This is a genomic window from Kitasatospora sp. NPDC048296 (assembly GCF_043201815.1).
Classification (GTDB): domain Bacteria; phylum Actinomycetota; class Actinomycetes; order Streptomycetales; family Streptomycetaceae; genus Kitasatospora.
In genome coordinates this window covers 56,796-111,818 of the sequence record NZ_JBICZB010000002.1, presented here as the reverse complement: position 1 = coordinate 111,818, position 55,023 = coordinate 56,796, and the positions used below count along the sequence as shown (strand labels likewise).

55 protein-coding genes (2 of these 55 running past the window's edge) are annotated in these 55,023 nt (G+C 73.1%); 26 read left to right on the top strand and 29 right to left on the bottom strand.

Annotation, left to right across the window (positions count from 1 at the left end):
* Positions 1 to 300, bottom strand: the 5' end (the start) of a protein-coding gene (locus tag ACGF12_RS02260) for a response regulator (protein WP_393024623.1). 312 nt of this gene lie to the left of the window's left edge; only the first 300 of its 612 coding nucleotides appear in the window; the start codon lies at positions 298 to 300; its stop codon lies off the left edge, out of view.
* Between the two features lie 92 nt (positions 301 to 392).
* Positions 393 to 1,598, bottom strand: coding sequence for a sensor histidine kinase (locus tag ACGF12_RS02255; protein WP_393024206.1), 1,206 nt, complete (start codon positions 1,596 to 1,598; stop codon positions 393 to 395).
* Between the two features lie 238 nt (positions 1,599 to 1,836).
* Here ACGF12_RS02255 and ACGF12_RS02250 point away from each other — a divergent pair, with 238 nt between their 5' ends.
* The 3 genes from ACGF12_RS02250 to ACGF12_RS02240 are packed head-to-tail and all read left to right on the top strand — an operon-like array spanning position 1,837 to position 4,276.
* Entirely contained in the window at positions 1,837 to 2,754 is a 918-nt protein-coding gene (locus ACGF12_RS02250) for an ATP-binding cassette domain-containing protein (protein ID WP_393024203.1), read from the top strand.
* Positions 2,751 to 3,506 carry a hypothetical protein gene (locus ACGF12_RS02245; protein ID WP_393024201.1) on the top strand — a complete coding sequence of 252 codons (756 nt, stop codon included), beginning with the start codon at positions 2,751 to 2,753 and terminating at the stop codon, positions 3,504 to 3,506. The genes ACGF12_RS02250 and ACGF12_RS02245 overlap by 4 nt, the downstream gene beginning before the upstream one ends.
* A 17-nt stretch (positions 3,507 to 3,523) precedes the next feature.
* Positions 3,524 to 4,276 (top strand): hypothetical protein, encoded by a 753-nt coding sequence (locus ACGF12_RS02240; RefSeq protein WP_393024198.1) that lies wholly within the window; start codon positions 3,524 to 3,526, stop codon positions 4,274 to 4,276.
* Between the two features lie 143 nt (positions 4,277 to 4,419).
* Here ACGF12_RS02240 and ACGF12_RS02235 read toward each other — a convergent pair whose 3' ends face one another.
* From ACGF12_RS02235 to ACGF12_RS02225, 3 genes are all read right to left on the bottom strand, one after another.
* Entirely contained in the window at positions 4,420 to 5,178 is a 759-nt protein-coding gene (locus ACGF12_RS02235) for an aminoacyl-tRNA hydrolase (protein ID WP_393024195.1), read from the bottom strand.
* Between the two features lie 49 nt (positions 5,179 to 5,227).
* On the bottom strand, positions 5,228 to 5,773 hold the full coding sequence (locus tag ACGF12_RS02230; protein WP_393024192.1) for a hypothetical protein: 546 nt from the start codon (positions 5,771 to 5,773) through the stop codon (positions 5,228 to 5,230).
* Between the two features lie 68 nt (positions 5,774 to 5,841).
* Complete coding sequence (locus ACGF12_RS02225) at positions 5,842 to 6,771, bottom strand: hypothetical protein (RefSeq protein WP_393024189.1); 930 nt, start codon at positions 6,769 to 6,771, stop codon at positions 5,842 to 5,844.
* Between the two features lie 123 nt (positions 6,772 to 6,894).
* On the opposite strand from ACGF12_RS02225, the gene ACGF12_RS02220 reads away from it, so the two are divergent.
* On the top strand, positions 6,895 to 7,266 hold the full coding sequence (locus ACGF12_RS02220; protein ID WP_393024186.1) for a YbjQ family protein: 372 nt from the start codon (positions 6,895 to 6,897) through the stop codon (positions 7,264 to 7,266).
* A 186-nt stretch (positions 7,267 to 7,452) separates the two neighbouring features.
* Positions 7,453 to 8,532, top strand: a complete 1,080-nt coding sequence (locus tag ACGF12_RS02215) for an NAD(P)-binding domain-containing protein (protein ID WP_393024620.1) — start codon at positions 7,453 to 7,455, stop codon at positions 8,530 to 8,532.
* A gap of 14 nt (positions 8,533 to 8,546) precedes the next feature.
* On the opposite strand, the gene paaE is transcribed toward ACGF12_RS02215, so the two are convergent.
* The 8 genes from paaE to ACGF12_RS02175 form a co-directional block, all read right to left on the bottom strand.
* Entirely contained in the window at positions 8,547 to 9,710 is a 1,164-nt protein-coding gene (gene paaE / locus ACGF12_RS02210; protein WP_393024183.1) for a 1,2-phenylacetyl-CoA epoxidase subunit PaaE, read from the bottom strand.
* The gene (gene paaD, locus ACGF12_RS02205) at positions 9,711 to 10,241 is read right to left on the bottom strand and encodes a 1,2-phenylacetyl-CoA epoxidase subunit PaaD (RefSeq protein ID WP_393024180.1); all 531 of its coding nucleotides are present in this window, start codon (positions 10,239 to 10,241) and stop codon (positions 9,711 to 9,713) included.
* A gap of 8 nt (positions 10,242 to 10,249) precedes the next feature.
* Positions 10,250 to 11,185, bottom strand: coding sequence for a 1,2-phenylacetyl-CoA epoxidase subunit PaaC (gene paaC / locus ACGF12_RS02200; protein WP_393024177.1), 936 nt, complete (start codon positions 11,183 to 11,185; stop codon positions 10,250 to 10,252).
* Complete coding sequence (gene paaB / locus ACGF12_RS02195; RefSeq protein WP_355670425.1) at positions 11,169 to 11,486, bottom strand: 1,2-phenylacetyl-CoA epoxidase subunit PaaB; 318 nt, start codon at positions 11,484 to 11,486, stop codon at positions 11,169 to 11,171. Before paaB ends, paaC begins: the two co-directional genes overlap by 17 nt.
* Positions 11,483 to 12,421 carry a 1,2-phenylacetyl-CoA epoxidase subunit PaaA gene (gene paaA / locus ACGF12_RS02190; protein WP_393024617.1) on the bottom strand — a complete coding sequence of 313 codons (939 nt, stop codon included), beginning with the start codon at positions 12,419 to 12,421 and terminating at the stop codon, positions 11,483 to 11,485. Before paaA ends, paaB begins: the two co-directional genes overlap by 4 nt.
* Positions 12,422 to 12,802: 381 nt before the next feature.
* A complete protein-coding gene (locus tag ACGF12_RS02185; RefSeq protein WP_393024175.1) occupies positions 12,803 to 14,248 on the bottom strand; it encodes a M20 family metallopeptidase in 1,446 nt (481 codons plus the stop codon).
* Positions 14,249 to 14,898: 650 nt separating this feature from the next.
* Positions 14,899 to 15,558: a response regulator gene (locus ACGF12_RS02180; RefSeq protein ID WP_387614174.1), complete on the bottom strand. Its 660-nt coding sequence runs from the start codon at positions 15,556 to 15,558 to the stop codon at positions 14,899 to 14,901.
* Positions 15,555 to 16,913: a sensor histidine kinase gene (locus ACGF12_RS02175; protein ID WP_393024172.1), complete on the bottom strand. Its 1,359-nt coding sequence runs from the start codon at positions 16,911 to 16,913 to the stop codon at positions 15,555 to 15,557. Before ACGF12_RS02175 ends, ACGF12_RS02180 begins: the two co-directional genes overlap by 4 nt.
* 192 nt (positions 16,914 to 17,105) lie before the next feature.
* On the opposite strand from ACGF12_RS02175, the gene ACGF12_RS02170 reads away from it, so the two are divergent.
* From ACGF12_RS02170 to ACGF12_RS02155, 4 genes are all read left to right on the top strand, one after another.
* Positions 17,106 to 17,963, top strand: a complete 858-nt coding sequence (locus ACGF12_RS02170) for a class I SAM-dependent methyltransferase (RefSeq protein ID WP_393024169.1) — start codon at positions 17,106 to 17,108, stop codon at positions 17,961 to 17,963.
* Positions 17,964 to 18,095: 132 nt separating this feature from the next.
* Positions 18,096 to 19,109 carry an aldo/keto reductase gene (locus tag ACGF12_RS02165; protein ID WP_393024167.1) on the top strand — a complete coding sequence of 338 codons (1,014 nt, stop codon included), beginning with the start codon at positions 18,096 to 18,098 and terminating at the stop codon, positions 19,107 to 19,109.
* Between the two features lie 54 nt (positions 19,110 to 19,163).
* A complete protein-coding gene (locus ACGF12_RS02160) occupies positions 19,164 to 19,751 on the top strand; it encodes a TetR/AcrR family transcriptional regulator (RefSeq protein WP_393024164.1) in 588 nt (195 codons plus the stop codon).
* A 107-nt stretch (positions 19,752 to 19,858) separates the two neighbouring features.
* A complete protein-coding gene (locus ACGF12_RS02155) occupies positions 19,859 to 20,776 on the top strand; it encodes an ADP-ribosylglycohydrolase family protein (protein WP_393024161.1) in 918 nt (305 codons plus the stop codon).
* 92 nt (positions 20,777 to 20,868) lie between these two features.
* On the opposite strand, the gene ACGF12_RS02150 is transcribed toward ACGF12_RS02155, so the two are convergent.
* From ACGF12_RS02150 to ACGF12_RS02130, 5 genes are all read right to left on the bottom strand, one after another.
* Positions 20,869 to 21,135 (bottom strand): GlsB/YeaQ/YmgE family stress response membrane protein, encoded by a 267-nt coding sequence (locus ACGF12_RS02150; protein WP_380609509.1) that lies wholly within the window; start codon positions 21,133 to 21,135, stop codon positions 20,869 to 20,871.
* 201 nt (positions 21,136 to 21,336) lie between these two features.
* A complete protein-coding gene (locus ACGF12_RS02145; RefSeq protein WP_393024158.1) occupies positions 21,337 to 22,905 on the bottom strand; it encodes an NCS1 family nucleobase:cation symporter-1 in 1,569 nt (522 codons plus the stop codon).
* A gap of 27 nt (positions 22,906 to 22,932) precedes the next feature.
* Positions 22,933 to 23,946, bottom strand: a complete 1,014-nt coding sequence (locus ACGF12_RS02140) for a TIGR03842 family LLM class F420-dependent oxidoreductase (RefSeq protein ID WP_393024156.1) — start codon at positions 23,944 to 23,946, stop codon at positions 22,933 to 22,935.
* Positions 23,947 to 24,023: 77 nt separating this feature from the next.
* Positions 24,024 to 25,454 (bottom strand): dihydropyrimidinase, encoded by a 1,431-nt coding sequence (gene hydA / locus ACGF12_RS02135; protein ID WP_393024153.1) that lies wholly within the window; start codon positions 25,452 to 25,454, stop codon positions 24,024 to 24,026.
* Positions 25,455 to 25,465: 11 nt separating this feature from the next.
* Positions 25,466 to 26,308, bottom strand: coding sequence for a nitrilase-related carbon-nitrogen hydrolase (locus ACGF12_RS02130; RefSeq protein WP_393024151.1), 843 nt, complete (start codon positions 26,306 to 26,308; stop codon positions 25,466 to 25,468).
* Positions 26,309 to 26,841: 533 nt separating this feature from the next.
* On the opposite strand from ACGF12_RS02130, the gene ACGF12_RS02125 reads away from it, so the two are divergent.
* From ACGF12_RS02125 to ACGF12_RS02075, 11 genes are all read left to right on the top strand, one after another.
* Positions 26,842 to 29,934: a hypothetical protein gene (locus tag ACGF12_RS02125; protein ID WP_393024149.1), complete on the top strand. Its 3,093-nt coding sequence runs from the start codon at positions 26,842 to 26,844 to the stop codon at positions 29,932 to 29,934.
* A gap of 64 nt (positions 29,935 to 29,998) precedes the next feature.
* Positions 29,999 to 30,076, top strand: a complete 78-nt coding sequence (locus ACGF12_RS02120) for a putative leader peptide (RefSeq protein WP_107086570.1) — start codon at positions 29,999 to 30,001, stop codon at positions 30,074 to 30,076.
* 230 nt (positions 30,077 to 30,306) lie between these two features.
* Positions 30,307 to 30,831, top strand: a complete 525-nt coding sequence (locus tag ACGF12_RS02115; protein ID WP_393024146.1) for a cysteine dioxygenase — start codon at positions 30,307 to 30,309, stop codon at positions 30,829 to 30,831.
* Positions 30,825 to 31,211, top strand: a complete 387-nt coding sequence (locus ACGF12_RS02110) for a rhodanese-like domain-containing protein (RefSeq protein WP_387614206.1) — start codon at positions 30,825 to 30,827, stop codon at positions 31,209 to 31,211. Before ACGF12_RS02115 ends, ACGF12_RS02110 begins: the two co-directional genes overlap by 7 nt.
* Before the next feature lie 271 nt (positions 31,212 to 31,482).
* A complete protein-coding gene (locus ACGF12_RS02105) occupies positions 31,483 to 32,658 on the top strand; it encodes an ABC transporter ATP-binding protein (protein WP_393024143.1) in 1,176 nt (391 codons plus the stop codon).
* Positions 32,648 to 33,316, top strand: a complete 669-nt coding sequence (locus ACGF12_RS02100; RefSeq protein ID WP_393024141.1) for an ABC transporter permease — start codon at positions 32,648 to 32,650, stop codon at positions 33,314 to 33,316. Before ACGF12_RS02105 ends, ACGF12_RS02100 begins: the two co-directional genes overlap by 11 nt.
* The gene (locus tag ACGF12_RS02095; protein ID WP_393024139.1) at positions 33,313 to 33,990 is read left to right on the top strand and encodes an ABC transporter permease; all 678 of its coding nucleotides are present in this window, start codon (positions 33,313 to 33,315) and stop codon (positions 33,988 to 33,990) included. Before ACGF12_RS02100 ends, ACGF12_RS02095 begins: the two co-directional genes overlap by 4 nt.
* Positions 33,991 to 34,031: 41 nt before the next feature.
* Positions 34,032 to 34,991: an ABC transporter substrate-binding protein gene (locus tag ACGF12_RS02090; protein ID WP_393024137.1), complete on the top strand. Its 960-nt coding sequence runs from the start codon at positions 34,032 to 34,034 to the stop codon at positions 34,989 to 34,991.
* A 179-nt stretch (positions 34,992 to 35,170) separates the two neighbouring features.
* On the top strand, positions 35,171 to 35,755 hold the full coding sequence (locus tag ACGF12_RS02085) for a hypothetical protein (RefSeq protein WP_393024134.1): 585 nt from the start codon (positions 35,171 to 35,173) through the stop codon (positions 35,753 to 35,755).
* Between the two features lie 168 nt (positions 35,756 to 35,923).
* A complete protein-coding gene (locus tag ACGF12_RS02080) occupies positions 35,924 to 36,079 on the top strand; it encodes a hypothetical protein (RefSeq protein ID WP_393024131.1) in 156 nt (51 codons plus the stop codon).
* 466 nt (positions 36,080 to 36,545) lie between these two features.
* Positions 36,546 to 38,288, top strand: coding sequence for a glycosyl hydrolase family 18 protein (locus ACGF12_RS02075; protein ID WP_393024128.1), 1,743 nt, complete (start codon positions 36,546 to 36,548; stop codon positions 38,286 to 38,288).
* Positions 38,289 to 38,374: 86 nt separating this feature from the next.
* Here ACGF12_RS02075 and ACGF12_RS02070 read toward each other — a convergent pair whose 3' ends face one another.
* The 6 genes from ACGF12_RS02070 to ACGF12_RS02045 all read right to left on the bottom strand — a co-directional run bounded on the left by ACGF12_RS02070 (position 38,375) and on the right by ACGF12_RS02045 (position 44,502).
* A complete protein-coding gene (locus ACGF12_RS02070) occupies positions 38,375 to 39,559 on the bottom strand; it encodes a multidrug effflux MFS transporter (RefSeq protein ID WP_393024125.1) in 1,185 nt (394 codons plus the stop codon).
* Positions 39,560 to 40,041: 482 nt separating this feature from the next.
* Positions 40,042 to 40,524 (bottom strand): hypothetical protein, encoded by a 483-nt coding sequence (locus ACGF12_RS02065; RefSeq protein ID WP_393024123.1) that lies wholly within the window; start codon positions 40,522 to 40,524, stop codon positions 40,042 to 40,044.
* Positions 40,525 to 40,864: 340 nt separating this feature from the next.
* Entirely contained in the window at positions 40,865 to 41,743 is an 879-nt protein-coding gene (locus ACGF12_RS02060; RefSeq protein WP_393024120.1) for an alkaline phosphatase family protein, read from the bottom strand.
* Positions 41,744 to 41,962: 219 nt separating this feature from the next.
* The gene (locus tag ACGF12_RS02055) at positions 41,963 to 42,799 is read right to left on the bottom strand and encodes an ATP-grasp domain-containing protein (protein WP_393024117.1); all 837 of its coding nucleotides are present in this window, start codon (positions 42,797 to 42,799) and stop codon (positions 41,963 to 41,965) included.
* Positions 42,800 to 42,858: 59 nt separating this feature from the next.
* Positions 42,859 to 43,242 carry an ADP-ribosylation/crystallin J1 gene (locus tag ACGF12_RS02050; protein ID WP_393024114.1) on the bottom strand — a complete coding sequence of 128 codons (384 nt, stop codon included), beginning with the start codon at positions 43,240 to 43,242 and terminating at the stop codon, positions 42,859 to 42,861.
* Positions 43,243 to 43,314: 72 nt separating this feature from the next.
* Positions 43,315 to 44,502: an acyl-CoA dehydrogenase family protein gene (locus ACGF12_RS02045; RefSeq protein ID WP_393024111.1), complete on the bottom strand. Its 1,188-nt coding sequence runs from the start codon at positions 44,500 to 44,502 to the stop codon at positions 43,315 to 43,317.
* A gap of 156 nt (positions 44,503 to 44,658) precedes the next feature.
* Here ACGF12_RS02045 and ACGF12_RS02040 point away from each other — a divergent pair, with 156 nt between their 5' ends.
* A complete protein-coding gene (locus ACGF12_RS02040) occupies positions 44,659 to 44,970 on the top strand; it encodes a hypothetical protein (RefSeq protein ID WP_393024108.1) in 312 nt (103 codons plus the stop codon).
* 139 nt (positions 44,971 to 45,109) lie between these two features.
* On the opposite strand, the gene ACGF12_RS02035 is transcribed toward ACGF12_RS02040, so the two are convergent.
* Together ACGF12_RS02035 and ACGF12_RS02030 are read right to left on the bottom strand one after the other, a co-directional pair.
* Positions 45,110 to 45,418: an AzlD domain-containing protein gene (locus ACGF12_RS02035; protein WP_393024614.1), complete on the bottom strand. Its 309-nt coding sequence runs from the start codon at positions 45,416 to 45,418 to the stop codon at positions 45,110 to 45,112.
* Positions 45,418 to 46,143 (bottom strand): AzlC family ABC transporter permease, encoded by a 726-nt coding sequence (locus ACGF12_RS02030; protein WP_393024106.1) that lies wholly within the window; start codon positions 46,141 to 46,143, stop codon positions 45,418 to 45,420. Before ACGF12_RS02030 ends, ACGF12_RS02035 begins: the two co-directional genes overlap by 1 nt.
* 181 nt (positions 46,144 to 46,324) lie before the next feature.
* On the opposite strand from ACGF12_RS02030, the gene ACGF12_RS02025 reads away from it, so the two are divergent.
* Complete coding sequence (locus ACGF12_RS02025) at positions 46,325 to 46,915, top strand: helix-turn-helix domain-containing protein (protein ID WP_393024103.1); 591 nt, start codon at positions 46,325 to 46,327, stop codon at positions 46,913 to 46,915.
* A gap of 43 nt (positions 46,916 to 46,958) precedes the next feature.
* Here the strand turns inward: ACGF12_RS02025 and ACGF12_RS02020 are convergent, their stop codons facing one another.
* A complete protein-coding gene (locus ACGF12_RS02020; RefSeq protein ID WP_393024100.1) occupies positions 46,959 to 48,869 on the bottom strand; it encodes a cholesterol oxidase substrate-binding domain-containing protein in 1,911 nt (636 codons plus the stop codon).
* 342 nt (positions 48,870 to 49,211) lie between these two features.
* On the opposite strand from ACGF12_RS02020, the gene ACGF12_RS02015 reads away from it, so the two are divergent.
* Both ACGF12_RS02015 and ACGF12_RS02010 read left to right on the top strand, forming a co-directional pair.
* A complete protein-coding gene (locus ACGF12_RS02015; RefSeq protein WP_393024097.1) occupies positions 49,212 to 49,946 on the top strand; it encodes a carbon-nitrogen hydrolase family protein in 735 nt (244 codons plus the stop codon).
* A gap of 185 nt (positions 49,947 to 50,131) precedes the next feature.
* Positions 50,132 to 51,538 carry a class II fumarate hydratase gene (locus tag ACGF12_RS02010; RefSeq protein WP_393024094.1) on the top strand — a complete coding sequence of 469 codons (1,407 nt, stop codon included), beginning with the start codon at positions 50,132 to 50,134 and terminating at the stop codon, positions 51,536 to 51,538.
* Positions 51,539 to 51,645: 107 nt separating this feature from the next.
* Here the strand turns inward: ACGF12_RS02010 and ACGF12_RS02005 are convergent, their stop codons facing one another.
* On the bottom strand, positions 51,646 to 52,092 hold the full coding sequence (locus ACGF12_RS02005; protein ID WP_393024092.1) for an SPW repeat protein: 447 nt from the start codon (positions 52,090 to 52,092) through the stop codon (positions 51,646 to 51,648).
* Positions 52,093 to 52,302: 210 nt separating this feature from the next.
* Between ACGF12_RS02005 and ACGF12_RS02000 the strand changes: the two genes are divergently transcribed.
* Positions 52,303 to 52,887: a PadR family transcriptional regulator gene (locus ACGF12_RS02000; protein ID WP_393024090.1), complete on the top strand. Its 585-nt coding sequence runs from the start codon at positions 52,303 to 52,305 to the stop codon at positions 52,885 to 52,887.
* 116 nt (positions 52,888 to 53,003) lie between these two features.
* Positions 53,004 to 54,704, top strand: coding sequence for an acyl-CoA dehydrogenase family protein (locus tag ACGF12_RS01995; RefSeq protein WP_393024087.1), 1,701 nt, complete (start codon positions 53,004 to 53,006; stop codon positions 54,702 to 54,704).
* A gap of 81 nt (positions 54,705 to 54,785) precedes the next feature.
* Here the strand turns inward: ACGF12_RS01995 and ACGF12_RS01990 are convergent, their stop codons facing one another.
* Positions 54,786 to 55,023, bottom strand: partial view of a LuxR C-terminal-related transcriptional regulator gene (locus ACGF12_RS01990; RefSeq protein WP_393024085.1) — the 3' portion only. 8 nt of this gene lie beyond the right edge of the window; the window shows 238 of its 246 coding nt (coding positions 9-246); its start codon lies off the right edge, out of view — the gene reads right to left on this strand; the stop codon is at positions 54,786 to 54,788.

The window sequence follows — 55,023 nt, the reverse complement described above, 5'->3', positions numbered from 1 at the left end:
GGCGATCTCGGCCGGGCGGGAGCGCTTGAGCAGGAAGCCGTCGGCGCCCGCGCGCAGCGCCTGGTAGACGTAGTCGTCGTTCTCGAAGGTGGTCACCACCAGGATCCGCGGCGGCCGCTCCCCCGACCCGTCGGGGCGCAGCAGCTCGCGGGTGGCCGCCAGTCCGTCCAGGACGGGCATCCGGACGTCCATCAGCACCACCTGCGGGCGCAGCGCGCGGGCCAGGGCCACCGCCTCCGCGCCGTCGGCCGCCTCGCCGACGACCCGCAGGTCGCCCTGGGCCTCCAGGACGGCCCGCATCCCGACCCGGACCAGTTCCTCGTCATCGGCGAGCAGGATGTCGGTCGGGCCGGCCGCGCCCGCGGTCCGGCGGTCACCCGCAAGATCATTCGTCACGAGCCCAAGCGTAGGGGCAGCCGCACATGCAGCACCCACTCCCCACTGCAGTCCTGCGACGCCCCCGCCGTGGCCTCCCCGCCGAGCAGCGTGGCCCGCTCGCGGATGCCGCGCAGCCCCTTGCCGCCCTTGCGCGCCCCGGCGGCGGGATTTCGCGCCGCGACGCCCCCTCCGGCCGACATCGCGTTGGCGCAGCGCAGCTCCAACTGCCCGCCCCGGACGCCGATCCGTATGCTGATCGGCTCGCCGGGCGCGTACTTGAGCGCGTTGGTGACACCCTCCTGGACGATCCGGTAGGACTCGCGGGAGAGCACCCCGGGCAGCTTCCCCTCCGACAGGTCGACCAGCGCCTCGACCTGGCTGCCGGCCGCCCGCGCGGTGTCGAAGAGCACGGGCAGCTGGTCGACCCCGGGCTGCTCGGTGGCCGCTCCGCCGGCCGCCCCCGCCGGGCTCTCGCGCAGCAGGACGAGGGTGCGTTCGAGGTCCTCCATCGCCTGCCGCCCGGTCTCCTCGATGACTTCGAGCGCCTTGGCGACGAAGGCCGGGTCCCCCACCTCGCGCGCCGCTCCCGCCTGAAGGACCGTCACGGTCAGTGCGTGGCCGATGGAGTCGTGCAGCTCACGGGCCAACCGGTTGCGCTCCAGCAGCCGTTCGGCCCGCAGCTCCGCATCCGCCAGGCGCTCCGCCGGGGACGGCCCCAGCAGCCGTGCGGCCATGACGAGTTGCAGGCGCCCCGCCCACACCACCAGCCAGCCGTAGCCGATCGCCAGCGCCGGGGCGAGCGGGAGGTAGCACAGGGCGTGCGGCCCGGTCAGCAGGTTGAACGCCGGGGTGAGGCCCCAGACCATCGCGAAGCCGATCACCGAACCGAGCACCACCCGCCCGATCAGCCAGCCCGCCGTGCGCCGCCGGTCGGCCCAGGTACGGGAGGGCTCGACGGCGATGTCCTCCTCACGGTCGGGCACCAGCAGCAGCCGCGCCTGCACGCCCTCGGCCCGGCGAGCGGCCGGGATGAGCGCGACCAGCGCGAGCAGGACGGTGTCCAACCAGACGGCCCCCGCCAGGATCTCCCCCAGGCTCTTCTGGTACGTCCCCGGGTAGACCAGCAGGACCACGCCGGCGAAGATCCACCCGACCAGCAGGTGCAACAGTCGGGCGTAGGTGGCACCGGCCACCAGCGGCGCGAGGAGCCTGGGCAGCACGTACCCGGGCGCTCCGCCCCTGAGTCGTCCGATCCGAGACACGGTCATTCTTGGCACCGGGCCATCCTGCCAGGTCAACGCCCCTCCCGCGGCCCCCCGCGGGGGCGTCCCGATCTCCCTCCCGGGAGGGAGTCGCGTCCCCACCCCGGCGGGATCCGCCCACCGGCCCCGCTCCGGTCGAATGGAACCACCGTCCGGGGCACTGGCGGTGACCATCTGTGAGAAGGGAAGGGCGGCCGTGATCGAGATCCAGGGCCTGACCAAGGAGTACGACGGCCGACGGGTCGTCGACGACCTGTCGTTCGAGGTCCGGCCCGGCGTGGTGACCGGATTCCTCGGCCCGAACGGCGCCGGGAAGAGCACCACCATGCGGCTGATCCTCGGCCTGGACCGCCCCACCGCCGGGCACGCCCTGGTCGGCGGCCGCCCGTACGCCGAACTCACCACACCACTGCGGCAGGTCGGCGCGCTGCTGGACGCCCACGCCCTGCACGGCGGCCGGACGGCGCAGGGCCACCTGCGCTGGATCGCCGCGAGCAACGGCCTGCCGCAGCGGCGGGTCGGCGAGGTACTGGCCCAGGTCGGGCTGACGGAGGCGGCCGGGCGCCGGATCCGGGGCTTCTCGCTCGGGATGCGCCAGCGCCTCGGGGTGGCCGCGACGCTGCTCGGGGACGCGCCGGTGCTGCTGCTGGACGAACCGGTGAACGGCCTGGACCCGGAGGGTATCCGCTGGATCCGCACCCTGCTGCGCGACCTGGCGGCCGAGGGCCGGGCGGTGCTGGTCTCCTCCCACCTGATGACCGAAATGGCGCTCACCGCAGACCACTTGGTGGTGATCGGCCGCGGCCGGCTGCTCGCGGACGCCGCCACCTCCGAGTTCATCGACCGCCACGGCCGCACCCGGATCCGGGTCCGCGCCGTCGATGCGGCCAAGCTGGCCGCCCTGCTCGGCGGGGACGGCCACGGCCTGGACGCCGTCGAAGTCGACGGCGGCGCCTGGGAGGTGGCCGGCGCCGAACCCGAGCGGATCGCCGCGCTCGCCGCCGCCAACGGCGTGGTGCTGTACGAGATCGCGGTCCAACAGGACTCGCTGGAGGAGGCGTTCATGCGAATGACCGCCGACAGCGTCGAGTTCCGGGCGGAGGCCGCCGCATGAATTCGCCGTCGTACGCCGTCAACGCCGTCAACGCCTTCCGCGCCGAACGGATCAAGATCACCACGCTGCGCTCGCTCTGGCTGGCGCCGCTGCTCTCCGTCCTGCTCACCGCCGGGGTCACCGCGGCCGTCGGGGCGGCACTCGGCGACAAGGACCACCACATCACCGACGACCCGGGCGTCGGCATCTTCTACGGGCTCAACTTCGGCCAGGCGGTGCTGGTCGCCTTCGGCGTCCTGCTGATCGGCCAGGAGTTCAACACCCGGATGATCGACGTCTCGCTCGCCGCCGTCCCCCGGCGCGGTCGACTCTACGGCGCCAAGCTGGCGTTGGGCGCTCTGATCGGCCTCGGCGTAGGCGCGCTCGGCACGGCCGGCGCCTTCGCCGGGTACGCGGCCACCGTGCCCGCCGACTGGCACGGCCCCGCCTTCGCCCGCGCGGCCACGGCCGGGGTGCTGTACCCGGCGCTGCTGGTGGTGCTCTGCCTCGGACTGACCGCGCTGCTGGGCAATCTCACCGCCGCCATGGGCCTGTTGGCCCCGACCGTGTTCCTGCTCTCGCCGATGCTGGCCGGCCTGCCCGTGGCGCGCCACGTCTTCCAGTTCCTGCCCGACCGGGCCGGGCAGTACGCGCTGCGCTACGTCGACGACCCGCAGACCGCGTACGGGCACTGGACCGGACTGCTGATCATGGCGTTCTGGACGGCGCTGGCCGCCTACGGCGGTCTGCGGGCGATGCGGCGGGCCAAGTGACCGTTCGCGAAGGAGAGATGAAGATGGGCCTCGGCAACGCCCTGCGCGCCGAACGGATCAAGTTCACCACCCTGCCCTCGCAGTGGGCCGCCCCGCTGACCGCCCTGGTGCTCACAGTCGGCATCACCGCGGCCGTCAGCGCCACCGAGGGCGCCCCGGCTCCGGGCTCCGGCAAGGACCCGGCCAACATGATCTACTACGGCCTGCTGTTCGGCCACGTGGCCGTGGCCTGCGTCGGGATCCTGCTGATCGGGCAGGAGTTCAACACCCGGATGATCGACACCTCGCTCACCGCCGTCCCCAGCCGCAGCCGGCTCTACGGCGCCAAGCTCGCGCTCGGCGCCGGGCTGGGCCTGCTGCTGGGGCTGGCCTCGACGGCAGGCTCCTTCCTCGCCGTCGACGTCACCGCCGGCCTGGACCTCTCCACCCCGGGCCTGGCCCGCAGCTTCCTGGCCGGCGTGCTCTACCACCCGATGATGGTGCTGATCTGCCTCGGACTGACCGCGATGCTGGGCAACTTCAGCGCAGCACTCGGCCTGCTCACCCCGATGGTCTTCCTCGGCACCACCTGGCTGGGCGCGATCCCCGGCGTCCGCGAGGCCGGCCAGTTCCTGCCCGACCGGGCCGGCCTGTACGCGATGCGCACCCAGACCGAGCCGGGCATCCACTACGGCCACTGGACCGGACTGGCGATCATGGCGCTCTGGACTGCCGCGGCGGTGTACGGCGGCCGGCGGGCGATGCAGCGGCACCAGGCCTCGGGCGCCTGACGGCGGGCCGGCGGACAACGAACAACAAACAGCGAACAGATAACAGCGAACAGATGACAGATTTCGAAATCTGTCATCTGTTCGCTGTTATCTGTTACCCGCCACTCGCTACTAGCCCCCTACGGCCCGCCCCCTGCGGCCCGTCACCGCAGCGCCGGATGGTCCGCGATCACCGTGCAGCTGCCCGGCGCGATCTCCGTGAAGCCAGCGTCCTGGACCACCGGCAGCCCGCTGCGGACCAGTTCCTCCCACGCCTCCGGCGAGGCCGTCCGAACCGCCAGCGCGAAACCCGCCTCCGCCCACTCCTTGCGCTGCGCGTCGTCCAGCCGCCACCAGGCCAGCTGGGCGGCGTGCCCGGTCTGCGCCATCGTCTTACCCGCACTCATCTCCAGCTCCGGATTGAGCCACAGCACCGGCAGCCCCGGCTCGGGCACGCCGACCTCAGCCGTCTCCTCCAGATCCGTCCCGGAGACCTGGAGCTTGGCGAGCTCCTTCGGCCAGCCGTCCAGCGGAATCGGCGGGAACACCCGCACCTCCGCCTCGCTCCCCCGCACCGTGACGCCCGGCAGCTCCCCGGCCCGGCGCCACTCCCCACCCCGGGCCCGCCGGACCACCTTGCGGATGCGGGCGTCCTCCCAGGCCGTGACCTGCTCCGCCCACTCGCCCTCCGCCTCGGTCACCCGGGGGTCGGCGAGCAGCGTGAGCACCGCCCGCGCCGAGGTCTCCAGCGCGTCCGTCCGCCCCGGCGGCGTGGCCTTCTCCAGCCGGACGACCAGCGGCAGCACGTACTGCGGCCGCGCGTCACGACCCTCGGGTGCGGGAGCGTCCCCGGTGCCAGGTACGCCGCCGGGAGCGTCGTCGGGCGCGGAAACGGGGGCCGGGGCATCGAACGGAGAAGTCACCCGTCCAGCATGCCAGCCCCACCGACCCCCGCCTCGGCCCGCCCCCGGCTCAGCGCAGCCGCTGCCGCAGCTCGTCCACCGCCGCCCGGATGCCCGCGCTGTACACGTCCTCCGGCAGCGCGTCCAGGCTCCGCACCGCTCGTTCGAGCTGTTCGCGCGCCAGGTCCGGCTCGCCGAGCTTGAGGTGGTCCGAGGCCAGGTTGAGGTGCAGCGAGGGATAGAAGGCACGCACCTGGAGGGCCGACTCGTACGTCTGGGCGCGCTCGGCGGTCAGCGAGTCGGCGGCCGCGAGGGCCCGCCGGTCCCACTCCAGCTCGGCTCGCGGGTCGTCCTGCAAGTCGGCCAGATAGTGCGCCAGGACGCAGCGGTGGAACACGTCCCGCTCGCCCAGCGCCTCCCACAGCGCCTCGAAGCTGGCCCGCGCCTCGGCCGTCCGCCCGCGCTGCGCCGCCTGCACGCCGTCCAGCCCGAGCGCGACCCGGGCCAACCCCGGCTCGTCCCCGCCCGACTCCCCCGAGGACGGACCGGACGCACCCGCACCACCGAACGAACCGGATACGCCGGACACACCAGACACATCGGACACATCGGACATGCCCGCAGCCTAGCCGCCCACCCGCCGCCGCGCCCGGCCCACCGGAAGGCCCTCCGGCCGACGCCCGCTCAGCGCCGGTACCCGCGCTGCGGGTCCCGCTCCTCAGCGTCCTCGTACATCAGGAACCACCCCTCCGGGTGCGTCGCCGCCAGCAGCAGTTCGGTGCGCTGTTCCGCGCCCAGATCCGGGTCCCCGTCGTCCGGCCCGTACACGCCGAACAGCTCGTCGTGGCAGCCGTCCCAGTCGTAGTCGTACAGGTCGGCCGGCAGATCGCCCATCATGTCGGCCACCGACTCGGGCTGGGAGCCCAGCAGCGCCCGGGCGTCCACCAACGCCATCCGCAGCGCGATCTCCTCGGCCAGGCAGCGCGGCAGCGGCCACTCGCCGAGTGCGAGGTCGTCGGCCAGGTCGTCGAAGGCCCGGGCCAGCGAGCGGCGCCAGCCCCGGTGGAGGCGCCAGGTGCGCTGGGGCAGCCGGGCGAAGACCGTCCAGTCGGTGTCCTCGGCCTCGACCACCGGGTCGTCCCCGTGCTCGTCGAGGTCGTCGTACGCGGCGTCACCCAGGCCGATCAGCTGGGCGTGCAGCAGGCAGGCGGTGCGCGGGGTGAGGGTCCAGTCGGCGCCCGCGCCGCCGTCCTCGTCCTCGCCGTCCAGCGGGAACAGCTCGGCGAAGTCCGGCGTGAAGTCCTCGGTGACGCTGATCTCCAGGGTGCCGCCGATCGCCTCCACACCCGGGATGGCGGCCACCAGCCGGTCGGGGTGCAGCAGCGCGCCGAGCGCCGCGTTGGCGTCCTCGGCCACCTCGCGCAGCAGTTCCCGGCGCTGGCCGGCCGGGTCGATACCCTCGAAGTCCAACTCCTCGACGGCCCTGATCGCGGCCGCGCGCAGCGCCGGCCAGTCGGTGATCCGCAGGCCCAGCACCACCGTCGCCTCGATCTCCGGCGCGTCGGAGTACTCCGCCGCGCCCGGCCCCTGTGGATGATCGCTTCGCTCGCCCATGGGGCTACGGTACGGCTTTTCGGCCGCCCGATCACCGGTCTGAACCAGCTTCGCGAAGCCTTCTCGGCCACGGCCCGGCCGCGCCTCTGTCACTCGGAGGCACGACCCGGCAGGATGGGCGCCATGGCTGACATCAACGAGTACGGCGGCGGGCAGGGCCCGAACGCCGACGTCCTGGTCGTGACCACCAACGACATCCCCGGTTTCCGGGTCGACCGCGTGATCGGCGAGGTCTTCGGACTGACCGTGCGCAGCCGCAACATCGGCAGCCAGATCGGCGCCGGGCTGAAGTCGCTGATCGGCGGTGAGCTGCGGGGTCTGACGAAGACCCTGGTCGAGAGCCGCAACGAGGCGATGCAGCGGCTGATCGAGCAGACCAGGGCGCGCGGCGGCAACGCGGTGCTGATGATGCGCTTCGACGTGACGGAGGCGGCGGACGTGGGCACCGAGGTCTGCGCCTACGGCACCGCCGCGGTGGTCTCGCCGATCGCCTGAACCGCCGCCGGCGGGCCGCGGCAACGCGGCGTCGATGATGCGCTTCGACGTGACCGAGGCGGCGAACGTGGGCACCGGGAACAGCCGCCGACCCCTAGATGTTTCACCCGCGTGACTGTTTACGGTGCAACCAATAGCGTCCCGCGGCTTCCCGACGGACAGCGGCCCGACGCCCCGCAGCGGCGCGTGGACGTCCTGGTGGTGGGCGCCGGGCAGGCGGGCCTGTCCGCCGCCTACCACCTGCGCCGCCGCGGCTTCGCCCCCTTCCGGGAGGGAGCCGACGGCGGCTTCGTCGTGCTCGACGCCAACGCCTCCCCCGGCGGCGCCTGGGCGCACCGCTCGCCGTCCCTGCGGATGGCCACCGTGCACGGCTTCCACGACCTCCCGGACGCCGAGCTCCCGCCGACCGATCCGGAGGCCCCCGCGCGCGAGGTGGTGCCGGGGTACTTCGCCACGTACGAGGCCCGGCACGCGCTCCCGATCGTGCGCCCGGTCGCGGTCCGCGCGGTGCGTGCCGAGTCCGAGCGCCCCGACTCCCGCCTGCTGGTCGAGACCGACCGGGGCACCTGGTCCGCCCGCGCGCTGATCAACGCCACCGGCACCTGGACCCGCCCCTTCCTCCCGCACTACCCGGGCCACTTCGCGGGCCGTCAGCTGCACTACGCCGACTACCACGGCCCCGAGGAGTTCGCGGGCCGACGCGTCCTGGTGGTGGGCGGCGGCGCCTCGGCGATCCAGGTGCTGTCGGAGGTGGCGGCGGTGGGCGAGACGGTCTGGGGCACCCGCTCCGAACCCGTCTACCACGAGGGCCCGTTCACCCCCGAGTACGGGCGCGCCGTGGTCGCCGAGGTCGAGGAGCGGGTCCGCCAGGGCCTGCCCGTACGCAGCGTGGTGAGCGTGACCGGCCTCGGCCCCTCGGTCGCCTACCGGCGCGCCGAGGAGTTGGGCGCGCTGCACCGCCGGCCGATGTTCGACCGGCTCACCGAACACGGGGTCGCTTGGGGCGAGCAGGAGGTGGCGGTGGACGCGATCGTCTGGGCGACCGGCTTCCGCCCCGAGGTCGGCCACCTCGCGCCGCTCGGCCTGCGCTCCCCCGGCGGCGGCATCGCGCTCACCGGGACCCGCGCCACCGCCGACCCGCGCGTCCACCTGGTCGGCTACGGCCCCTCCGCCAGCACCGTCGGCGCCAACCGGGCCGGGCGCGCAGCCGTCAACGACCTGGTCAAACTACTCGGGGACCCGGCGAAGGAGCTCACCACCGTCTGAGGCGCCACAGCGGCTCAGCGGTCGTAGTCGACCGTCACCCGGTCGGTGAGCGGACGGGCCTGGCAGGTGAGGACGTAGCCGGCCGCCAGCTCCTTCTCCTCCAGCGCGAAGTTGCGGCGCATCTCCACCTCGCCCTCGGTGACCAGGGCGCGGCAGGTGCCGCAGACCCCGCCCTTGCAGGCGAAGGGCAGGTCGGGGCGGGAGCGCTGGGCGCCGTCCAGGATCGAACGGTCGCGCGGGAGGGTGAGGGTGCTGCCGCGGCCGTCGAGGACGACGGTGACCTCGCTGCGCTCGCCGGGCGCGCCCTCGGCGTCGCCGTCCGCGCGGTCCCAGTCCTCGTCGCGCTCGGCGAGCGGCTCGTCCTCGGCGTGGAACAGCTCCTGGTGCACCCGCTCGCCCGGCACCGCCAGCTCGGCGAGCAGCTCCTTCGCCCCGGCGACCATGCCGAACGGGCCGCACAGCCACCAGTGCCCGACGCCGGCGACGTCCACCAGCGCCGCGAGCAGGGCCCGGACCCGCTCCGGGTCCAGCCGGCCGCTGAGCAGTTCGGCGTCCCTGGTCTCCCGGGACAGCACGTGGACCAGCTGGAAGCGGCCGAGGTAGCGGTCCTTCAGGTCGGCCAGCTCGTCCGCGAACATCACGGTGTCACTGCGCCGGTTGCCGTAGAGCAGGGTGACGGTGGAGCGGCGGTCGGCGGCCAGCACGGAGGCGGCGATCGACAGCATCGGGGTGATGCCGGAGCCGGCCGCGAGCAGCACGTGGTCGGCGGGGAGGCCGAGTTCGGGGGTGAACAGGCCGGACGGGGTCAGCACCTCCACCTCCTCGCCGGGCCGGGCCTCACGCACCAGCCAGCGCGAGAACAGCCCGCCGGGCACCTCCCGGACGGCGATCCGCAGCGGGCCGCCGACGGGGGCGCAGATCGAGTACGAGCGGCGCTCGTCGGCGCCGTCCACCACCTTGCGCAGGGTCAGGGTCTGCCCGGGGCGGAAGGCGTACTCGGCGGCCAGGCCGTCCGGCACCGCGAAGGTCACCGCCACGGCGTCGTCGCAGAGCCGCTCCACCCGGTCGATCGGCAGCCGGTGGAAGCTCGGGCGCCGGGCGGGGCGCACGGTGTCCGTGGCGGAGGTGCCGGACGTGGCGGACGCGGCAGGGGTGGCTGCGGGAGAGGCGGCGGGCATTCAGATCTCCTTGACGCGTTCGAAGGGCTCACGGCAGGCGCGACAGCGCCAGAGCGCCTTGCAGGCGGTGGAACCGAAGCGGGACAGCTCCTCCGTGTCGGTGCCGCCGCAGAGCGGGCAGGGCACGGGGGCCACGGCTCCGATGCGGGTGGACCCGAGGGTCAGCGGCACCGGACCGGCCCCGGCGGCGCCGACGGCCGAGGCCGGGCGCGGCGGGGCGATGCCCGCCTCGGCGAGCTTGCGGCGGCCCTCCGCGGTGATCAGGTCGGTGGACCACGGCGGGTCCAGCCGCAGCCGCACCCGGACGTCCAGGTACCCGGCCGCGCGCAGCCGGCGGTCGACGTCGGCGGCCATTTCGGCGACGGCCGGGCAGCCCGAGTAGGTCGGGGTCAGCCAGGCGGTCACCGCGCCGCCGGCGCCGTCCACCTCGACCTCGGCCAGCACGCCCAGGTCGGCCAGGGTGAGCATGGGCAGTTCCGGGTCCGGGACGGCCGCGGCGACCGACCAGGCCAGGTCCCGGGTGGTGGTCACGGTGTCCGTCACCACGTCGCCCCCGGGTGTGCGCGGGCCAGCACCTGCAGTTCGGCCAGCAGCGGGCCGAGCGCCTCGGTGTGCACCCCGTCCCGGCCGGCCCGGCCGAGCACGGTGGCCAGCGGCGGGACGTCCGGCACCGTCAGCCCGGCCTCGGCGATGACGGCGCCGAGCGAGCGCAGCACCGGTTCGCGCAGCTCCGCCGGGTCGGCGCCCACCCGAAGCTCCGCCGGGTGCCCGGTGAACAGTTCCTCCAGCAGCGGCCAGACCGCGTCCAGCCCGGCCTGCATCCGCTCCGCCGAGTACGGTGTTCCGTCGCCGAGGCGCAGCGTCCAGGCGCTGGCGTACTCGCGGTGGTAGGCCAGCTCCTTGACGCCCCGGGTGGCGACCGCGGCCAGCACCGGGTCGGGGTGCGCGCTCAGCGCCTCGTACAGGGCACCGCGGGCGGTGGCGAACAGCAGCAGCCGGGCGATCGAGTACGCGAAGTCGCCGTTCGGGGTCTCCACCAGGCGGACGTTGCGGAACTCGTGCTCCTCCCGCCAGTACGCCAGGTCGTCCTCGGTGCGGCCGGAGCCGTCCGCCTGCCCGGCCCGGGTGAGCAGCAGCCGGGCCTGGCCGAGCAGGTCGAGGCCGAGGTTGGCGAGCGCGACCTCCTCCTCCAGCTCGGGCGCCCGGGTGCACCACTCGATCAGCCGCTGGGCGAGGATCAGGGCGTCGTCGCCGAGCATCTGGCAGTAGTCGGCGAGGTCGGCGCCGTCCAGGCCGGCGGGCAGGGCGGTGTCCACGCCGAGCAGCGGGTCGGCGAAGCCCGTCCCGTACGCCCAGCGGCCCTCGCCCTCGGGGCCGGGCGTGGCATCGACGAGGCTGAGGTAGACGTGGTCGTCCTCGGTGGCGGACGTGGTGTGGTCGTGCACGGTGGCTCCCCCGTCAGATGTGCGGGACATCCTCGGGGATGTCGTAGAAGGTCGGGTGGCGGTAGACCTTGTCGCCGCTGGGCTCGAAGAACGGGTCGCGCTCGTCCGGGGTGGAGGCGGTGATCGCGTCCGAGCGGACCACCCACAGGCTGACGCCCTCGTTGCGGCGGGTGTACAGGTCGCGGGCGGCGAGCAGGGCCATCCGGTCGTCGCTGGCGTGCAGCGAGCCGACGTGGACGTGGTTCAGGCCGCGCCGGGGGCGCACGAACACCTCGTACAGCGGCCAGCCGGCCTTGGACTCAGCCGGGGACTCAGCCTTGGGCTCGGTCACTTTCCGTTCTCCTGTTCGGTGTGCTGCTCGGCGGCTGCGGTCTGTTCGGCGGCGCGCTTGGCGGCGTAGGCGACGGCCGCCTCGCGCACCCAGGCGCCGTCCTCGTGAGCGGCCCGCCGACGGTCGATCCGCTGGGCGTTGCAGGGGCCCTGGCCGTGGATGACCCTGGTCAGCTCGGACCAGTCCGGCTCGCCGAAGTCCCAGCCGCCGCGCTCCTCGTTCCAGCGCAGCTCGGGGTCGGGAAGGGTGACGCCCAGGTGCTCGGCCTGCGGGACGGTCATGTCGACGAAGCGCTGGCGCAGCTCGTCGTTGGTGTGGCGCTTGATCCGCCAGGCCATCGAGCGGGCGGTGTTCGGCGAGTCGGCGTCCGAGGGGCCGAACATCATCAGCGACGGCCACCACCAGCGGTCGACGGCGTCCTGGACCATCCGGCGCTGCGCCTCGGTGCCGCGCATCAGGGTCATCAGGAGCTCGTAGCCCTGGCGCTGGTGGAAGGACTCCTCCTTGCAGATCCGCACCATCGCGCGGGCGTACGGACCGTAGCTGCAGCGGCAGAGCGGGACCTGGTTGCAGATCGCGGCGCCGTCCACCAGCCAGCCGATCACGCCGACGTCGGCGAAGGTGAGGGTGGGGTAGTTGAAGATCGAGGAGTACTTCTGGCGGCCGCTGATCAGCTTCTCGGTGAGCTCGGCGCGGTCGACGCCGAGGGTCTCGGCGGCGGCGTAGAGGTAGAGGCCGTGGCCGGCCTCGTCCTGGGCCTTGGCGAGCAGGATCGCCTTGCGGCGCAGCGAGGGGGCCCGGGTGAGCCAGTTGCCCTCGGGCTGCATGCCGATGATCTCGGAGTGGGCGTGCTGGGCGATCTGGCGGATCAGGGTGGCCCGGTAGGCGTCGGGCATCCAGTCCCTGGGTTCGATCCGCTGCTCGGCGGCGACCACCGCCTCGAAACGGTCCTCCGGTGTCTGCGCGGGGACCGGCTCGGCCACCTCTGCTGTCACCACGGGCCCCTCTCCTGTTTCCTGCATCGGCTGTTTACTGCTTCGGCATTCCCTGCGTCGACGCCGAGCACCAACCGACTGACCGTTCGGTCGGTCCCATTCTGCGCGGTGGGGAGGAGGGATGGCAAGGGATGGCAAGGGACGGCGAGGGGCGGCGACGTACAGGCGGGACGACTGTGGGCGCGCGCCGGGTGTGGACAGGCGCAGAAACAGATAACAGCTGACAGAATCTGAAATCTGTCAGCTGTTATCTGTTAGCCGTGTTCTGTTAGCTGTGGCCTGTTAGCCGTCTCCTGTCAGGTCGCCCCCCGCCAGCTCGGCTCATCCCTCCCCGCGGTCCCGCAACCGTGGCAGCGGCACCGCGAGCAGCGCCGCCAGCAGCGCGATCCGCGGAGCGAGCTCGTCCAGCCGGATGTACTCGTGCCGGGCGTGGGCGCCGGCACCCACCGCACCGAAGCCGTCCAACGTCGGCAGTCCGCGCGAACCCGGCAGGTTGGTGTCCCCGGCCCCGCCCGCCGGGGCGCCGTCCAACTGCTGCCCGAGCACCGCGGCGAGCGAACGCACGTGCCGCAGCAGCGGGTTGCCGGTCCGCTCGGGCCAGGCCGGGCGGCTGGACAGCACCTCCGTCCGCACCCGGGCGCCCGGGCGCAGCGCGGTCAGCCGGGCGAGGTTGTCCAGCGTACGGCGCTGCGCCTCCGCGGTGGCGAACCGCAGGCCGAGCTCCGCCTCGGCCCGACCGGCCACCACATTGGCCCGCGAACCCCCGCTGATCCGACCGGCGTTGAGCTCGGTACCGGGCTGGCCCGCGAGTCCGCGGACGAGCACCAGCTGGTCGACGAGCTCGTCCACCGCCGACACCCCGTCGTGGGCGTCGTTGCCCGCGTGGGCCTCCCGCCCGGTCACGGTGAGCCGGACCCGGGTGCTGCCGCGCCGCGCGGTCTTCAGCCGGCCGTCCGGATGCGGGGGCTCCAGCCCCAGCGCCGCCGCCGCCCCGCGCAGTTGGCGCTCGACCAGGCGACGCCCGTCCGGGCTGCCGACCTCCTCGTCGGAGACCACGACCAGCCGCACGGTGCGGTGCGGCCGCTCCCCCAGGTCCGCGAGCAGCGCCAACGCGCCCTCCAGGATGGCGAGTCCGCCCTTCATGTCGACCACGCCGGGCCCGGTGAGCCGCCCGTCCTGCTCGGCCACCGGCCAGTCGGCCAGGGTGCCGACCGGCCAGACGGTGTCGTGGTGGCCGACGATCAGCAGATGCGGCAGCGTCTCGTCGCGCCCCTCCCACTCCAGGACGAGATGGTCACCGGCTGGCCCGGGTTCGCGGCGGGCAGTGGCCCCGGTGGCCCGAAAGCCAGCCGCCAACTCCTCGGCCAGTGCGTCGAGTCTGGGCGCGTCCCCGCTCGGCGACTCGATCCGCGCCAAGTCGGCGCAGCGCCGCCGGACGGCACCGGCGAGGGTACGGGCACGGGCGCTGAGCGCCTGCGGCAGGCCGGGCAGCGCCGCAGTGGCACCGGCAGCGGCGGACTTGGCCGTCGCGGAGGTGCTGGAAGTACTGGAAGCCGCAGAAGTGGCGGACTTGGCAGGCGTGGCAGACGTGACGGTAGCGGAAGCGGTTCCGGGCGCGGTTCCGGGCACAGTACCGGAAGCGGCAGCGGCACCGGCGGCGACCACGAGGGCCTCGCCGTCGGCGGCGGCGGGAACAGTCACCGGTACGCGGTCGGGTTCGGCGGCGGCACCCGGCGCGGCCGGCGACCCGACGATCTGGGGACTCAACGCTCGCCTCCGCGGCCGCCGCCGGTATTCAGCGGCCGTACCGGCCGACCGCTCCCGCCCGGGTGCCAGGCCCGCCCGGACCGCACCGGTCGGCCGGGATGATTCACGGCCGGTCGGAACGGCCAGTCTGGCCCAAGTGCGGTGGAACGGCTGGGCGGCGTGCTTGGCATTGCGTCCTCCTCGCTCGATCCGGTGCCCCGGTCCGCCCGGAGCCCCGTACACGGCGGTCTCCTGGCAGCGGGCGCGGAAGCCGGACCGCCGCAGGGAAGCCGAGATGTGAGCCTAGAAGAACCGTTCGGTTTCCTGCGAGGTGGCCCTGCTCCCAGCGTGCCGGTACCGGCCCCAACCTGGCACGCCCGTCGGACAACGGCGACGGGCGCTCGGCGCGCGGGCCCGGATCGGCACGCGGGCGCGGTCGCCGGATCGCGCCCATCTCCACCATGGACCTGCCGCCCGGGTTCGGCAGCGCAAACCGCCAAGGCACGGCATTTCCAGGCCGGATGGGTGACAGCGGCTCAGCAGGCGGTACGAACCGGGGGCACGCGGCGGCTCAGGGAAGCCCGTCGCGACGCCCGGCCTGACGTCCGGGGAACATCCGTGTGAACACCGTCCGGCACTGCGCCCCACCCCGCCCTCGCGCGCGCCCGTCGTCAGGCACCGTCCCCGACCACCCCCGCATCCCGTGCGAGCAGCGCGGCCTGGACCCGGTTGCCCACGCCGAGCGCGGTCAGGATCCGACTGACGTGCGCCTTGACGGTGCTCTCCCGCATCCCCAGCACGCCCGCGATCTCGGCGTTGGACAGCCCGTCGGCGAGTTCGCGCAGCACGTCGGTCTCACGCGGGGTGAGCCCGGCGACCCGGCTGCGGGCGGCGACCGACCGGGGCGCGCCGACCCGGTGGTATCGGTCGATCAGCCGTCGCGCGGCCGCCGGGTGCAGCATCCCCTGGCCCCCGGCGACCACGTGGACGGCCCGGGCGATCTCGGCGGGCGGGGTGTCCTTGAGCAGGAAGCCGTCGGCCCCGGCCGCGAGCGCCTGGTACACGTACTCGTCCAGGTCGAAGGTGGTGAGCGCGATCACCCGCGGGCCGTCCGGCAGTTCGCGCAGCCGCCGGGTGGCGGCGATACCGTCGAGCCGGGGCATCCGGATGTCCATCAGCGCGACGTCGATCCGGTGGCCGCGGGCGAGCTCGACGGCCTGCAGCCCGTCGGCGGCCTCGGCGACCACGGTCAGGGCCGGGTCCTGGGCGAGGAGGTCGACCAGACCGAGGCGAACCAGCGCGTCGTCGTCGACCACCATCGTGCGGATCATGAGGCGTCCTTGGGCTGCGGGATCGTTGGCTCCGGGGGCGGCGGCTGCGGGACCGATGGTTCCTGGGCCAGCGGCTCCGGGGGCGGTGGCTCCGCGATCGGTGGCTCCGCGGTCGGTGGCCGCGGGGTCGGAGCACCGCCGGGGGCGGGGAACGGCTGCGGCGGGCGGTCCGGCGCGGGCAACCGGACGGAGAGCCGGAAGCCGCCGGCGGCGTCCGGGCCCGCGTCGAGGTGACCGCCCAGTGCGCCGACCCGTTCACCGAGTCCGACCAGGCCGTACCCGCCGCCGATGCCGGACCCGTTCGGCGACGCCCCGCCCGGACCGTTGCGGACCTCGACGGTGGTCGCGGGCCCGCCGTAGCCGACCCGGACGGTGACGGGCGCGGCGTGCGCGTACTTGCGGGCGTTGGTCAGCGCTTCCTGGACGACCCGGTGGACGGCCAGCCGGTGGGTGGTCGGTACGGCCTCCGGGTCGCCGGAGACGGCGAGTTCGACCTGCTGCCCGGCCTGGATCGCCTCGCCGACCAGCTCGGTCAGGTCGCGCAGGGCGGGCGCCGGGACACGGGTCGTCCCGGTCGGCCCGGGCCGCTCGTCCTCGGCGGCGGGCCACTCCGGCGGGTCGGCACGCAGGGCGCCGAGGACGTCGCGCAGGTCGTCGAGCGAGCGGGCGGCGGCGGTGCGCAGCAGTTCGAGGCGGTGGGTGAGCCGGTCCGGGTCGGCGGCGGCGGTCCCGGCGCGGGCCTGGTCGCGCAGCACCCCGGCGTGCAGCACCAGCAGACTGAGGCGGTGGGCCAGCACGTCGTGCATCTCCCGGGCGATCCGGGCGCGTTCGGCGGATCTGGCCTGCTCGGCACGCAACTCCCGCTCGCGGCGCAGCGTTTCGACCTGTTCGTGCAGGGTGCGGATCAGCACCCGGCGGCCGTGCAGCCACAGCCCGACGGACAGGACGGCGGCCTGGACGAGGAGTTGGGAGCCGATGGTGCCCGCCCAGCCGACCAGCGAGTCGGCGCCGGTCGCGCTGAGTACCGCAATCGCCGCGCCGCCGACCACTGCCGGTGCGATCCGCCCGAGGGAGGCGAGGTAGTAGACGCTGAACAGAGCCGGGAAGGCCCGGTTGAACAGGCCGCCGGTGAGCACCGGCAGGACGGCGGAGGCCACCGGGTAGCGGCGGGCGAACAGCAGGGACAGCGCGGCGAGCGCGGCCATGGCCGTCCGAGGCAGGCGCAGCGGGCTGTCGGTGTTCAGCCACTGGACGAGACCCTCCTCCACGGTGAGGGCGAGGACGCCGAGCAGCAGCAGTGTGTCGGTCCAGGGCCGGCGGTCCGGGCCGAACCAGCCGAGCAGGCCAGTGCGCATCAGGCTCCTCCCCTCCCGCCTCGTCCGTCCGCCTGTCCGTCTGCCTGTCCGTCCATTCGCTCGCTCGATGCTAGGGCGGGCGGCGACGCGGCGCTCCCGTCTCCCGGGTAGCCGCACCCTCGACTTTGGTCGGGGGGCGATGCCGCTCTCCGGCCGATTCCGGGCCCGCCCGGTCTCCCTAGCGTCGACGGCATGACGAACGGACAGCTCCTCCACCGCCCCGACTCCCTTCCGCCGCAGACCAGTTCGCACGGCGCACTCGACTCGCCGTCCGGCGGGGACCACCTGCTGTTCCTCGCCGAGGCGCTGCGCACCTTCCACGACACCGGCGCGCTGGCACCGAGCGGCGCGGAGCTGGTGAACGCGCTGGTGGTGCCGGCGACCAGCCGTCCGAACCGGCCGATCTCGGTGCTGGAGGTAGGCGCCGGGACGGGGGCGGTGACCCGGCGGCTGGCCCAGGTACTGCGCCCCGGCGACCGGCTGCACGTGGTCGAGGCGAACCCGCGGTTCGCCGAGCGGCTGCGGGAGGACCCGGCCCTGGCGGCGCGCCGACCGGGGGTGGGGCTGCGACTCTCGGCCTGCCGAGTGGAGGAGCTGCCGGAGGCGGGAGTCGAGGCCGCGGGGGCCGAGGTCGCGGGGGCCGCCCCGGGCTCCGAGGAGCGGTACGACGTGATCGTGTCCGGCCTGCCGTTCACGAACTTCGAGCCGACCCAGGTCCGGGACCTCCTCAACCTCTACCTACGGCTGCTGGCGCCCGGCGGGGAGCTGACCTACTTCGGCTACCTCGGCACCACGACGGCACGCACGCTCACCTCCGGGCCCCGCCGGGTCGCCCGCCACCGGGTGGTGGCACGGCTGCTGCGACGCTTCGAGGCGACGTACGGGCTGGGCGAGCGCACGGTGTGGCGCAACCTGCCGCCCGCCCGGGCCTACCTGCTGCGCTCGCCGGGCGGACGGCAGGACTGGGCGCCGACCCCGGCCCCGCCCGCCTCCGCCACTGCCCCTGCCCTCGCCCTTGCCCTCACTCCGGAGCCCGATCCGAACAGATGACAGTCGACAGATTTCAGATGACAGATAACAGACGACAGCGAACAGATTTTGAAATCTGTTCGCTGCCATGCCATAGTGAGACCCGGGTCACACCACCCGCCCCCCGGCGCCACACCCGTCCCTGGAGTACTCATGGCCTCGACCACCCGCCCCGCACAGCGCGCGCTCGGCACCTCCGGGCCCGTCACCTCCGCCCTCGGCCTCGGCTGCATGGGCATGTCCGACCTCTACGGCCCGGCCGACGAGGCCGAGAGCATCGCCACCATCCACGCCGCCCTGGACGCCGGAGTCACCCTCCTCGACACCGGCGACTTCTACGGCATGGGCCACAACGAGCTGCTGATCCACGAGGCACTGCGCGGCCGCGACCGCGAGAGCGTGCAGATCAGCGTGAAGTTCGGCGCCCAGCGCGACCCGAACGGCCAGTGGCTCGGCTACGACGCGAGCCCGGCGGCCACCAAGACCGCGCTCGCCTACACCCTGCGCCGCCTGCGCACCGACCACATCGACATCTACCGCCCGGCCCGCCTCGACCCCAAGGTGCCCATCGAGGAGACCGTCGGCGCCATCGCCGACCTGGTGAAGGCCGGTTACGTCCGCCACATCGGCCTGTCCGAGGTGGGCGCCGACACCCTGCGCCGCGCCTCCGCCGTCCACCCGATCAGCGACCTGCAGATCGAGTACTCGCTGCTCTCCCGCTCGATCGAGGCCGCCGTACTGCCCGCCGCCCGTGAACTCGGCATCGGCATCACCGCGTACGGCGTGCTCTCCCGCGGCCTGCTCAGCGGCCACTGGGACCAGGACCGCCCGCTGGCCGGCACCGACTTCCGCGGCCAGAGCCCGCGCTTCCAGGGCGACAACCTGACCCACAACCTCACGCTCGTCGAGGCGCTGCGCCAGGTCGCCACCGCCAAGGGCGCGAGCGTCGCCCAGGTCGCCATCGCCTGGGCCGCCTCGCGCGGCGAGGACATCGTCCCGCTGATCGGCGCCCGTCGCCGGGAGCGCCTGACCGAGGCCCTCGGCGCGCTGGACGTCACGCTGACCGCAGAGGACCTCGCCGCCATCGAGGCGGCCGTCCCCGCCGGTGCCGCCGCTGGCGACCGGTACGCTGCCGCGCAGATGGCGAACCTGGACAGCGAACGCTGACCAGCGGAAACCTCCGCACCACCTGACCGCACGACCCTAAGGACGGCCCTCCCCGTGACCACGGACACCGCACTCACCGCCGAGCAGATCCTGATCGCGGCGGAGGAGGTCCTGCGTCGGTTCGGCCCGGCCAAGGCCACCGTCGTGGACGTCGCCCGCGACCTCGGCGTCAGCCACAGCAGCGTCTACCGCCACTTCCCCAGCAAGGCCGCCCTGCGCGAGGCGGTCACCCAGCGCTGGCTCGACCAGGCGCACCACGAGCTGGAGACCATCTCGACCGACGCCGGCGGCGCGGCCGAGCGTCTCAAGCGCTGGCTGAGCACGCTGTTCGCGGCCAAGCGGAAGAAGGCGCTGGACGATCCGGAGCTGTTCGCCACCTACATGGTGCTGGTCGACGAGAACAGCGGCACCGTGGCGGCGCACATCGACACCCTGGTCAAGCAGATCGCGCAGATCGTCCAGGACGGCATCGACGGCAAGGAGTTCAAGCTCGCCCACGTCCTCACCACCTCCCGCGCGGTCTTCGACGCCACCGCCCCCTTCCACGACCCGGCCTATGCGCCCACCTGGTCCGAGCCGGCCGCGGACGAGCGCTTCGAGGCCGTCTGGAAGCTCGTTCTCGGTGGCCTGAAGGCGAAGTGACGCAGATCATCGGGTCCAGGCGCCGGCGTCCGGAGTGAAATCCGGTCGCCGGCGCCTCGGCCGTCGGGCAGACTGTCGCACACAGTTGATCTCACTTGGAGGATGACATGCGTGCGGCCGGCCCGGTCCTGGACAGCCTGCGGGGGCTCGCCCTCGGCGACGCCTTCGGCGACCGCTGGTTCTCGGTCCCGGCCGACGAGACGTCCGCCGCCCTGGCCGCCCGGCTGGCCCGCCCGGCGCCCTGGCACTGGACCGACGACACCGCGATGGCCCTCGTCCTGGTCCGCCACCTGACCACCCGCGGCGAGGTCCGACAGGACGCGCTGGCCGAGGAGTTCGCGGCGGAGTACACCCGCGAGTACGCACGCAAGTACGGTCCCTCGATGCACCGGGTGCTGCGCGGGATCGGCTCCGGCGGGGACTGGCGCGCCATCACCTCGGGCCAGTTCGAGGGTCAGGGCTCGCACGGGAACGGCGCGGCGATGCGGGTCGCCCCGCTGGGCGCCTGGTTCGCCGACGACCTGGACGAGACGGTCCGGCAGGCCGAACTCCAGGCGCTCACCACGCACTTCCACCCCGAGGCGGTCGCCGGGGCGGTGGCGGTCGCACTCGCCGCGGCGCTCGCCGTCCGCAGCCGGGGGCAAACCCCACCCGGCCGGGCCGAGTTGTTGAGCGAGGTGGCCGGGCGACTGCCGGACAGCGAGGTCCGCTCCGGTCTGCGGATCGCCGCCCGGATGCCGGGGCACACCAGCGTCCGGCACGCGGCCACCGTACTGGGCTCGGGGCTGATGATCTCCGCCCCGGACACCGTCCCGTTCGCCCTCTGGTCCGCCGCCGGGCACCTGGACTCGCTGCCCGAGGCGATCTGGCACACCCTGGAGGGCGCCGGCGACATGGACACCACCTGCGCCATCGCCGCCGGGGTGGTCGCCGCCCGCACCGGGCTCGCGGACGTCCCGCCCGCCTGGCTCGCCGCCCGCGAGGAGCTGCCGGACTGGGTCGCCGAGGTGTCGACGGGGCTCTGAACCGAACGGCGCCCGGACGTCCCGGGAAGACGTCCGGGCCGGCCGCCGCTCCCCCGGCGGGCCGCCTCGTCGGGTCCGAGGCAACTCTGCGATCAGCGCCGCGAGTTGCCGAACAGCAGTCGGTAGGCGATCAGCAGCACCAGCGCGCCGCCGATCGCCGACACCCAGGTCGGCCCGTCGAAGAAGCGCGCCGTGATCGACCTGTGCAGGAAGTGCGACGCGATCCAGCCGCCGACGAAGGAGCCGGCGATGCCGATCAGGGTCGTCACGATCAGGCCGCCCGGGTCCCTCCCGGGCAGCAGCAGCTTGGCCAGGGCGCCTGCCACCAGGCCCAGCACGATCCACGCGATGACGCTCATCCGTCCATCCTCCCGTCCGCGGCGCGGCGGCCCCGTCCGCCCGCCCTGCCCGGAAGGACGCCGCCTCCCACGGGCCCGGTTCCGCCGTCCGGGCGGGGCGCGCGCGAGCCGCCCGTCCCGAGCCGACCGGTCCGCGCGTAGCGCCCTTCCGGCGCGCCGTCCAGCTCGGAACACCGAGGCCGCCCGCATCCTGGTCGCCGATCACCCGCCCGCCGCGTGGCGCCCCGCGCCCGCGCGCCGCCACCCGCCGGACACCGCGCTGAGCCCCAGGTACAGCACCGACGCCGCCGCGAAGCCCACCGCCCAGCCGTAGTCGGCGAGCGGCTTGAGGAAGGGGACCAACCCGTCCACCGGGAACGGCCCCTGTTTGACCCCGTGCCCGTCGACGGCCGAGTACGAGCCACCGACCGCCAGCAGGCCGCCGACCAGCAGTGCGGCGACCGCCCGCCAGTTCCACCCGGCGGTGTACCAGTACGCTCCGAACGGCCGGTAGAGCTCGACGAGTTGGAGACGGGTGCGGCGCACCACCCAGTAGTCCGCGATCAGCACCCCGGCGACCGTCCCGAGCAGGCCGCCTACCACGCCCAGCCAGACGTAGATGTAGACGTGCGGGTCGGCGATCAGCCTCCAGGGGAAGATCGCGATCCCGACCACGCCGGTGATCAGTGCCCCGGTACGGAAGTTGACGAACCTGGGCAACAGGTTGGTCAGGTCGTAGGCCGGGGAGACGACGTTGGCGGCGATGTTCACCGACAGCGTCGCGACCAGGACGGTCAGCAGCGCGAACAGGACGGCGACCGGGTTCTCCATCTTCGCGGCCAGCTTGATCGGGTCCCACACCGGTTCACCGTAGACCGCCTCGGAGCCCGAGGTGACCAGCACCGACAGCAGCGCGAAGAGCGTCATCGTCGTCGGCAGGCCGAGCGCCTGGCCGCGGATCTGGGCCCGCTGGCTGCCGCCGAAGCGGGTGAAGTCGGGGATGTTCAGCGACAGGGTGGACCAGAAACCGATCATCCCCATCAGCGACGGGAAGAAGACCTTCCAGAACCCGCCGTTCCAGCCGAGTCGGGAGGGCTGGGAGAGCAGGGGCCCCAGTCCGCCCGCCTTGACGGAGATCCATACCAGCAGGGCGAGCGCGCCGACGATGACGAACGGCGCCGCCCAGTTCTCGAAGCGCCGCAGCGTCTCCATCCCGCGGGCGATGATGGCCATCTCGATCAGCCAGAACAGCAGGAAGGAGAGCCACTGCGTCCACGGGTATCCGCCGAACTCCGAAGCCGTGCGCCAGGATTCACCGAACAGCTTGCCCGCCAGCAGGAAGATGCCTTCGCCCCCGATCCAGGTCTGGATGCCGAACCAGGCGCAGGCCACCGCCGCCCGGATCAGCGCGGGCAGGTTGGCGCCGCGCAGCCCGAAGGAGGCCCGGGCGAACACCGGGAAGGGAATGCCGTACTTGGTGCCGGCGTGCCCGGTGAGCAGCATGGGGACGAGCACGATCAGGTTGGCGAGCGCGATGGTCAGCACCGCCTGTTTCCAGTCCATGCCGATCGCGACCAGGCCCGAAGCCAGCGTCCAGGACGGGATGTTGTGGGCCATGCCGACCCAGAGCGCCAGGAAGTTGTACGTGGTCCAGGTGCGCCGCCGCACCGGGACCGGCCGCAGGTCGTCGCTGGTGAAGCCGTTGAGGGGCAACACCCGGTCGGCCGGGTCGAGTTCGACCCGGCCGTCGGGGTGCTGCCGCTGTCCGCCGCCGGTCGCGGTGTCGGCCATGGGCAACTCCCGTCTTGCACGGAGGGATCAGAGGTGAGGGATGACGTCCGTTCCGTAGGCGTCGATGGTGGACTCGACCGCGTCGTGCATGGCGTAGACGGCGAACTGGTCGACGCCGAGCGAGCGGAGTTCCGCCAGCCGGGCACGCTGCGCCTCCACCGGCCCGATGAGGCAGAAGCGGTCGACGATCTCGTCCGGGACGAAGGCCGTGTCGGGGTTCCCGGCCCGGCCGTGGTGGCTGTAGTCGTAGCCCTGGCGGCCCTTGATGTAGTCGGTGAGCGCTTCGGGCACCAGGTCGGAGTGCTCGCCGTAGTGGCCGACCAGGTCGGCGACGTGGTTGCCGACCATTCCGCCGAACCAGCGGCACTGCTCCCGGGCGTGGGCCAGCGCGGCGGGCGAGTCGTCGGCGGTGACGTACGCGGGGGCGGCGACGCAGATGGTGAGCGAGGACGGGTCCCGGCCGGCCTCGGCGGCCGCGGCCCGGACCGCCTTGATCATGTACTCGGTGAGGTACGGGTCGGCCAGCTGCAGGATGAATCCGTCGGCCTGACGACCGGTCAGTGCGAGCGCCTTCGGGCCGTACGCGGCCATCCAGATCGGCAGCTCCGCGCCGGGTCCCACCCATGGCAGGTGCATCTCGGCGCCGTCCACCTCGGTGGCGCGCCCCTCGGCCAACTCCTTGATGGCGTGCATGGCTTGGGAGAGCCGGTCGAGGGTGGCGGGCCGGCGTCCGGCGACCCGCATGGCGGAGTCGCCGCGGCCGATGCCGCAGACGGTGCGGTTGCCGTACATGTCGTTGAGCGTGGCGAACAGGGAGGCGGTGACCTCCCAGGTGCGGGTGGAGGGGTTGGTGACCATCGGGCCGACGGTCAACCGCTCGGTCTCGGCGAGGATGCGACTGTAGATGACGAACGGCTCCTGCCACAGCACACAGGAGTCGAAGGTCCAACCGTGGCTGAACCCGGCCCGTTCGGCGCGGATCATCCGGTCGATGAGCAGGCGGGCGGGCGGGTCGGTCTGCAGGACGAGGCCGATGTCCATGGGTGGCTCCGGGAGGGGTGGGAGGGCGGCCCGGGGCCGGCGTGCGCCGCGCGGCCCCGGCCGGGAGAGGGAGGGGTTCAGGTCAGGTACTGGCAGGTGTCGCGGCGCAGGAAGGCGCCGTGCCCGGCCCGGCCGAGCCAGCTGCCCTCGTCCAGCACGACGGTGCCGCGGGAGAGCACCGTCCGTGCCCGGCCGGTGAGTCGGCGGCCCTCGTAGGCCGAGTAGTCCACGTTCATGTGGTGAGTGGCGGCGGAGACGGTCTGCACCGCGGTGGGGTCGTAGACGACCAGGTCGGCGTCGGCGCCCGGCGCGATGGTGCCCTTGCGCGGGTGCAGCCCGAACATCCGGGCCGGGGTGGTGCAGGCGATCTCGACCCAGCGCCGCCGGCTGATGCGCCCGTCCACCACCGCCTGGTGGAGCAGGTCCATCCGGTTCTCCACGCCGGGAAGGCCGTTGGGGATCTTCGAGAAGTCGCCGCGGCCGAGTTCCTTCTGCCCCACGTAGCAGAACGGGCAGTGGTCGGTGGAGACCACCTGGAGGTCGTTGGTGCGCAGCCCGCGCCAGAGCGCCTCCTGGTGCTCGCGGGGCCGAAGCGGCGTGCTGCACACGTACTTGGCGCCCTCGAAGCCGTCCGTTCCCTCCTCGGCGAGGTCGTCGGTGGAGAGGAAGAGGTACTGCGGGCAGGTCTCGCCGAAGACGTTGAGCCCGGCATCGCGGGCCTGGGCGAGTTCGGCGAGGGCGGAGGCGGCGGAGACGTGCACCACGTAGAGCGGACTACCGGCCACCTGGGCGAGCTTGACGGCCCGGTGGGTGGCCTCGGCCTCCAGCAGTTCGCGCCGGACCTCGCCGTGGTAGCGCGGGGCGGTGTGCCCGGCGGCGAGGGCCTGTTCGACCAGGACGTCGATGGCGATGCCGTTCTCGGCGTGCATCATGATCAACCCGCCGTTGGCGGCGCCGCGTTGCATGGCGCGCAGGATGCGGCCGTCGTCGCTGTAGAAGACGCCGGGGTAGGCCATGAACAGCTTGAAGGAGGTGGACTCGCCGGAGTCGACGAGCGTGTCCATCTCCTTGAGGACGGCGTCGTTGACGTCGGAGACGATGGTGTGGAAGGCGTAGTCGATCGCGCAGTTGCCCTCGGCCTTGGCGTGCCAGGTGTCCAGGCCCTCGCGCAGCGAGCCGCCGACGGGCTGGACGGCGAAGTCGACGATGGTGGTGGTGCCGCCCCAGGCGGCGGCGCGGGTGCCGGTCTCGAAGGTGTCGGAGGCCGCGGTGCCGCCGAAGGGCAGCTCCATGTGGGTGTGGGCGTCGACGCCGCCCGGGATCACGTAGTGGCCGGTGGCGTCGATGACGGTGTCGGCGGTCCAGGCCTCGGCGGCGGCGCTGCCGGTGGCGGCCAGCGCGGCGATGCGTTCGCCCTCGATCAGGACGTCGGCGTGGAGTTCGTCGGCGGCGGTGATGACGAGGCCGCCGCGGACGACGGTGCGCTGCTGCGGGTCGCGGGTGGTCATCGCGGTGCTCCTCAGGCCTCGGCGATCGGTCCGTAGGCGTCGGGCCGGCGGTCGCGGTAGAACGCCCACTGCTGGCGGACCTGTTCGATCAGGTCGAGGTCGAGGTCACGGACGACGAGTTCCTCCTCCTTGTCGGAGGCGACGTCGCCGACGAACTGGCCGCGCGGGTCCACGAAGTAGGAGGTGCCGTAGAAGTCGTTGTCGCCGTACTCCTCGGTGCCGAGCCGGTTGATGGCGGCGACGAAGTACTCGTTGGCGACGGCGGCGGCGGGCTGTTCGAGCTGCCACAGGTAGGCGGACAGGCCGCGGCTGGTGGCGGAGGGGTTGTAGACGATCTGCGCGCCGGCCAGGCCCAGGGCGCGCCAGCCCTCGGGGAAGTGGCGGTCGTAGCAGATGTAGACGCCGACCTTGCCGACGGCGGTGTCGAAGACGGGCCAGCCGAGGTTGCCGGGCTTGAAGTAGTACTTCTCCCAGAAGCCCTTGACCTGCGGGATGTGGTGCTTGCGGTACTTGCCGAGGTAGCTGCCGTCCGCGTCGATCACGGCGGCGGTGTTGTAGTAGACGCCGGTCTGCTCCTCCTCGTAGACCGGTACGACCATGACCAGGCCGAGTTCGCGGGCGAGTTCCCGCATCCGGCGCACGGTCGGACCGTCCGGGACGGCCTCGGCCCAGCGGTAGTGCTCGGGCTCCTGGACCTGACAGAAGTACGGGGAGTTGAAGACCTCCTGGAAGCCGATGATCTGCGCACCCTGGGCGGCGGCCTCGCGGGCGTACCGCTCGTGGAGCGCGATCATGCTCTCCTGGTCGCCGGTCCAGCGGGTCTGGACGAGCGCGGCACGGACGATCTGCGACATGGGTACCTCCGCAACTCCGCGGTCCGGCCGTGCGGTCGGGCCCGCGGTCTGAGGGTTGACGGGGCGGGTCTCTCCTGCGGTCCGCTCAGGGAGCCACAGGGGTCTACGTGCGTAGAAAGCGATCTGTAGACGGTAGGCCTGGCCTCGGTGGCCTGACAATACGTTGGCGGTAACGCGTCTGGGGCGATCTTGTTGCGCGGACACGCGGGTGGCCCTGGGTGGGATGAAACGCTGATCTACCCCACACGCGCGCTCCTTACTCATTCGAGTGAAAGCGAGCGCCCAGGGTGCGGAATCCGCCGCCAGCGGGTAACACGCCGATGGACGTCACGACGGGCCGCCGCATCGGCGCCTGGCGGCGTGAACTCGGGTATCTGGCAGTCGAATCGAACGACGGCACGGCGACGACACGGGGTGGCAACGGGACCAAGGGGGTGGTGGGGATGGCAGCGCTCGGCAGGCGCGCGGAGCGTGCTTCGGATGCGGCGGGTACTTCGAGTGCGGCGGGTACTTCGGGTACTCCGGCTACGGCCGTGGGCGGCGGCCCGGTGGCGACGGGGCGGGCGCCCGCCCTGCCCGCCTGGGCCGGCCTGCTGCTCGCCCTCGGTGCGGTGCTGCCGCTCGTCCTCGGCTGGCTGCTGCACCACCGCCAGGCGCCGCAGGCGCGGGAGGTCGCCCTGCGGCTGGCCGGTTCCCGCACCGCCGCCGAGGCGCTGATCGGCGGGCGCACCGGGGACTACACGGCCGCCCTGCGCGCCGAGCTCTGGCCGGTCGCCGGGTACGGGTTGACGTTGGTGGCCGCTGCGCTGCTCGGCCGGTACGTGTTCGGCCCGCGGCGTGGGCGCGCCCTGGCGCTGGCGGTCGGCGGGGCCGGTCTGCTCGCGGCCGGCTGCGACCTCACCGGCAGCCTGCTGCTGCGCGTCGCGCTCGACCACCACGGCTCCGACACCCCCTTCGCGGTGGCGGCCGCGCTCGCCACCGTCGCGTGGCTGCTGCTCCTGCCGGCCGGGATGGCCGCGGCGGGCGTGCTGCTGGTGACGGCCACGCGGGCGGTGCGCGGACTGCTGTCCTCCGCGTCGAAGCCCGCAGTCGGGACGGACGAGACGGATCGCCCGGCGCTGATCCCACCCTGGCCGACAGCCGCCCGACACGACGGGCGCGCCCGGTACGACGGGGACGGCGGGCAGTCAGCCGAGGGGCCGTCCGAGGCCCACACCCACTGGCGCGACGCCGCACGGGTGCCGCCCGGCCGCGAGCCCGCCGAGCTGGGGTTCTGCGCCTCGGGCGGCGGCATCCGCTCGGCCTGCGTCACGCTCGGGGCGCTCCAGGCGCTGCGCCCATGGCTCAAACGGGCCCGGTACCTGGTCTCGGTCTCGGGCGGCGGGTACACCGTGGGCGCGCTGCAGCTCGCGCTCAGCGACTCCGCCCCCGGCAGCCCGGTGCACGCCGTCTCGGGCCTGACGGCCGACACCGTGCTGGAGCCCGGCTCCCCGGAGGAGGACCACCTCCGTCGGCACGGCAAGTTCATCGCCGACGGCGCCGGCGAGTGGCTGGTCGCCCTCGGGACGCTGCTGCGCGGCGTGCTGTCGGCGCTCACCCTGCTGCTGGCCGCCGTTCTGGTGCTCGGCCTCGGACTCAGCCGCTTCTACCGCGCCGTCCCGCTCACCGATCTGCACGCCCTGGCGGCCGTCGGTCTGCGCCACGCGGGCGCCGTGCCGGGCGAGTTGGCCTTCCGGACGCCCGCGCTGGCCGGCCTCGCCGCACTGCTGGCCGCGGCGGCCGGGTGCTGGCTGCTGTGGCTGCTGGCCTTCCCGCCACTCGGCTGGCACGCACTGCTGCCGCGCACCCTGCACCGGCTCTACTCCGCCGCGCTCGCGCTGGCCGCCCTGCTGGCCGTCGGGGTGCTGGCGGTCCCCGGGCTGGCCTGGGGCGCCGTCCGCCTCCAACAGGCCCTGGCCGCCGGTCCGCGGCTGACCGGTGCCGGGCTCAGCCTGACCGTGGTGCTCAGCTACCTCGCCCTGTTGCTCGGCATACTCTGGCGCGACCGCCGGACGATCCGCAGCGGCGCGGCCGCGTTCGCCGGGGCGCTACGCGGCGCCGGCCGGCTCGGCGGCGGCCTGACCGCCAACCTGCCGCAGTACATCGTGGTCTGGGCGGCCCTCACCGCACTGACGGCCTGCGCGCTGCTGGCCCTCGGCTGGGCGGTCGCCACCGGGTACGCCTGGCCGACGGCCGTGCAGGTGCTGCTGCCGCTGGTGCTCGCTGCGGTCGGGCTCAACCTCGACCAGACCTGGATGAGCCTGCACCCGTTCTACCGGCTGCGGCTGGCCTCCGCGTTCGCGGTCCGCCGGGTCACCGACGGCGGCCGGTCGTTCGCCCGCGGGTACGACTTCTACCGGGAGCAGACCTGGCTGAGCCACTACGCGGCCCGGCACCCCGACTTCCCCCAGGTGATCTTCTCGGCGGCGGCCAACCTCTCCGGCAACTCCCGCACGCCGCCGGGCCGTCGGGCGGTCTCCTTCTCGCTCTCCCACGACTACGTGGGCGGTCCGGACGTCGGGTACGCCCGCACCGACCTGCTGGAGCGGCGCACCCGGCGACACATCGCCCGGGACCTCACCGTGCAGTCGGCGATGGCCGTCTCCGGGGCCGCCTTCTCCTCCGCCATGGGACGCCAATCCCGCGTCTACCAGGGGCTGTTCGCGGTGACCAACGCCCGGCTCGGAACGTGGCTGCCCAACCCTGCGGTGCTCGGGCCGGCCTGGTCCGGCACCCCGGACTGGCGCCGCGCCGCGCAGCCCGCCGTCCGCCGACTCCCCTACCAGCTGCGGGAGCTGACGGGCCGGTTCCCGGCGGACGACCGCTTCCTGCTCACCACCGACGGCGGCCACTACGAGAACCTCGGACTGGTCGAGCTGCTGCGGCACCGGGTGCGGACGGCGGTGTGCATCGACGCCAGCGGGGATTCGGGCTACGCGGCCAACCTGGCCGCCGCGATCACGCTGGCCCGCGAGGAGCTGGGCATCGTGATCACCCTGCACCGGCCCGAGCTGCTGATCCCGGGCAGCGCCACCGCCGAGCGGGACGGCGGCGGAGCGCCCCTGCGCGGGCTGGCGGCCCAGCTCTCCGACCGGCTCTCCGCCCGCGGGGTGATCACCGGCGACATTCGCTACCCCCGCACCGACGGCCTCCCAGAGTCCGACCGGCACGGCACGCTGATCGTCCTCCAGGCCGTGCTGACCGCTGGCATGCCGTACGAGCTGCACTCCTACGCGGTGGCCAACCAGGCCTTCCCCAACGACGGCACCAGCGACCAGTGGTTCAACCACCAGCAGTTCGACGCCTACCAGACGCTCGGGCGCTACCTGGGCGAGCAGGCGGGGCCGGTGATCGAGCAGGCCCTGTCGGCCGCCGCGGACGACTCCGCGGCGCCTGTCCCCGCACAGTCGCCGGGCAGCGTGTCCTCGGCGTCGGGCAGCGTGTCCTCGGCGTCGGGCGGCGCGCCCTCGGCATCGGGCAGCGTGTCCTCGGCGTCGGGCGGCGCGTCCTCGGCATCGTCCGAGCACTCGGCTGCGGCGCCGTCGGCCGCGGCTCCCCTGGCTCCGCGCCGTCCTGCCGAGAGTTAACAGGGCGCAACAGACGGGCGCCCCGGCTTGACTTCGTCCGACCGGCTCGGAAAAGATCCGGTGCATGGACTCCGGCGCCACTCTGGTCTGCCGCCTGCACGTCGATCTGCGACGCCAGGCGAGTTCCATCTGTGCCTGTTGACCTTGCTCCTCCCCGCCGGTCCCGCCCTGTGACCTCTGCCAGGGCCCGCGCCGTGCACCCGTGCCCGCAGTTCTGACTCCTGTCGTACTCCCGCCTCGCCCGGCGGCACCGTGCGTGCCGTGCCCGGTCGTGCCGGGTCGCTCCGCCGACTCGCGCCCGCCGGGCACCACCGCAGCCGCCGGACCCGGCCGCACCCCGCCGACGTTCCCGCCGCACCCGAGGACGCCCCCATGAGCCTGGACCTCGCCTCCGAGACTCCGACGCAAACCCCCCAGACACCCGCCGACGAGCGCGCCCGCGCTCCGCTGACCCCGAACTCCCTGCGGAGCATCGTCCGCGAGCTGGCCGAGCAGCCCGAGCAGTGGATCCACCTGGTCCGCCTCTCCACCGAGGAGCGCTGGTACCAGCGCCTGGTGGCCGAGGACGACCATGAGGTGTGGCTGATCAGCTGGCTGCCCGGTCAGTCCACCGGCTTTCACGACCACGGCGGCTCGCGCGGCGCGTTCACCGTCGCGCTCGGCGAGTTGGAGGAGCTGTCCCTCGGCGGCCCGGAGCAGGGCCTGCTGATCCGCCGGGTCCCGGCCGGCACCGCCCGCGCCTTCGGCCCCGAGTACGTGCACGATGTCCGCAACACCGCCTCCGGCCCGGCCGTCACCCTGCATGCCTACTCGCCCCCGCTCAGCTCGATGGCGCACTACGACCTGCGGGCCGGCGGGCTCGTCCGTACCTCGGAGGAAGGACCAGAGCAGTGGTGACCACGATCGACGACCTGGTGGCACGGGCCCGAGAGGGCGTCCACCGCCCCCGCGCCCAGGAGGCGCACCTGGCCCAACTGGCGGGCGCGCTGCTGGTGGACATCCGTCCGGCGGCGCAGCGGGCGGCCGAGGGTGAGATTCCCGGCTCACTGATCATCGAGCGCAACGTCCTGGAGTGGCGGCTCGACCCGACCGGCAGTCACCGCATCCCCGAGGCCTCGGGTTACGACGTCGAGCTGATCGTGGTCTGCTCCGAGGGCTACGCCTCCAGCCTGGCCGCCGCCTCGCTGCGCGAGTTGGGCCTGCACCGGGCGACCGACCTGGACGGCGGCTTCGTCGGCTGGGCCGCTGCCGGGCTGCCGACCCGTCCGGGCGGCTGACGTCGAGGCCCCGACAGGAGCGGGGACGAAGGACTCAAGCCGGGCCTGAGCCGGGCTCCACGGCGCGTGCCGGACGGTAAATCACGGACAGGAGATGATGCAGGTCATAATCTGATCGGAGTTTCCGCCGGTCCAAAGCTGGGCAGCCACGCGGGCGGAAGAACGCCCGGGCGGTTGGACCCGCCGTCACACGAACGACCCGACCGAACGACCGAACGACCGAACGAGACAGGCGCCGCCTCCCCGGGGCGCCCTGACGAGGAAACACCCCGTGATCAGATTCGAGGGCGCCGGCAAGCGCCACCCCGACGGCACGATCGCCGTCGAGGGCCTGGACCTGGAGGTCCCGACCGGTCGGATAACCGTCCTGGTCGGACCGTCCGGCTGCGGCAAGACCACGCTGCTGCGCATGGTCAACCGGATGGTCGAGCCCACCTCCGGCCGGGTACTGCTGGACGACACCGACGTCGCCCAGCTGGAACCCGCCAAGCTGCGCCGCGGCATCGGGTACGTGATCCAGCAGGCCGGGCTCTTCCCGCACCGCAAGGTGATCGACAACATCGCCACCGTCCCCTACCTCCTCGGCTGGGACCGCAAGAGGGCCCGCGCCCGCGCCGCCGAACTGCTGGAACTGGTCGGACTCGCCCCGGAGACCGCCAGGCGCTACCCGTTCCAGCTGTCCGGCGGCCAGCAGCAGCGGGTCGGCGTGGCCCGCGCGCTGGCCGCCGACCCGCCGGTGCTGCTGATGGACGAGCCGTTCAGCGCGGTCGACCCGGTGGTGCGCGCCGGGCTCCAGGACGAGTTGCTGCGGCTGCAGTCCGAACTGCACAAGACGGTGCTGTTCGTCACCCACGACATCGAGGAGGCCGTCCGACTCGGCGACCAGGTCGTGGTGCTGCGCGAGCACGGCCGGATCGCCCAGCTGGCCGACCCGCACACCTTGCTGACCACGCCCGCCGACGACGGCGTGGCCGCCTTCCTCGGCCGCGACCGGGGCCTGCGCGGCCTCGGGCTGCGCCCCGCCACCGCCGTCCCGCTGCGCCCGGTGGGCGAGGGAGTCCGGTACGGGGGCTGGGAGTTGGCCCTGGACGACGAGCGCCGCCCGATCGGCTGGATCGACCGCACCGCCGTCACCGCCGAGCTCCAGCCGGTGGCCGGATACCGCCCGGACACCGACACCCTGCGCACCGCCCTGGACGCCGCCGTGCTCTCCCCCGCCGGGGTCGCGGTCGCGCTGGACGCCGGGGGCCGGGCCGCAGGCACCGCGAGCCGCGAGGCGATCCTCGCCGCACTCGCGCCCGCCGGCCGAACCACCGACGCCCTCAAGAAGCCCGTCGGCACCGGCGAGACCACCGACACCGGCAAGGCCCCGGACACCGGCAGGACCCCGGACAGCGGCAAGACCCTCAGCACCGACCGGACGGACGGAGCCGACGGTGGACGATGAACCGATCGTCCGCTGGTACTGGATCGGCGACCACCTCGGCTACCTCGGCCACCTGCTCGCCGACCACGCCCTGATCGCGCTGCTCCCGGTGCTCATCGGCCTGCTACTGGCCGTCCCGCTCGGCCTGGCCTGCGCCCGGTTCCCCCGGCTGTATCAGCCGCTGGCGGCCGTGTTCAACATCGTCTACGCGCTGCCCTCGCTGGCCGTGTTCGTGGTGCTGATCCCCTACACCGGGCTCGCCACCCAGGCGACCGTGATGATCCCGCTCGCCTTCTACGCCCTCGCCGTCCTCCTGCCGACCACCGTGGACGGGCTGCGCGCCGTCCCGGAGTCGGTCCGGCAGGCGGCCACCGCGATGGGGTACGGACCCTGGCACCGGCTGGCCTCGGTCGAACTGCCCGCTGCCGTGCCGTACCTGATCGCCGGGCTGCGGGTCGCCGCGGTGTCCAGCATCTCGCTGGCCAGTGTCGGCGCGCTGGTCGGGCGCGGCGGGCTCGGCTACCTGTTCATCGACGGCTTCCAGCGCACCTTCCCGACCCCGATCGTGGCCGGCATCGTGCTGATCGCCGCGCTCGCGCTGGTCGTCGACCTGCTGCTGGTGGCCGCCCGGCGGCTGCTCGCGCCGTGGGCCGTCCGGGAGAAGGGAGCAGGCTCGTGAACTGGCTCAACTGGCTGAACGACTTCTTCTCCGCCCCGGACCGCCGCAGCGGCCCGGACTCGATCGTGCACCGGGTCGCCGAGCACCTGCAGCTCTCCGGCGAGGCCCTGCTGTTCGCGACCGTCCTGGCCGTGCCGCTCGGGCTGCTGATCGGCTACACCGGGCGCGGCGTCACCGCGGTCACCGCGCTGGCCGGCGCCGCCCGCGCCCTGCCCACCCTCGGCCTGGTGACGCTCGCGGTGCTGCTCGGCGGGGTCGGCGACACCGCCGTGCTGATCCCGCTGGTCGCGCTCGCCGCGCCGCCGCTGCTGGTGGCGGCCGTCGAGGGGGTGCGGGGCACCGACCCGGACGTCCGGGACGCCGCGCGCGGCATCGGGCTGACCCACCCCCAGGTGCTCTTCCAGGTCTGCCTGCCGTCGGCCGCGCCGACCCTGCTGGCGGGCTTGCGCACCGCGACCGTCCAGGTGATCGCGACCGCCACGGTGGCCGCCTACGTCGGGCTGGGCGGCCTCGGCCGCTACGTCATCGACGGCCTGGCCACCCGCCAGTACGCGGTGACCGTGGGCGGCGCGCTGCTGGTGGTACTGCTCGCGGTCGGCGCCCAGCTGTTCTTCGCCCTGCTCGCCCGGTTCGCGCTCCCGCCCGGGATGCGCGCCCAGCGCCGGGCCCACTGAAGCCCTCCTCTCCCATCCGCTCCGGAAGGACAACTGTCACCATGTCGACATTGAAGAGAAGCAGGCGTGCCGTCCTCCTCGGCACCCTCGCCGCGCTCGCCCTGGGCGCGACCGCCTGCGGCTCCTCCAGCAGCAACCCGCTCGACGGGGGTTCGACCGCCGCGGCGGGCACCACCGCCTCCGGGGGCGCCGCGGCGGCCGGCGGCGGCTCCGGGTCGACGGTCGTCGTCGGCTCGGCGAACTTCCCGGAGAACGTCCTGCTCGGCTCGATCTACTCGCAGGCGCTCAAGGCCAAGGGCGTCAAGGTCGAGGAGAAGTTCAACATCGGCAGCCGCGAGGTGCTCTACGGGCAGCTGCAGAGCGGCAACCTGACCGTCCTGCCCGAGTACAACGGCGCGCTGCTCGCCTACCTGGACGCCAAGGCCACCGCCGTCACCACCCAGGACGTGAACGCGGCGCTGACCAAGACGCTGCCCGCCTCGCTGGCGATCCTCGACTCCTCGCCCGCCGAGGACAAGGACTCGCTCAGCGTCACCCAGGAGACCGCCGACAAGTACGGCCTCAAGAGCATCTCCGACCTCACCGCCAAGGCCGGCGAGTTCACCATCGGCGGCCAGCCGGAGTTCAAGTCCCGCCGCGAGCAGCAGTTCAAGGACGTCTACGGGCTCACCTTCAAGGAGTGGAAGCCCACCGCCGACACCACCGCGAACGCGCTCAAGGACGGCAGCATCCAGGTCGGCAACGTGTTCACCACCGACCCGAAGATCGTCCAGTACAAGCTCGTTCCGCTGACCGACCCGAAGAACGTCTTCGGCGCGCAGAACATCACCCCGCTGGTCAACAAGGCGGGCGTGGACGCCACCGCGACGGCGGCGCTCAACGCGGTGTCGGCCAAGCTCGACACCGCCGGGCTGACGGGGCTGATGAAGCGCGTCGCGATCGACAAGGAGGACCCGTCGGCGGTGGCCAAGGACTGGCTGAAGGCCAACGGCCTCGGCTGACGACCTGTACGACGACCGAGTCGTAGGGCGAACGGCTGGTGCGGTGGACGGCGGCGCGGAGGCATCGGCTTCCGGGCCGCCGTCCACCGCCCGTTGTCCGCCGCCCGCCGTTCACAGCCCGCCGTTCACCGTCAGGCGGGACCTTCCCTTCGGCGCCGCGAACATGACAGTGTGGCGCCATGCGCACTCGTCTCCTCGCCGCCACCCTCACGGCACTCGCCGCGGTGAGCCTCGCTGCCTGCTCCAGCTCGGGATCGAGCTCGGGCAAGGCCACCACTGCGGCCGGTTCCCCCACCACCGCCGCCGCCAACCCGTCCGACGCCTCGACCGGCTCGGCCGCCGCAACGCCCGCCACCTCCACGCCCTCCACGCCCTCCGCGCCCTCCGCGTCTGCTACCGCCGACGGCGCCACCGGCGCACCCGCGGGCTCCTCGCCCGGCGCGGACGGGTCGGCCCCGGCCAAGCCCGCACCGCCCGCCGATGCCGGGTTGCCCGCCAAGCCGGACTCCGACCTGACCGGCAAGGTGGTCGCCGCGCTGAACGCCATCGACCCGGCGATCGTCGGCGGCAAGCCCGACCAGGTGGTGGAACAGGCCCGCAAGCAGTGCCAGTCGATGTACCAGTTCCCCAAGGACAAGGCAAAGCTGATCGAGCTGGCCGATCAGCACTTCACCTCGCCCGACCACCCGCAGGGCTTCGGCCCCGACACCGCCGCGAAGATCAACGACGCGCTGCGCACCACGCTCTGCCCGTCGCCGCGCTAGCGCGATCCGCGCCCCCGAACCGCCCGGCGTCCTGAGCTCCGGGCAGCCGTGGCCGCGCCCCGCCCGCCGGGTGCGCGGCCATCGGCGTTCGCGGGCCGGGCAGCGCGGTTCACCCACCATCACGCCTGGCACCCCGCCCGCCACGTTCTGCCGCTCCGCTTCCCGCTCATGCACGTCGCCTGCGAGCGGCGCACGGAACTCCTGGGCGACGACGCGTGGTTGACCGAGGCCGTCGAGAAGCTGACGCCGCCGCACTGCCACCGGGAGACCACCGCCCTGCGACCGGTGGAGCAGAAACCGGGCGACCTGCGCCGCACCACCTGACGGTTCCTCCCCCGCCACCCCGGCCGCCAATCCGTTCCGTTCGGCGGCCGGGGCCGTATGCTGACGAACAGTCAGGACTCTTGACAGGCCAGTGGTCTAGTCCAAACATAAGCATGTCGATCCGACCGGGATGCACTGTGGGGGTGTGACCACCGGCGGCTGAGGCACCGCCCTGCCCTGCCCTGCCCTGCCCTGCCCTGCCCTGCCCTGCCCTGCCCTGCCCTGCCCTGCCCTGCCCTGCCCTGCCCTGCCCTGCCCTGCTCCGCTCCACCCCCCGCTCCGTACGGCGTGCGCACGTTCGCACCGTCGCCCGCCTCCACGCGAGTCGGCGGGTTCCGCACGCCCTTGTGTCCGCACCGAACCCCCCGAACCAGGGTCCGCGCGGCCGCCCCCCACACGGCCGCCGACGCCCCGGCCCGCTCCCACCGCCCCAACGTCCTGCCCCACCACGTCCGTTGGAGAATCCATGCGTCTTCGCAGAACCGTCCAGGCCGCGCTGACAGCCTGTGCCACCCTGGCCGCCTCAGCCGGCCTGGTCGCCGCCGGGACGGGCACCGCCCAGGCCGCGACCCCGCTGCCCAGTCGGGTGTTCGCCCCCTACTTCGAGTCCTGGACGGGCCAGAGCCCCGCCACACTGGCCGCGCAGTCCGGCGCCAAGTACCTGACCATGGCCTTCCTGCAGGCCGCCACCAAGGGCTCCTGCACCCCGTACTGGAACGGCGACACCTCCAAGCCGGTCTCCTCCTCGACCTTCGGCGCCGACATCGCCACCGTCCGGGCCAACGGCGGGGACGTGATCCCCTCCTTCGGCGGCTACACCGCCGACAACACCGGCACCGAACTGGCCGACAGCTGCACCGACGTCAACCAGATCGCGGCCGCCTACGAGAACCTCATCACCACCTACGACATCAGCCGGATCGACCTCGACATCGAGGACAACTCGCTGACCAACACGGCCGGGATCGACCGCCGCAACAAGGCGATCAAGACCGTGCAGGACTGGGCCGCCGCCAACGGGCGCAACGCCCAGTTCTCCTACACCCTGCCGACCACCACCAGCGGGCTGGCCGACAACGGCCTGGCGGTGCTGCGCAACGCGGTCAGCAACAACGCGCGGATCGACGTCGTCAACATGATGACCTTCGACTACTACGACGGCGCCACCCACGACATGGCCGCCGACACCCAGACCTCCGCACAGGGCCTGTACAACCAGCTGGCCAAGCTCTACCCGTCCAAGACCCCGGCGCAGCTGTGGGGTTCGATCGGGATCACCGAGATGGTCGGCATCGACGACTACGGAGCGGCCGAGACCTTCACCGTGGCGAACGCCACCACGGTGTACAACTGGGCGGTGTCGAAGGGCATCAACACCCTGTCCTTCTGGGCGCTCCAGCGCGACAACGGCGGCTGCGTCGGCAAGGGCGGGGACGACTCCTGCTCCGGCATCGCCCAGAACACCTGGGACTTCAGCCACATCTTCGCGCCGTTCACCAACGGCTCGACGGCGACCAACGACTTCTCCGTCGCGGTGAACCCGAACTCCGGTACGGTGGCGGCTGGTTCGTCCTCCTCGGCGAGCATCGCGACGGCGGTGACCGCCGGTTCGGCGCAGAGCGTCAACCTCTCGGTCAGCGGCGCCCCGGCGGGCGTCACCGCCACCGTCACGCCCGGCAGCGTCACGGCCGGCGGCAGCGCCACGCTCAACATCGCCACCACCTCGGCGGTGGCGCCCGGGAGTTACCCGCTGACCGTGACCGCCACCGCGCCCTCCGGTACCCACACCGCGACCTACTCGCTGACCGTCACCGGGACGACCCCGTCGACCGGCCTGACCAACGGCGACCTGGAGACCGGGAGCCTGGCCCCGTGGACCTGCCAGAGCGGCGGCGCCGTGGTCTCCACCCCGGTCCACTCCGGCTCCTACGCGCTGCAGGCCGCGCCCGGCGCGAGCCAGACCGGCGAATGCACCCAGACCGTGACGCTGAAGCCCAACACCAGCTACACCCTGAGCGGCTGGGTGCAGGGCAACTACGCCTACATCGGCGTCAGCGGCGGTGCCACCGGGAGCACCTGGGCCAACTCCTCGGGCTGGACCAAGCTGTCCGTCCCCTTCACCACCGGCGCCTCCGGCGCCGTGACGGTGTACCTGCACGGCTGGTACGGGCAGGGCGATGTCTACGGGGACGACTTCTCGATCTCCTAGTGGCTGTGGGCTGACGGCTGACGTGCAACAGATGACGGCTGACAGATGTTGAAATCTGTCAGCCGTCATCTGTTCGCCGAAAGCCGTCACCCCGCCGCGGCCCGCAGCCGCCCCGGCCGGCACATCGTCACGTACGCCACCAGTGCCAGCACCCCGCACCCCAGCACCACCACCGCCAGCAGCACCGCCGACGGCCGTCCGCCGAGGCTGCTCAGCGGTGCGACCAGCGCGCCGCACAGGAAGTTGCCGGTGCCCAGCAGCGCCGAGGCCGTCCCCGCGACCTGCGGCTCGACCAGGCTCAACGCCTGGGCCGCCGTGTTCGGCAGGACCACCCCGAGGCTGCCCATCAGCACGAACAGCGGCGGGCAGAACCCGGCCAGCCCGAAGTCCCAGACCGTTGTCAGCAGCACCAGCGCCATCCCCGCCGCGACCGCCGTGGCGAGCCCGCCCAGCATCAGCGACCGTGCCGTGAAGCGCGGGGCCAGCACCCGCCCGTTCAGCTGGGTCATCACCACGATCGACAGCGAGTTGAGCCCGAACAGCAGGCTGTAGGTCTGCGGCGAGACCTGGTACACGTGCTGCAGCACCGTCGACGACCCACTGATGTAGCCGAACAGCGCACCGAAAGACAGCGAGCTGGTCAACGCCAGCCCCAGGAAGGGCAGTCGGCGCAGCAGCCGCCCCATGGTGCGCAGCGCAGCGCCCGCCCCGCCGCCGTTCCGGGCCTGTGGCGGCAGCGTCTCGCGCAGCGCGCCGAAAGCGGCCAGAGTGAGCAGCAGTCCGAGCGCCGTCAGCGCGCCGAAGGTGCCGCGCCACGAAGTGAACCGCAACAGCTGTGCGCCGATGATCGGGGCGAGGATCGGCGCCAGCCCGGATATCAGCGCGATCGAGGCGAGGAAGCGCAGCATCGCCACGCCCTGGAAGCGGTCCCGGGCGACGGCGCGCCCGATGACCAGCCCCGCCGACCCGGCCGCACCCTGGACGAAGCGGGCGGCGATCAGCACCGACAGGTTGGGCGCGAGCACGCACACCACGCTCGACACGGTGTAGACGACCAGCCCCGCCAGCAGCGGCGGTCGGCGCCCGAAGCGGTCGCTGAGCGGTCCGAAGAGCAGCTGACCGGCCGCGACCCCGAACATCGAGAAGGTGAGGGTGAGCTGAACGGCCGCCGGTCCGGCCGCCAGGTCCTCGGCGATCGCCGGCAGACCGGGGAGGTAGAGGTCGGTGGTGAGCGGGCCGAGCGCGGTGAGTCCGCCGAGGACCGCGATCATCGCCCGGCCGGCACCGGCCCGGCCGACGACGGGCGAGGTGCCGGATGCCGACGCGGTCGATGCGGGAGCGGTTGATGCCGGTGCGGTTGATGCCGGTGCGGTCGATGCGGAAGCGGTCGATGCCGGTGCGGTTGATGCCGGTGCGGTCGGTGCGGAAGCGGTCGATGCCGGTGCGGTTGATGCCGGTGCGGTCGGTGCGGAAGCGGTCGACATGTCGTCGGCGGGGCCGACGGTCGGGCCGGGCATGGCTCTCCTAACGGACGCGGTGACGTGGGTTCGTTTGCGATCCGTCCTTTCGCAGCCCGGCGGGGGAACGACAGCAGGGGTGCGCCCGGGCGGATCCGCCCACCGGTCGATCGCGGCGCGCGCACGACGCTCGACACGCGCACGACGACGGCCCGCCCGCACCTTCCGGTGCCCGGCGGGCCGTTCCACTCCCTGGTCAGGACGGCTGATCCGGGATCAGCGCCCGGTCAGCACCCTCAGTGCTTGGCGACGTGCTCGGCTCGAAGGGCCGCCTGCAGCGTCGCGCCGTCCTGCCACGCGTAGAGCTGGTTGCCGGTGAGCGTCACATTGTAGTACCCGCAGGTACCGCTCGCCTTGGTCGCGATGCTCTCCGGGAACCAGCCCGCCTTGAGCGAGAGCGGCACCGGGTGCGGGCCCTTGCCCAGCAGCCCGGCGGTGCAGCCGGCGGGCAGCCGGCCCTCGGGGAGGGTGGCGCGCAGCAGGCGGTCGTCGCCCGAGGTGGACATCACGTACTTCACCGAGGAGGCGTTGTCGGGCAGCCAGGCGGGCATCGAACGGCGGTCGGCCTTGGCCTGGGACCCGCTCTCGTACGAGGCCTGCTCCTGATGGCGCCCGTCCCACCACTCGGACACCCGCGGGCCGATTGCCACGGCGGCCACGGCAACGGCCATGCCGGTGCCCGCGACTCCCAGCGCGACCTTGCTCACGATGCCCTTCATACCCGACTTCCCTCTCCGTGTCCGGTGCCGATGTGTCGGTTGCCGGAGTGACCGCGCTCGGCCCGTCCGGACCGTCCGGCGGAGCGGTCCGCCGTCCGGGTGTATCCATCCTGGCCCGGACCGCCCCTTCGGATCGTCACCACGAGGTCGCGATCTTGCACCCAACCCACGGGGTACCGTCTCCACCTTCAGGCGTATGTCCGGCGGCCGGTCCCCGAGGTACGGGCCGTTCGGGCCCGCGATCGAGCGTGACTCAATCGCCGGCCCGTCGCAGTCCGGCCTGCTGCACCCGGGGGGAACGGACCGCCCCGAACGGCCCGCAGGACGGTGCGACGGCAGGTCAGATCGTCGCGGACACCGGCCGGGCGACCGGGAAGGGGCGCCCGTCGAGGGTCCAGTGCGGGTCGATGGGACGCAGCAGGGAGGCGTACACCTGGGCGGCGACGTCGGGGTGGCGGATCTCGCCGGTGGGCGGGCCGGCCGGGATGTCGTGGCCGGCGCAGGCGACCCAGGCGGTCCGCTCCTCGACGGTGCGGCCGCCGTGGCCACCGGCGTCGACGTGCCCGTGGTCGGTGACGACGATGACGGTCCACTGCTCCTCGGCGTAGCTCGCCCGGCCGCGGACGGCGTCGAGCAGACGGCCGAGGCGCTCGTCGGCGGTGCGCATCGAGGCGCGGTACTCCTCGCCGCAGCCGAGGAAGTGGGCGGTCTCGTCCACGGCTCCGAGGTAGACGAAGGAGGCCTCGGGGTCGGCGGTGGAGAGGACGTGGACGGCCTCCCGGGTGATCTCCTCGTCGACGGTCTCCCAGGCCTCGGGGGTGTCCTCGGCCGGGGCAATGTAGGAGAGCCGGCCGGGGGCGCGAAAGAGCGGGCCGCCGGACTCGTTGATCATCAGCGGGTCCCAGCCGGCCGCGACGAAGGTGCGGCGGCGGTCGCCGCGGTTGAGGCGGGTGGCGAAGTCGGGGAAGACGTCGAGCCGGTTGCCGCCCAGGTGGTTGCCCCAGACACCGTGCTTGGCGGGCTCGACGCCGGTCACGATGGTGGCCCAGCACGGCCCGGACATGGTGGGCGTGGTGTCCGCGACGGTGACCGGCACCAGGAACCCGGCCTCGGCGACCTCCTGGAGGCGCGGCATCGCCACCTCGGCCAGGTAGTCGTGGCGGACTCCGTCGATCCCGACGACGAGCACGCGGGGGCGGGGCCACTGGGCTGGGGACATGGCGGGGCTTCCTTTCGGTGGTGCGCACGCGGCCGCGCCCGCCGAGGGCGCCGCCGACCGCGCCATGCTTCACCGCCCGCCGTACCGATCGGCGTCGTCCTGTCGAACGGAGGGTGTCCGCGAGGTGTCGGAAGGTCGCCGGTCGCCTGTCGCGTCAGCTTTCGGTCAGCCGTCGGTCAGGCCGGCTTTCGGTCGGCCGTCGGTCGGGCCGGCTTTCGCTCAGCCGTCGGTCGGCGGGCGGACGAAGCGGCGATCGGCCTCGGCGAGTTCGGCGGCCGGTCCGGCGGCGCGCAGCACCACGTCGAGCACCCGCTCCGGGTCGGCGGCGTAGCAGTGTGCGAACCAGGGCAGGTTGGCCTCGACCACGGCCCAGTGCTCGGCCGGGTCGTACGGGTCGGCGACCGGGCCGACGTCCAGGGCGACGGCGCTGGGCAGGGTGTCGCCGACGACGTCGAGCAGGCGGCGGGCGAAGGCGGCGGCCCCGTCGGTCAGCGGCGCCGGGTCGAGGCGGCCGAAGCGGGCGTAGCGGCTACCGGTGAGCACCTCGCCGTCGCGGACGAACAGCCGGTACTCGGCGGCGAAGGTCACCGGTTCGCTGACCAGGACGGGGGTGTCGGGGCCGATCCGCTCACCGGCACGAGGCAGCCGGGAGCCGTCCGGGTAGACGGCGGGCGGGATCGACTTGTCGGCGGGCGGCTTGACGAAGGCGGGGTTGCGCAGCGTCCAGGCCTCGGCGAGGGTGGTGAGTTCGATCCGGCGGCGGGTGAACTCCTCGGGGAGGCGGGCGAGCCAGTCGTCCTCGGGTTCGAGCAGGGCGAGGCCGAGCGGCGCGGCGATCCGGGCGGCGGCGAGCGGGCCGCCGTACCAGTGGACGGGCCGCCCGGCGAGCCGCCCGACCGCGCCCGGGCCGTCCAGGACGGCGGTGGTCAGGCCGCGCCGGGCGGCGGCCTCGGCGAGCAGGGTGGTGGTGCTGGTCCGCTGAGCGGAGGTGAGCAGGACCCGCCCCACCGCATCCGTACCGGCCGTGCCGGAAGGCGCCGTGGCCGTACGCGGCACACCCGAACGCGAGACATCCGTACGCGCCGTACCCGTACGCGCCGTATCCGTACGCGGTGTCACGGCTGTGGCCGGAACTCGTGGACGACCTCGATCCGGCCGACGATGTGCCGGTTGAACTCCGCCAGGTCCTCGGCAGGCACCCAGAGTTCAAGGATGGTCCGGCCGCCGGCCTGCTGCACGGGATAGCGGTCCAGGAAGGCGGTCTCGACCTTGAAGCGGGTCACGTAGCCGACGCCGGAGGCGGGCACGTTCCAGTCGCGGGCGATCCGGATCGCGTAGTCCTCATTGAGGACGGGGTAGAAGATCGGCTGCTCGGGCAGCCTGGGCGGCCAGGCGCGCCAGTCGGCGGCCTCGACCAGCGCCAGTTCCTCGGGCCCGGTGGGGCGCCAGAGGGTGGTGGTCGGGGGCGTCCGGGTCGTCCCGGTGGTCTGGCCGTTCATGGCGGGAACGGTAGCCGGGCCGCGACGGGCCCGGCTACCGGATTTCCGCTGGTCGGCGGGGCGGACGGGACGTCAGCGGTAGGCGGACTCGCCCGTGATGGCCTCACCGAGGACCAGGGTGTGGATCTCGCTGGTGCCCTCGTAGGTGAGCACCGACTCCAGGTTGTTGGCGTGCCGCAGCACCGGGTACTCGGTGGTGATGCCGTTGGCGCCGAGGACGGTCCGGGCGCTGCGGGCGATCTCCAGCGCGGTGCGGACGTTGTTGAGCTTGCCGAAGCTGATGTGCGGCGGGCGGGCCGCGCCCTCCTCCTTGAGCCGGCCGATCCGCAGCGCCACCAGGTAGGCCTTCTCGACCTCCAGCATCATCTCGACCAGCTTCTGCTGGGTGAGCTGGAAGCCGGCGATCGGGCGGTCGAACTGGATCCGGCTCTTGGCGTAGTCGAGGGCCGCGGTGTAGCAGTCGCGGGCGGCGCCGACGGTGCCCCAGAGGATGCCGTAGCGGGCCTCGTTGAGGGAGGAGAGCGGTCCGCGCAGGCCGGTGACCCCGGGCAGCACCGCGTCGGCGGGCAGCACCACCTCGTCGAATGCGAGCTCGCTGGTGACCGAGGCGCGCAGCGAGAGCTTGCCGTGCACGTCGGCGGCGGTCAGGCCGCGGGTGCCGCGCTCGACCAGGAAACCGCGCACGCCCTGCTCGGTCTGCGCCCAGACCACGGCGACGTCGGCGATGCTGCCATTGGTGATCCACATCTTGCTGCCGGACAGCACCCAGTCGCCGCCCTTACCGCCCTTCTGGACCGCCCGGGTGCGCATGTTGGCCGGGTCCGAACCGAAGTCGGGCTCGGTGAGGCCGAAGCAGCCGATCAGCTCGCCGGCCGCCATGCCGGGCAGCCAGCGCTGCTTCTGCTCCTCGGAGCCGAAGGCGTGGATCGAACGCATCGCCAGGGAGCCCTGGACGGACACGAAGCTGCGCAGTCCGGAGTCGGCCGCCTCCAGCTCCATGCAGGCGACCCCGTAGGCCACGGCGTCGGCGCCCGCGCAGCCGTAGCCGTCGAGGTGCATGCCGAGCACGCCGAGGGCGCCGAGTTCGGGGGCGAGTTCACGGGCCGGGAAGACGCCGCGGTCGAACCAGTCGCCGATGTGCGGGCGGATCCGCTCCTCGGTGAACTTGCGGACGGTGTCGCGGATCAGCCGCTCCTCGTCGGAGAGGAGGTCGCCGACGGCGAGCAGGTCGGACGGGTCGATCCGGGGCGGCTTCGTCATTGAAGTTCCTTGTGCTCTCGGCGGAATATGGCGGAATATGCGGGATGTTCGGTGGTCGGCCGGGTGCCGGGTACCGGGAGTATCGCGCACGCGGCCGGACGTCGGCCGGACGCGAAGGCGTGAGGAAAGCGACACGGGGACACGGGGAGGCGGAACATGGCGCGTTGGGCGCTGGTGGTCGAGGAGACGGTCGGCATCGGCAGGGACCGGACCTGGGGCAACAAAGTGCTCGGCGAGGTCGAGGGCACCCGCGAGGAGGCCGTCGCGGAGCTGCGCCGGATCGTGCCGACGTACACCCCGGATCACCCGATGAGCAGCCGGCGGAAGACGCTCCTCCGGGACGGGGACACCTATCTGCTGATCTCGCAGGGGAGCATGCGCGACTACCACTGTGTGTTCAAGGTGTGGGAAATGCTGTGGGACAGCAAGCGCCCGGAGGTGCAGGCGGAGCGGTTGACGGAGGAGTGACCGGCGCGGGCGGGGCACCCGGCGGCGGCGGACAGGCGGCGGCGAACGGACGACAGCGAACAGATGACAGATTTCGAAATCTGTCATCTGTTCGCTGAAAGTTGTCAGCTGTTCGCCGCCAGGCGGCTGCCCCGCGCCGTCACGCCACCCCGCACACCCGCAGCAGCGCCGTGGTCGCCGCGCTCGCGACGACCACCACCGGGAAAGGCGCCCGGCGCCAGGCGAGCACCCCGGCGACCAGCACCCCCGCCGGGCGCGCCCACCCCGCGAAGCCGTGCCCCTGGGTCAGCGCGCCGGTCGCCACCAGCGCGACCAGCAGCACCGCCGCCGCGACGGCCAGCAGGTGCCGCAGCCGATCCGAGAGCGCGAGCCGGTGCCCCAACAGAGGCCCGGCCACCCGGTAGGCGTACGTCCCGACCGCCAGCAGCAGGATGGCGTGGAGCGGCATCATCGGACGTCCTCCTTCACGGCCACAACGGCGACCTCCGGCCCCGCCGGCTCCTTCACTCCCGGCCGACCTGCGAACAGCAGCCCGACCAGGGCGAGCAGCACGGGCACCCCGGCCGGCACGAACGGCGTGGCCGCGACGGCCACGACCGCGCCCGCCACCGCCGCCGTGCGAGTCCCGCGGTCCGCGAGCGAGGGCAGAACCAGCGCGAGCAGCACCGCCGGGAAGGCCGCGTCCAGGCCCAGCACGTCCGTGTCGCCGATCAGCCCGCCCGCGAACCCGCCGAGCAGCACCGCGGCGTTCCACACCACGAACAGCGAGACCCCGCAGATCCAGAACACCGCCCGGCGCCGCCGCGGGTCGCGCTGCCGCAGCACGAAGGCGGCGCTCTCGTCGGTGAGCAGCTGCGCCCCGAACAGCCTTCGCCACCAAGGGCCTTGGAGCACGTCGGCGACGGCGAACCCGAACGGCAGCAGCCGGGCGTTGAGTACCAGCCCGGTGGCGACGGCCGCCAGCGCGCCGCCGCCGGACAGCACCACGCCGACGGCCGCGAACTGCGAGCCGCCCGCGAAGACGAGGACGGAGAGAGCGACCGGCACCCAGAGGGGCAGACCGCCGGACACGCTGATCGCGCCGAAGGAGACGCCGACCAGGGCGTCGGCGAGGCAGACCAGGGCGATGTCACGGAGAGTGGCTTGTTCCAGTGTTCGGAGAAGCGAACGCATGTCCACCAGAGTGAACCCGCCGCCCGCAGTTCGTCAAGGCGAACGAAGAGACCGACATAACGAACGAACGCCGCCGCGGACGGCCGTGGCAGCATGAGCGGCACCAACCACCGAAGACCGACCGACACCGACGACCGACCGACACCGACGAGGGAGCCGGGAGAAAGCGTGAGTGGCGAACATGAGTGACCAGACCGCCCAACCCACGGGCGCCAACGGCTCCGGCACGGAGCTGATCGGCCAGATCGCCGCCTCCATCCGGCGCGAGCGCGAGCGCAGCGGACTGTCGATGACCGAGCTGGCCCGGCGCGCGGGCATCGCCAAGTCGACGCTCTCGCAGCTGGAGTCGGGCGCGGGCAACCCCAGCGTGGAGACGCTCTGGGCGCTCGGGGTCGCGCTGAACGTGCCCTTCAGCCGGCTGGTCGACCCACCGCGCCCGACGGTCAAGGTGCTCCGGGCCGGGGAGGGCCCGGTGACCCACTCCGAGCAGGCCAACTACGCGGCCACCGTGCTCTCCTCCTGCCCGCCGAACGCCCGGCGCGACATCTATCGGATCGAGGCCCAGCCCGGCGAGACCAGGGCCTCCGACCCGCACATGCCCGGCACCGTCGAGCACGTGATGATCGGCTCGGGCCGGGCCCTGGTCGGCCCGAGCGAGGCACCGGTCGAGCTGGGCCCGGGAGACTACATCAGCTACCCGGGCGACGCCCCGCACCTGTTCCGCGCCCTCGTACCGGACACCCTCGCGGTGATCGTGATGGAGCACATCTGACGAATCACCGCCCTCCTCCTCCCCCGGACGCCCCGGGGCCGGCCTACTTCAACAGCCCGTCCAGGAAGGGGTTTCCGAACACCCGGTGCGGGTCGTACCGGTCCAGCACGGCGACCGCCTCGTCCCAGCCCGGCCCGCCCCCGGCACGCAGGCTGTCGGGGATGGCCCGGCCGAGCACGTCCGGGTCGGACCAGGCCGCGTCGGCGGTGTAGGCCCAGCCCTTGGACCACTCGACCCGCAGGCCCGCCCGGGTGCCATCGAAGGTGCGCAGCAGCCACTGCTCCAGGTCCCGGGCGAAGCGTTCCAGGCCGGGGGTGCCGGGGAAGGCGAGCACGTCGAGCCAGACCGCGGTGTCCCACTCCGGCCGGTCGGCCCGCGGCCGCAGCGCGGACAGCAGCGGGGGCCGGGCGCCGGGGACGCCGGAGTACGTGGGGTCCTCCAGGCCGGTGACCCGGATCTCCACCGCACCGTTCACCGGGAACTCGCCCCTGGCCTGGTACTCGCCGAGCAACTGCCGGTAGTAGGCGGCGAATTCGCTGACCACCCACTGCAGGTCGGCGCGCTTGACCAGGACCGCGTAACCGTTGGCGGTGACCCGCAGCGTGGTGGGCCGGACGTACTGCAGCAGGGTGCGCGAGGGGCCCCAGAGGTCGGAGCGCAGGCCGCCGGCAAGCAGGTGGGTGATCAGGTCGCCGGTGAGCAGGTCGCGCAGCAGTCCGCCGGAGAGCAGGACGTCGGTGAGGTCACCGGTGAGCGCCACCTTGGCGATGAGGTACTGGAGTTGGCCGAACAGCGGGGCCGATCCCCAGGCTCCACTGATGATTTGCCCGGCCAGCTGGGCGACCGGTTCCGGAACGCTGTCCGAGAAGGGGTAGTTGTAGGGCTGGTCGACGGCCTTCGAGGCGAGCGGCTTGGTCGGGGTGACGGTCCAGGTCTTGAGCCACGGGTACTCGGTGTAGGCGAACCAGATCGCCTCGACCCGGCCGTCGCGCTCCACGAAGTCGGCGAGCGTGCGCGGGCCGCCGCCGCCCAGCAGCCCGCCGAGCAGCCCTCCGAGCAGTCCGCCGCCACTGCCGCTGCCGGGGCGGGCGAACAACTCGGTGGCCGGGATGTCGAGTCGGCTGACGCAGCGCAGCGGCCGGTCCGCCCCGGCCCGCAGCACCACCTCGGTGAGGAAGGCCCGGCCCAGGTGCACCAGGAAGGCGGCGCTGTCGGCCTCGGCGCGGTCGAAGGTGCGCAGCGTGTAGCGACCGGTGGCCGGGTCGAGGACGACGGCGGTGAGCCGGACCACCTGGTTGCTGACCGAGCCGTAGCCGTGCCCGTCCAGCCGCTGTTCACCGGCCGCGGGGGCGGCCGTGCCGTGGCCGCCGATGGCGAGCACGCCGCCGACGGTGAGGTCGCCCGGGGCCGGGCAGGCCGTCAGGCCGAGGCCGCGGTCGGCCAGGTGGGCGAGGAGCGCCTCCATGCTCGCGCCGGTCTGCGCCCGGACGGTGGTGGGCGAGTCGACGGTGAGGGCGGTGAGGTGGCGGCTGGTGTCCAGGAGCAGGACGCGGGCGCTGTCCGGGGTCCCGTTGGCGACGGTGAGCGGCGCCCAGGTGTGCCGGTAGCCGGTGGCACGCAGTCGCCAGCCGTTGGCGTACGCCCAGTCGGCGAGCGCCGGGACCTCCTCGGGGGTGCGCGGCGTGCAGGTCCACAGCTGGTCGGTGCGGATCTCGCCGGACCAGTTCTGGAAGACCCGCTGGAAGAGTTCGGTGCCGGCGGGCAGGCCGGGCGGTACGGGCGTGGCGGCCTCGGCACTGTCCGGGCCGACGGTGCCGCGCAGCAGCCAGGCCGCGCCGCCGAGTGCAGCCGAGGCGCCGAGCAACCGCCGCCTGCTCAGACCGCTCCCCCGGCTGCTCCCCGACTCGTTCCCCGCCCCGCCCGCTCCGCCGTTCACACCGTGTCCTGCGGTCATCCTGGTCCGCCCCCCTGCGCCTGCGCTGGTGTCCCCCCGGGCCGTGCTGCGGCGTTCCGGGGCGGGCCGGTGTCCGCCCGGCCCGGTCAGGAGCGTACGAAGTGCCGTACGGCCGTTTGAAGCGATCCGGCCGGGATCTCACTCCTTCGAGTGATCACGGCCCGAACGGCTGCGGACCTCCCGTACAACGCTCGTCAGCCCGGCGCCGCGAGGGCGGCCTCCGCACGGAGCCACCACCGGTCGGCCGCCGAGCCCGGCACCCAGACCCGGTCCTTGCCGGGCTCTTCCGGGAACGCATAGGTTGATCTTGACCACCGACCCCCACCCGCCCGGAGCCTCGCCTTGCCCTCGTCCGCGTCGCTGACCGTCACCGTCGCCCAGCCCGTCTGCGCCGAGCCCGGCCGCCCGGACACCGTGTCCGTCAACGTCGAGCGGCACGCCGAGGCCGTCCGGGCGGCCGGGACCCGCCTGGTGGTCTTCCCCGAGCTGTCGCTCACCGGCTACGACCTGGCCGCCCCCGCCGTCGACCCGGCGGACCCCCGGCTCGCCCCGCTGGTCGAGGCCTGCGCCGCCACCGGCGCCCTCGCCCTGGTCGGCGCGCCGGTCGCGGAGGCGGGCGGACGCGAGGCCATCGCCACCCTGGCGGTCACCGGCGAGGGCGCCACCGTCGTCTACCGGAAGATGCGCCTGCACGGCGAGGGAGAGCCCGACCGCTTCGCCCCGGGCGAGAAGCCCGTCGTACTGGAGTTGGACGGCCTGCGGCTCGGCCTCGCGATCTGCGCCGACGCCGCCGACCCGACGCACGCCGAGGAAACGGCCACGCTCGGCATCGACGTCTACGTCGCCTCCGCCCTGTACGGCCCGGGCGCCGCGCAGGCCGAGCGGCGGGACGCCCACTGCCGGGCCCGCTCCACCACGCACGGGATCCAGGTCGTGCTGTCCACCAGCGCGGGGCCGACGGGCGTGTTCCCGGACAGCTCGGGCGGTTCCGGCGTCTGGGCGGCGGACGGGTCGCTGGTCGCCCAGGCCGGCACCGAGCCTGGCGAACTGGCCCGGGCCGAGCTGACCCGGCTGTAGCGGCGCCGCCGGCGGATCACCGGTGGATCATTCGGCCCCGGGTGGAAATACCCGGGGCCCGCGCGCGGCTGTCGTGATCGGTGAATCAGTCGGTGAATCAGTGGATCGGCCGATCGGTACCGGATCGGCGGACCGGTGGACCCGTGACCGGGCCGAGCGGGCCCGTACAGGAGGTGCAGCGCGCGATGGGTGACGAGCGGGAGAAGTCGCAGGACTACCGGGTCGAGCACGACTCGATGGGCGAGGTGCGGGTGCCGGCCGACGCGAAGTGGCAGGCGCAGACGCAGCGGGCGGTGGAGAACTTCCCGGTGTCCGGCCAGCGCCTGGAGCGCGCGCACATCGCCGCGCTGGCCCGGATCAAGGCGGCGGCGGCCCGGGTGAACGCCCGCCTCGGGGTCCTGGACGAGGAGACGGCCGGGGCGATCGCGGCGGCGGCCGAGGAGGTCGCGGAAGGCCGCTGGGACGACCAGTTCCCGGTGGACGTGTTCCAGACCGGTTCGGGCACCTCCTCGAACATGAACGCCAACGAGGTGATCGCCACCCTGGCCGGCGAGCGGCTGGGACGGCCCGTCCACCCGAACGACCAGGTGAACGCGAGCCAGTCGTCCAACGACGTCTTCCCCTCCTCGATCCACATCGCCGCGACCGCCGCCGTCACCCACGACCTGATCCCGGCGCTGGAGCACCTGGCGGAGTCGCTGGAGCGCAAGGCGGCCGAGTTCGCGCAGGTGGTCAAGTCGGGCCGCACCCATCTGATGGACGCCACGCCCGTCACGCTCGGCCAGGAGTTCGGCGGCTACGCGGCGCAGGTGCGGCACGGGCGGGAGCGACTGCTGGCGACACTCCCCCGGGTCGCCGAACTGCCCCTCGGCGGAACGGCGGTGGGCACCGGCATCAACACCCCGCCCGGCTTCCCGGCGGCGGTCATCGAGGAGGTGGCCCGCGCCACCGACCTGCCGCTGACCGAGGCCCGGGACCACTTCGAGGCGCAGGGCGCGCGGGACGCGCTGGTCGAGCTGAGCGGTCAACTGCGCACGGTGGCGGTCGGGTTCACCAAGATCGCGAACGATCTGCGGTGGATGGGGTCAGGCCCGCGCACCGGCCTCGGCGAGATCAACCTGCCGGACCTGCAGCCGGGTTCGTCCATCATGCCGGGCAAGGTGAACCCGGTGCTGCCCGAGGTGGTGCTGATGGTCGCCGCCCAGGTGGTCGGCAACGACGCGACGGTGACGCTGGCCGGCGCGAGCGGCAACTTCGAGCTGAACGTGATGCTCCCGGTGATCGCCCGCAACGTACTGGAGTCGGTGCGGCTGCTCACCAACAGCGCCCGGCTGCTGGCCGACCGGACGGTGGACGGCATCACCGCCAACGTCGAACGGGCCCGCGAGTACGCGGAGTCCTCGCCCTCGGTGGTGACGCCGCTGAACCGGTACATCGGGTACGAGGAGGCGGCGAAGGTCGCCAAGCAGGCACTGGCCGAGCGGAAGACGATCCGTCAGGTGGTGCTGGAGCGCGGGTACGTCGAGCAGGGCAAGCTCACCGAGGAGCAGTTGGACCAGGCGCTGGATGTGCTGCGGATGACCCATCCGTAGGCGGTTGCGCAGTCGCACTTCCGCAGTCGTGGGCGTTCCCGTCGAACGCGCGCCGGGGCGTGGCGGGCTCGCGCCCTCCGCGCCCCGGACACGGGCTGTGGGGAAGATCAGCCCTTGGCGCGGCCGGCCCGGCCGAGCCGCATCGCTGCTCCGTTCGCTGTGATCGTGGCCATCGAGATCGCCGCGAGGCCGAGCAGGAACATCACGGCACCGGCGATGACGCAGGTGACGATGTTCCTGCCGAGCGCGACGGACCCGGAGACGGCCCAGGGGGAGAGGATCGTCCAGACACCGAGCGCGGTGGCCGCCCAGGCCCGCGCGTGCGTCCGTTCGTAGGCCGATCCGTAGCCGGCCATCAGCGCCGTGTAGGCCAGACCCACGATCAGGCAGGTCACGGTCAGGGTGCTGAACGCGCTGAAACCGACGATCCACGGCGATGCCGCCAGGAAGAGGCCGGCCAGTACGGCCAGGGCTTCGGCGCCCTGGGCGCGGGGAGTCAAGGTGACCCGCTCGTAGTGCTCCCGGAGTTCGACGATGTCCGGGTGGTGCTCCATGCCCGTCGGCATATGGGTTGCCACCGATACCACCTCCATGTGGTTCGGACCAGGGAAGGGGCTTGCCCCGTACCTATTCTGGCGCTTCTCTACCGTTTTGCACCTGATAGTCGGGAATGATCGATAACCATCCGATCACGCCGGTGACCTGCGTCTCAACACTCCAAGGGCCCATTGCCTATGCAACTCGTTGCATAGCAGGATGCGGGCATGGCACTGGAGCACGCGATCCTCGTCTCGCTGCTGGAGCAGCCCGGCTCCGGCTACGAGCTGGCCCGGCGCTTCGACCGCTCCATCGGACGCTTCTGGACCGCCACCCACCAGCAGATCTACCGGGTGCTGCGGCGAATGGAAGCGGACGGCTGGATCGCGGCGGAGGAGGTCGCGCAGGACGGCCGACCGGACAAGAAGGTCTACTCGGCGGCCGGGCCGGGCCGGGCGGCACTGGCCGACTGGCTGCGCGAGCCGGTCGAGCCGGAGACCGTACGGCACGAACTCGCGGTCAAGATCCGCGCCGCCGCCTTCGACGACCCGGCCGCGCTGGTCTCCGAGGTCGAGCGGCACCGCGAGAGCCACGCCGCCCTGCTCGCCCGCTACCTGCACGGCGAGCAGCGGGACTTCCCCGACCTCACCGCCCTCGACACCCGGCAGGAGCTCCAGCACGTGGTGCTGCGCGGCGGCATCGAGTACGAGCGGATGACCCTCGCCTGGCTCGACGACGTGCTCGCCACGCTGCGCCGGCTCGCGGGCGAGCGGGCCGGTGGCGGGGAACAGGGTTCAGATAACAGGGTCTGAAATCTGTCATCTGAAATCTGTCTGCTGAACTCCGACCGCTGAACCCTGCCTGCTGAATTCCGTTCGCTGAACTCCGTTCGCCGAGTCCTCACACCCTCGACCCCCGGGAGCCCCTGATGCTCTTCAACCCGCGCACCTACGACCCCGCGCAGTTCGACGAGCCGACCCGCCGTCTGCTGCGCGCGACCGTCGACTGGTTCGAGTCCCGCGGCAAGAAGGCGCTCATCGACACCTACATCGACCGCACCTGGTACGCCGACTTCCTCGAATTCGCCGCCCAGGAGGGTCTGTTCGCGGAGTTCCTGACCCCCGCCACGGCCGACCCCGCCAAGCGCTGGGACACCGCGCGGATCGCCGAGCTGAACGAGATCCTCGGCTTCTACGGCCTCGGCTACTGGTACACCTGGCAGGTCACCATCCTGGGCCTCGGCCCGGTCTGGCAGAGCGAGAACGAGGCCGTCCGGGCCCGCGCCGCCAAGCTCCTCGCCGAGGGCCACGTGATGGCCTTCGGCCTGTCCGAGCGCACCCACGGCGCCGACATCTACTCCACCGACATGATCCTCACCCCGGACGGCGAGGGCGGCTTCACCGCGACCGGCCCCAAGTACTACATCGGCAACGGCAACGTGGCCGGCCTGGTCTCGGTCTTCGGCCGCCGCTCGGACGTCGAGGGCCCGGAGGGCTACGTCTTCTTCGCCGCCGACAGCCGCCACGAGGCGTACCACCTGGTCAAGAACGTGGTGAACGCCCAGATGTACGTCAGCGAGTTCCGGCTGGAGGACTACCCGGTCCGCGCCGAGGACGTGCTGCACACCGGCCAGGCCGCCTTCGACGCCGCGCTGAACACCGTCAACGTCGGCAAGTTCAACCTCTGCACCGCCTCGGTCGGCATCTGCGAGCACGCGATGTACGAGGCCCTCACGCACGCCCACAACCGGGTGCTGTACGGCAAGAAGGTCACCGACTTCCCGCACGTGCGGCGGGAGTTGACCGACGCCTACGCCCGCCTGGTGGCGATGAAGCTGTTCAGCGCCCGGGCCGTGGACTACTTCCGCACCGCGTCCTCCGAGGACCGCCGCTACCTGCTGTTCAACCCGATGACCAAGATGAAGGTCACCACCGAGGGCGAGAAGGTCATCGACCTGATGTGGGACGTCATCGCGGCCAAGGGCTTCGAGGCGGACACCTACTTCGACAAGGCCGCCAAGGACATCCGCGGCCTGCCGAAGCTGGAGGGCACCGTCCACGTCAACCTGGCGCTGATCCTCAAGTTCATGGGCAACTACCTGTTCGCGCCCGCCGATTACGCCCCGGTGCCGACCCGCCTGGACGCCGCCGACGACGCCTTCCTGTTCCGCCAGGGTCCGGCCCGCGGCCTCGGCGCGATCCGCTTCCACGACTGGCGCGCCGCCTACGACCGCCACGCGCAGCTGCCGAACGTCGCCCGCTTCCGCGAACAGGCCGACGGTTTCTGCGAGTTGCTGCTCAAGAACGCGCCGGGCAAGGAGCAGCAGGCCGACCTGGACTTCCTGCTGGAGATCGGCCAGCTGTTCGCGCTGATCGTCTACGGCCAGCTGGTCCTGGAGCAGGCCGAGTTGACCGACCTGCCGGCCGACGTGCTGGACCAGATCTTCGACGCCCTGGTCCGCGACTTCTCCGCGCACGCCACCGAGCTGCACGGCAAGGCCTCCACCACCGAGGAGCAGGCCGCCTGGGCGCTGGCGAACGTGCGCCGCCCGGTCGCGGACGCCGAGCGCGCCGCGAAGGTGTGGGCGCGGGTCGAGGCGCTGTCCGGCGCGTACGAGATGCAGCCGTAGGACCGGAAGGATCGGAAGTACCAGTGAGACCCCGGGGGTGCCGGTCGGCGGACCGGCACCCCCGGACCGATCCGGGCGAGCTCAGCCGCCCCCGAGCCCCGTGCCGCACACCCGGGTGACCGCCTCGGCGCGCGTGGCGACGTGCAGCTTCTCGAAGACGCGGGTGACGTGGTTGCGGACGGTCCTCTCCGCGACCACCAGCTCCCGGACGATCCACCGGTTGTCGTAGCCACGCGCGACCGGGTCCGGCACCTCGGCCGCGCGGGGGTGCCACCCCGTCCCGGTTCCGGCCCCGTGCCCACCCGTGTCCCGGGGCTCG

What these genes read in the sequence shown, in the direction of transcription:
- ACGF12_RS02050 (WP_393024114.1), bottom strand. Translation starts at nt 43,242, where the DNA reads ATGAACGGCCAGACCACCGGGACGACCCGGACGCCCCCGACCACCACC.
- ACGF12_RS02020 (WP_393024100.1), bottom strand. Translation starts at nt 48,869, where the DNA reads ATGACCGCAGGACACGGTGTGAACGGCGGAGCGGGCGGGGCGGGGAAC.
- ACGF12_RS02075 (WP_393024128.1), top strand. Translation starts at nt 36,546, where the DNA reads ATGCGTCTTCGCAGAACCGTCCAGGCCGCGCTGACAGCCTGTGCCACC.
- paaC (WP_393024177.1), bottom strand. Translation starts at nt 11,185, where the DNA reads ATGTCCCGCACATCTGACGGGGGAGCCACCGTGCACGACCACACCACG.
- ACGF12_RS02060 (WP_393024120.1), bottom strand. Translation starts at nt 41,743, where the DNA reads ATGTCCCCAGCCCAGTGGCCCCGCCCCCGCGTGCTCGTCGTCGGGATC.
- paaE (WP_393024183.1), bottom strand. Translation starts at nt 9,710, where the DNA reads ATGCCCGCCGCCTCTCCCGCAGCCACCCCTGCCGCGTCCGCCACGTCC.
- ACGF12_RS02120 (WP_107086570.1), top strand. Translation starts at nt 29,999, where the DNA reads ATGGACTCCGGCGCCACTCTGGTCTGCCGCCTGCACGTCGATCTGCGA.
- ACGF12_RS02170 (WP_393024169.1), top strand. Translation starts at nt 17,106, where the DNA reads ATGACGAACGGACAGCTCCTCCACCGCCCCGACTCCCTTCCGCCGCAG.
- ACGF12_RS02155 (WP_393024161.1), top strand. Translation starts at nt 19,859, where the DNA reads ATGCGTGCGGCCGGCCCGGTCCTGGACAGCCTGCGGGGGCTCGCCCTC.
- ACGF12_RS02180 (WP_387614174.1), bottom strand. Translation starts at nt 15,558, where the DNA reads ATGATCCGCACGATGGTGGTCGACGACGACGCGCTGGTTCGCCTCGGT.
- ACGF12_RS02150 (WP_380609509.1), bottom strand. Translation starts at nt 21,135, where the DNA reads ATGAGCGTCATCGCGTGGATCGTGCTGGGCCTGGTGGCAGGCGCCCTG.
- ACGF12_RS02000 (WP_393024090.1), top strand. Translation starts at nt 52,303, where the DNA reads ATGGCACTGGAGCACGCGATCCTCGTCTCGCTGCTGGAGCAGCCCGGC.
- ACGF12_RS02130 (WP_393024151.1), bottom strand. Translation starts at nt 26,308, where the DNA reads ATGTCGCAGATCGTCCGTGCCGCGCTCGTCCAGACCCGCTGGACCGGC.
- ACGF12_RS02005 (WP_393024092.1), bottom strand. Translation starts at nt 52,092, where the DNA reads ATGGAGCACCACCCGGACATCGTCGAACTCCGGGAGCACTACGAGCGG.
- ACGF12_RS02045 (WP_393024111.1), bottom strand. Translation starts at nt 44,502, where the DNA reads ATGACGAAGCCGCCCCGGATCGACCCGTCCGACCTGCTCGCCGTCGGC.
- ACGF12_RS01995 (WP_393024087.1), top strand. Translation starts at nt 53,004, where the DNA reads ATGCTCTTCAACCCGCGCACCTACGACCCCGCGCAGTTCGACGAGCCG.
- ACGF12_RS02175 (WP_393024172.1), bottom strand. Translation starts at nt 16,913, where the DNA reads ATGCGCACTGGCCTGCTCGGCTGGTTCGGCCCGGACCGCCGGCCCTGG.
- ACGF12_RS02230 (WP_393024192.1), bottom strand. Translation starts at nt 5,773, where the DNA reads ATGTCCGATGTGTCCGATGTGTCTGGTGTGTCCGGCGTATCCGGTTCG.
- ACGF12_RS02240 (WP_393024198.1), top strand. Translation starts at nt 3,524, where the DNA reads ATGAAGATGGGCCTCGGCAACGCCCTGCGCGCCGAACGGATCAAGTTC.
- ACGF12_RS02080 (WP_393024131.1), top strand. Translation starts at nt 35,924, where the DNA reads ATGCACGTCGCCTGCGAGCGGCGCACGGAACTCCTGGGCGACGACGCG.
- ACGF12_RS02245 (WP_393024201.1), top strand. Translation starts at nt 2,751, where the DNA reads ATGAATTCGCCGTCGTACGCCGTCAACGCCGTCAACGCCTTCCGCGCC.
- ACGF12_RS02115 (WP_393024146.1), top strand. Translation starts at nt 30,307, where the DNA reads ATGAGCCTGGACCTCGCCTCCGAGACTCCGACGCAAACCCCCCAGACA.
- ACGF12_RS02070 (WP_393024125.1), bottom strand. Translation starts at nt 39,559, where the DNA reads ATGATCGCGGTCCTCGGCGGACTCACCGCGCTCGGCCCGCTCACCACC.
- ACGF12_RS02140 (WP_393024156.1), bottom strand. Translation starts at nt 23,946, where the DNA reads ATGGACATCGGCCTCGTCCTGCAGACCGACCCGCCCGCCCGCCTGCTC.
- ACGF12_RS02090 (WP_393024137.1), top strand. Translation starts at nt 34,032, where the DNA reads ATGTCGACATTGAAGAGAAGCAGGCGTGCCGTCCTCCTCGGCACCCTC.
- ACGF12_RS02035 (WP_393024614.1), bottom strand. Translation starts at nt 45,418, where the DNA reads ATGCCGCTCCACGCCATCCTGCTGCTGGCGGTCGGGACGTACGCCTAC.
- ACGF12_RS02225 (WP_393024189.1), bottom strand. Translation starts at nt 6,771, where the DNA reads ATGGGCGAGCGAAGCGATCATCCACAGGGGCCGGGCGCGGCGGAGTAC.
- ACGF12_RS02065 (WP_393024123.1), bottom strand. Translation starts at nt 40,524, where the DNA reads ATGAAGGGCATCGTGAGCAAGGTCGCGCTGGGAGTCGCGGGCACCGGC.
- ACGF12_RS02030 (WP_393024106.1), bottom strand. Translation starts at nt 46,143, where the DNA reads ATGCGTTCGCTTCTCCGAACACTGGAACAAGCCACTCTCCGTGACATC.
- ACGF12_RS02025 (WP_393024103.1), top strand. Translation starts at nt 46,325, where the DNA reads ATGAGTGACCAGACCGCCCAACCCACGGGCGCCAACGGCTCCGGCACG.
- ACGF12_RS02010 (WP_393024094.1), top strand. Translation starts at nt 50,132, where the DNA reads ATGGGTGACGAGCGGGAGAAGTCGCAGGACTACCGGGTCGAGCACGAC.
- hydA (WP_393024153.1), bottom strand. Translation starts at nt 25,454, where the DNA reads ATGACCACCCGCGACCCGCAGCAGCGCACCGTCGTCCGCGGCGGCCTC.
- ACGF12_RS02040 (WP_393024108.1), top strand. Translation starts at nt 44,659, where the DNA reads ATGGCGCGTTGGGCGCTGGTGGTCGAGGAGACGGTCGGCATCGGCAGG.
- ACGF12_RS02145 (WP_393024158.1), bottom strand. Translation starts at nt 22,905, where the DNA reads ATGGCCGACACCGCGACCGGCGGCGGACAGCGGCAGCACCCCGACGGC.
- ACGF12_RS02085 (WP_393024134.1), top strand. Translation starts at nt 35,171, where the DNA reads ATGCGCACTCGTCTCCTCGCCGCCACCCTCACGGCACTCGCCGCGGTG.
- ACGF12_RS02165 (WP_393024167.1), top strand. Translation starts at nt 18,096, where the DNA reads ATGGCCTCGACCACCCGCCCCGCACAGCGCGCGCTCGGCACCTCCGGG.
- ACGF12_RS02220 (WP_393024186.1), top strand. Translation starts at nt 6,895, where the DNA reads ATGGCTGACATCAACGAGTACGGCGGCGGGCAGGGCCCGAACGCCGAC.